This window comes from Streptomyces doebereineriae, from assembly GCF_031845645.1.
Taxonomy (GTDB): domain Bacteria; phylum Actinomycetota; class Actinomycetes; order Streptomycetales; family Streptomycetaceae; genus Streptomyces; species Streptomyces canus.
Map to the genome: position 1 here is coordinate 617484 of NZ_JAVREZ010000001.1, position 57256 is coordinate 674739.

Consider the following 57256-nt stretch of genomic DNA (forward strand, 5'->3'; position numbering starts at 1 on the left):
TCGGCCGGCATCGACTCCAGTGCCTGGGTGCCGAGGGCCGTCATGAGCAGGAATTCGGCGAGCAGCTCGCGGTCGCCGGACGCGGCGATCTTGCTCTGGATCGAGGAGGCGAGAGCGAGCCGGTTGTCGCGGTGCGGGAAGGCGGCGCTCAGGACGAGTGCGGTGACACGCTCGGGGTGGCGGGTGGCGGCGCGGATGGCGACCGGGCCGCCGAGGGAGTAGCCGGACACGGCGAAGCGGTCGAGGCCTTCTGCGTCGGCGGCGGCGACGAGCTGGTCGGCGAGGTCGTCGACGGACAGCGGGGCCGTGGAGCGCGGGGTGTCTCCGCTGCCGGGGTAGTCGATGCCGACGACGGTGTGGCGGGCGGCGAGGGCTTCCAGGACGGGGCCGTAGGTGCCGGCCAGGCTGCTGCCGGCGCCGTGGGCGAGGAGCAGACCAGGGCCGGAGCCGAGGCGAGTGCGGGCGAATGTGGGTGCGGTGAGGTTGCGAGGTGACATGGCTGTCTGCCTTTCGAATGGGCCTACACGCAAGAATCATCCAGTGCGTGTGATTACTTCCCTAGGTCTATCACACGGCACGTATGATTCGGGCCTGTGACGTCAATCACACGCGCCGTATGATGTGCCGGTAGGGTGGCGGCATGAAGCAGCCCCTCCACCGCCGACAGCCGACGCAGAGCAACCCGCGCGTGCAGCGCACCCGCAACCGCGTGCTGGCCGTCGCGCGAGAACTGCTGCCTCAGGTCGGGCCGGCCGGGCTGACCTACGCCCTGCTGGCCGAGCGGTCGGACGTCACCCGCCAGACCCTCTACCGGCACTGGCCCACCCGAGCCGCACTGCTCTTCGACCTCGTCCTCGAAGGCCCCGACCTCGGCACCTACCCCGAACCGGGCAGCGACGTGCGTGAGGTGGCCACCGCCTGGCTCAAGAGCCTGCGCGCCGGCGTCAGCGTGCCGGCCGTGCGAGCCGCGGCCCTGGCCGTCACCGCCCAGGCCGACCACGACCCCGACAGTGCCCGCGCGCTCGTCCGCATCGGCGAAGACCGCCACGTCGGCTTCAACACGCTGCTGGAGCCCGCGGGCATCCAGATCAGCGAAGACGAGTTCACCCTGCTGTACGGGCCAGTCCTCGCCCGGCTCTTCCTCGACCGCGGCCAGGTCACCGACGCCTTCATCGACGCCGTCGTGGCCCAATGGCTCACCATGCTGCGGCCTGCCGACGCACCGCAGGACTCCCCGGAGTAGCCGGGCGATACTCGCACCCTGCACGGCCGCCGATTGGCTTCATGGAAGCTTCATGTGCTGAGCGGTAGGTGCTTTATGACGCGCCTGTTGTCTGGCGGTCATGCACGCACTCCTCGTCCCGCCGGTGGACAACGTTGATCGCCCTGCTGTGCGGCGCGCTCCTTCGGATGGAGTCGGCCAGGCACGTGGGCCCCGCTGGGCACGAGGTCGGCGATGAGGAAAAGCCGACTGCCGGCCGGCGCCCACGCCTGAGCGCCGGATCAACCCGTCGCGACTTGGCCGCCTGCGCTCCCCAATCGGCCTGGACGGCGCGCACGCGCGCCCAGGAGAGAGCGGTCTCCACTACCGCGGGGACCGCCGCCCTCCTGCGCACGCCCTGCCGGCTTGGCGACGGCGCCGTGACGCACGCACATACGACCTGACTCGCACACAGAACGAAGAGGGGAACCGGAAATGAACCTGCGACGGAACATCTCGCGTCGAAGGATGATCGAAGGGGCGTCGGCCGCGGCGCTCGTCACGGCGGCCGCGGCCACGGTGCCTGCTGCCATGGCCAGTCCGGAGACGGCAGCTTCCGGCCCCGGGCTGCCGAAGGGCAACTGGCGTATCGATACCCACGCGCACTACTCCCCGGACGTGTACAACGACTACCTGAAGCGCTACGGCCTCCTCGGCGCCATTACCGGGGCGTACGGTCCGTGGTCGGTCGATCGGCACCTGGCCTTCATGGACCAGTACCGGATTCAGGCCAGCGTCCTGTCGTTCGGCGACCTCCAGGTCACCGTCGGCCCGGTCGACGACCGGCGTGCCACCGCCCGCGCGGTCAACGACTACGCCCGCGACCTCGTGCAGAGCCGTGGTGACCGGTTCGGGATCTTCGCGGTCACCCCGATGCCCGACATCGAGGGCTCGGTGGCCGAGGTGGACCGCGCGCTCGGCGAGCTGGATCTCGACGGCATCTGCCTGCTCACCAACTACAAGGGCACCTACCTGGGGGATCCGTCCTTCGCGCCCCTGTACGAGATCCTCAATGACCGCGGTGCCTACGTCTACGTCCACCCGACGGGTCCGGACGTGAACCCGGCTCCGAAGCTCTGTTTCGGGCCCGACATCCCGGCCGGCAACAACGTCTTCGAGTACACCTTCGACGCCACACGTGCGATGACGAGCCTCATCTACAACGGTGTCCTGCGGGACTACCCGAACATCCGCTGGCACTTCACGCACAGCGGCGGCGCACTGCCGTTCCTGGCCTACCGGCTCGCGACCCGGCACTCGGCCTTCCCGCCGTTCAACGAGGTGCTGCCGGAAGGCCCTCTCAAGTACATCAAGCGGCTGTACTTCGACGACGCGCAGGCGTTCACCGCCGCGCAGTTGCAGCCGCTGTCGTCCCTTGTGCCCGCCGACCACATCATGTTCGGCAGCGACTGGCCGGCGACCCGTCACCTCTACGCGGCCGACAACGTCGAGACGATGCCCTTCCTCAAGGGCAGCCTGCCGATTCTCAAGGCAGGTGACCCCGAGCCGACCGTCGACGAGATCTACAGCCGGCGCCAGCGGATCGCTCTCGAGCGGGACAACGCCCTCGATCAGTTCCCGAAGCTGAAGGCGCGTATACGCCGCGCCGGCTCTCGCTGAACCGCGACCGTACGCCCCCACCGCGGCCCACCCCGCCGCTGCCCTGCCGAGGGGAGCGGCCGGGGATCTGCGCAAAGGCCGGCGTCGGCTGACGGTGGAGGCCCGCGGGAGACAACGGGGTGCGGTGGGAGGCCGGCGCACAGAGTGTCGCCGGCTACGACGGACGCCGTACGCTGGCGGCAATCGCGGCCCTCTGCCCCCATGCCGCCGCTGCCCCCGCGGCGAGGACGGCCTTCCCCCTCCCTCTCCTCACCCCGGCGACGGAAAGCGAGCACGATGAGTACGCAGCGGGTTCTGGTCGTCGATGACGAACCCAAGATCCGCATGACCGTGCGCGGCTACCTGGAGGCGGACGGGTTCCACGTCGTCGAAGCCGCGGACGGGCCGTCCGCCCTGCAGGCGGTCACCCGCGACCGGCCGGACCTGGTGGTGCTCGACGTGATGCTTCCGGGCCTGGACGGATTCCAGGTCCTGCGCCGCATCCGGGAGGCGAGCCAGATTCCGGTGATCATGCTCACCGCCCGGGACGAGGAGGTCGACCGGCTGATCGGCTTCACCACCGGCAGCGACGACTACGTCACCAAGCCGTTCAGCCCCCGCGAACTGGCACTGCGCGTACGCGCCATCCTGCGGCGCACCGACAGCCGGTCCGAGGCGGACCACGAGGACGGCGTGCTGCGCTTCGACGGACTGACTGTCGATCCCGAGACACGGACCGTACTGGTCGACGCCGACCGGACGGTGGAGCTGTCCGCTCTCGACTTCGATCTGCTGTTCGCGATGGCCCGTACCCCCGCGCGGGTCTTCACCCGGCGCGGCCTGCTGGCCCAGGTGTGGGGCGACGACTTCTTCGGCGACGAGCGCGTCGTGGACGTGCACATCCGCACGCTGCGGCGCGCGCTGGGCGACGACGCGGGGGCACCCCGGTTCGTGGGGACCGTCCGCACCATCGGCTACCGGTTCATCGGGCGCCCCGCCTAGCGGTCAGGAAGGACACCCGCCCATGCCTGCCTCCCGCTTTCCCGCCTACCACCGGTCCCGTGCACGGCTGCGCCGAATCAAGGAGCGTCTGTCGCTCCGCAACCGGCTGGTGCTCTCGCACGTCATGGTGCTCCTCCTGGCACTGGCGGCCATGGCGGCGATCAGCGCGCTGATCGAGGTGTGGCTCGGTTTTGCCGACATCGAAGGTGATGTTGTCCTGCAGGTCGGCCTTTTGTTCGGTGGGGCCGCGGCTTTCCTGGCGTCCGTCGCCCTGTCCCGGTTTCTGCTGCGTCCCCTCGACAGGGTGCGCGCCGCCACGCGCCGGCTCGCCGAAGGACACTACGACGACGTCCTCCAACTTCCCAGCGAACCGGGCCTGGCAGCGCTGGTCCAAGACGTCAACACGCTGGCGGCAGCCCTCGCCGACACCGAGCGCCGCCGCGCCCGGCTGATCTCCGAGGTCGCCCACGAGATGCGCACCCCCATCACCATCCTTCGCGGACAGATAGAAGGCATGGCCGACGGCATCTTCATCCCCGATGAGGCGATGTTCGCCTCCCTCGCCGACGACCTCGACCGACTGCAGCGTCTGGCCGGCGACCTCTCCAGCCTGTCCCGGTCCGAGGAGGGCGCCTTCGATCTTCGCCGCAAGCCCACCGACGTGGCCATGTTGGCTCGGAACACAGCCGAGCGACTGCGCCCCCAGTACGACGACCAGAAGGTGACGCTTTCTGTCGACGCAGGCACACCCGTCGTCGCCTTCTGCGACCCGGACCGGATCACCCAGATCCTGGTGAACCTGCTCGGCAACGCACTGGCCGCATGCGATCGGCAGGGGCATGTGGCGTTGTCCGTGCACGCTGAACCGTCTCCCGCGCATCACGTGATCGTCCGCGTCATCGACGACGGCATCGGCATCGCCGAACACGACCGGGAGCGCATCTTCCACCGCTTCGAACGCCTCGAGCATCCCGGCCGACCCGCTGCCGCCGGCGGCAGCGGCATCGGCCTGACCATCGCCCGGGGCATCGCCCGAGCCCACGGCGGAGACATCACCGCGGAATCCGCCGGCCTTGGCAAGGGAGCGACGATCACGTTGCACCTACCGCAGGATCACGTTCCGGGGGGCGGCCTGCCTTCGGTCTTCCCTTGACCTATGGACTCCGGAGCGGCGGTGACGAGCATGTCTCGGTCGTCAAGGACGCCGAGCAGTGCGCTCAGTAGGCCCTCGCAGACTCCGGAGACCGCGTGCGGCTGCCGAGGTGCATGACACGGCCGGCGACGCTCGGATCAGGAGCAGGCGGCCGCGCCTTACGGCCGGCCGACCGCCGTTCCCGCAGCGCCGTCAATGTCCGGCGTCCGCTGCGGGACACCTCCGACTGCGCCTCCTTGACGTCACATGCGCCAGACCGGCAGGACCTTCCCGGGTCGCCAGCTCCCGCCCGGCAGGCGTACGCGCCTGCTGGCTGGTGATAGTAAACTCAGGTATGCGGTGCACGCTGCTGGGCGTATGGCCACCGGAACGAGTACCCGGCGTCGATGGAGAGGTGAGTTCTGTGCCGTCAGGAAGGCACGTGTCCGGCCCCATGGATGACGAGCCGGCCTGCTCCATGGAGCGGAGCCTGCAGGTACTCGGCGAGCGGTGGACTCTGCTGGTGCTGCGTGAGGTTCTCTACGGCAGGCACCGCTTCGCTGAAATTCAGTCGTCTCTCGGCATCGCGTCGAACCTGCTCAGTGACCGGCTCAAGGTTCTCGTCGACGCCGGAGTGCTGCGGACACTGGCTTACCAGGAGGCCGGCAGCAGGCCCCGGCAGAGCTACCACCTGACGCCGGCCGGGCTCGAACTGCAGCCCGTCCTGGGTGCGCTGCAGCAGTGGGGCGACCGTCACCGTCCGCGGCCCGCAGGTCCCTCCGTTTGTCAGCGGACCCGTTCCACGGGTCGGGCCGTCCATGTGGGGTTCCTCGATGACGAGGGTCGCGAGGTTCCCATGGAGGATGTGTCGCTGATGGCGGCACCCGACCCTCAGAGCTCATCCACCAGCCAGTCCGGCTGAACGCAGCCACCGCCAACGAGTGCCCGGGCCCGCCCGGCCGAATGCGGCGGGATCCGGAACGCGGCGGAACGGCGGGGCATCCGGCGGCCCACAGGACCCGGCCGGGGCGGTACACAGAGAAGCTGCCCGCATTCCAGTGAGCACTCCTGGATCCATGGATCTCTTGAGGGTCCGGGCACTCACTGAGGCTCCCTCCTGACCCTCCCTGCTGCCGCCCGCGTCAGGGTGCCCGAGAGCTTCGCCGACTGCGCCATGAACAGCAGCAAGAACCCCACTCGCGTCACCGCCCCCTCCGGCGGCTCGCGGCGCCGTCCGCGCAGCCGGAGGCCAGAAGTGCCTGCTCAGCACCGATGCGGCGACACCCCGACGCCCTCGAACTCACCGCCTCCCTCGAAAGTCGGGCCGAGTCGCACCCCTTCTGGATTGCATTTTTAAAGTCAGGCCCTCTAGGGTCGTCCCCAAACGACCGCTAGAGAATTGCGAAGGAGGCGCCGACATGGGCGTGCTTGCGGGCAGGACGGCTCTGGTCACCGGGGCGAGCAGGGGCATCGGACGCGGGATCGCGGAGCGGCTGGGACGCGACGGCGCACGGGTCGCGGTGCACTACGGCAGGAACGAGGCGGCGGCGAAGGAGACGGTCGCCGCGATCGAGGCGGCGGGTGGCTCAGCCTTCGCGATCGGCGTGGAGCTGGGGGTGCCCGGGGACGCCGAGGCCCTGTGGGAGGAGTTCGACCGGCACGCGGACGGGCTGGACATCCTGGTGAACAACGCCGGAATCGGCAACACCCGGTCGATCGAGGAAATCGACGAGGCGGAGTTCGACAGCGTCTTCGCGGTGAACGTGAAGGCGCCCTTCCTCCTCGTCAAGCACGGCATGACCCGCCTGCGCGACGGCGGCCGGGTCATCAACGTGTCGTCGGGGCTGGCCCGGAGCGCGAAGATTCCGAACGCCATCGCGTACGCCATGACGAAGGGCGCTCTGGACACCTTCTCCCTGTACCTGTCCAAGGTGCTGGGCCCTCGGAACATCACCGTGAACTCGGTGGCGCCGGGGGTCATAGCCACCGACGGCACCTATGAACTGCTGCACGCGAGCGAGGACGCGCGGGAGCAGCTGGCGGCGCTGTCCGCGCTGGGCCGGGTGGGGGAGACGGCCGACGTCGCCGATGTGGTGGCGTTCCTGGCCTCGGACGGGGGCCGGTGGGTGACGGGGAGCTGGGTGGACGTTACGGGAGGTTCACAGAGCTAACTGGGGCGTCGCAACCCGACCCGGAGCACGGCGCGGCGTGCGAACGGCCGCCGCGGTGCTTCCCCGTCACAGCTGCGATCCTGCCGGGCAGCGGCGGCAGTTGAGTGACGTCGTTACGGTTTTCACCGGCCGGCGACACCGCGAGCGGGATGCCCTGCCCGTCGGTGACGGACGTGGTGCTTGCTGCCCGGTCGCGCGCGTTCGACCGGGCTGGGACCACTTCTGGACGCGCCGAATCGCCCGGGCGTGGGAGGGAGCGGATGCCCGCGGAGGCACGGCAGGAGTTCCGACCGCACGGTGGGCGTGGATCGACCACATTGGCGAACTCCCCGTCATCGGGGGCACATTGACCGCCTGGAGGTCGACCGTCTGCCGGGCGGCCACGATCCACTTCCGGTCGTCTTGAGCACACCTTCCGGGTGATCAAGTAGACGCTCGACCGGACCCGCGCGAGGCCCGCCCGGCCGACGCACCCCCGCGCGGGTCCGCCGGCGGTTGAGGAACCTGCCCAGCTTCATGGAAGCTTCATGCGCGGAGCGGCAGGGGCTTTATGCGGCGGCTGTTGCCTGGTGGTTGTGCAGCCCAGCTCGGCGTACTCCTCGGGGATCCGGCTGGACACACGCTCGGCGATCAGCGACGTGCTCGCGGTCCGCTCCCGTGCCGTCTCCGTTCCATCCCGTGTCCGTCACTGGTGAGCGGCCTGCGATGAACCGCGTATCGATGTGAAGGAACGTGAGAGTGGAACAGACCATGATGGCGGTCCGCCTGTTCGAACACGGCGGGCCCGAGGTGCTCCAGTACATCGAGGCGCCCATTCCCGAGGTCGGCCCCGACGACGTCTTGCTGCGGGTGCACGCCACGGCCGTCAACAGCTGGGACCTGCGCTACCGTGCGGGCAACCTGCCGCAGCCGCTGCCGGGACGGCCGCCGTGGCCGCTGCCCTTCCAGCTCGGCCGGGACGCGGCCGGTGACATCGTCGCCACCGGAGACAACGTCACCCGCTGGCGCCCCGGCGACCGGGCGGTACAGCTCCCGCACCCGCCCTGCCGCACCTGCGCCCTGTGCCTGCGCGGACTGGAAAACCTGTGCGTCGACACCGCCTACCCCGGACACCAGGTCTTCGGCGGATACGCCCAGTACGTCGTGCGCCGCCAGGACGCCCTCCTGCCCATCCCCGACGGCGTCGACTTCCAGACCGCCGCGGCCACCATGTGGACCTACACCACCCCCCTCAACTGCGCCCGCCAGGCCCCCGTCGGCCCCGGCGACACCGTGGTCATCACCGGCGCCAGCGGCGGCATGGCGATCGCCTGCGCCCAACTGGCCAAACTCAGCGGAGCCACCGTCATCGGCACCACCACCAAACCCGACCACGACCAAGCACTCGGCAAGCTCGGCTACGACCACATCGTCCACTCCACCGACCCCCACCTGCCCGCACAGGTACGGGAGCTGACGCACGGCCTGGGCGCCGACGCCGTCTGGGACTGCGTCGGCGGCAACGACTTCTTCCAGCTCTCCCTCGCCTGCACACGGCTCGGCGGCACCGTCATCGTCCTGGGCACACCCACCGACCAGGGCTCCCGCCTCGAACTGGACGCCCTCGCCGTCATCGGCCAACAGGTCAAAATCGCCGGCGTGCGCGGCGCCACCCTGCGCGACCAGCAACTCTGCCTGGAACTCCTGGCAGCCGGAAAGATCAACCCGATCATCGACCGCGCCTACCCCCTGCAAGAAGCAGCCGAGGCTCACGCCTACCTCGAAAGCCACCGCCAGACCGGCAAAGTACTCCTCCTGCCCTGAGCCCGCGGCCGCCGGGAACCGGCGCTCAGGTAGCCGTGGTCCGGCAGTACTACCGCTGCCTCCTATCCGCTAACATAGAACAATTAGATAGATGAATAGCCTATGCTGGCGAAGGAGTGGCCGTGGACTTCGGGCTGACCGACGAGCAGGACCTGTTGCGTGCGACGGCTCGGAAGTTCGTCGCCGACGTGTGCCCGGCCGAGAAGGCCAAGCAGTGGGACGAGGAAGGCGTCGTACCACCCGAGCTGTTCCGGGGCATGGCCGACCTCGGGTGGTTCTCGCTGCCGTTCGCCGAGGACGAGGGCGGCGACGGTGGCGGGCCGCTGGAGCTCATCCTGATCGCCGAGGAGCTCGGGCGGGCCAGTTTCGACGTGGCCATGTGCTACATCGGGGTGCTCATTCCCGGCATCACGGTGTTCCGGTGGGGCAGCGAGGCGCAGCGCGACTTCATCCGCGAGCAGGTGATGACGGGCCGGCACCGGCTCGCCGTCGGTCTCAGCGAGCCGGACAGCGGGTCCGACGCCGCGGCACTGCGCACCACCGCCGAGGACCACGGGGACGACTTCCTCGTCCGGGGTCAGAAGGCGTGGTGCACGGGTGGCGGTCTGCCCGACACGACCATCGCCACGTACGTGCGGACCGGGCCCCGCGAGCCCAAGCACGGCGGCATCAGCCTGCTGCTCGTCGATCCCGCGACCGAGGGCGTCGAGGTGCGCCGGACGCCGACACTGGCCCGGCACATCCTGGGCACCAACGAGGTCTTCTTCAACGACGCGCTGGTGCCGAAGGAGAACCTCGTCGGTCCGCGCGACGAGGGCTGGAAGGTGATGCTCTCCAACATCGAGCTGGAGAAGGTGATCATCAGCGGGGGCTATCTGGGCGCCGCTCAGGCCACGCTCGACGAGATGCTCGACTACGCCCGCAACCGGCACGCCTTCGGCCGGCCGATCGGCAACTTCCAGGCCCTCGCGCACGCCATGGCCGACCTGCAGACCGAGATCGACTCCGCCCGGCTGCTCGCCTACCGGGCGGCCTGGCTGCTCGCCCAGGGCAAGCCGTGCACACGGGAAGGGTCGATGGCGAAGCTGAAGGGCTCGGAGACGTACGTGGCGGCCGCCCGGCTCGGGATGCAGGTCTGCGCGGGGCACGGGTTCTCGACGGAGAGCGTGATGAGCTTCCGGTACCGGGAGTCGATCGTGGCCACGATCTCCGGGGGCACGAGTCAGATCCAGCGCAACGGCATTGCCCGCAGCATGGGGCTCAGGTCCTACTGAGCCCAGTCGCCCGGGCCTGTCGGCTGTTCCTACTGAGCCTCGGCGTCCTGACCGGCCAGCCACTCCTGGTGCCGTGCGAAGTGGCCCTGGTCCCGGGTCACCCAGATTCCGGAGACCCGGGCCAGCACGGCCCGCGTGGGCAGCAGCACCATCTCGCCCGCGATGTACCAGCGCCTGCCCTCCCGCTTCTCCACCCAGGCCCGGACCTCCAGCGGCCGCTGCACCGGCACCGGCTTCACGAAGCTCACGGTCAGTTCCGCCGTCACGCTCAACACCCGGTGCAGCAGCGGCAGATGGCCGAGGCAGTCGTCCAGTACGGCCGCGGTCCAGCCGCCGTGCGCCACATCGGGCCCGCCCTCCTGGTCACGGGGGCAGGACAGCTCGAACCGTGCCGACCCGTCCTCCTCGAGCCGCTCGTGCTCCACTCCCAGCCGGCAGCAACCGGCGGCGCGGCACGCCCCGCACAGGGCCACCCCGCCGGGAGTCCGGGGCGGCTCCTGGAAATCGGCCCCCGCCCAGGGCCCGGTCGGTGGCGTCGTGGACATGGTGTGACTCCTCTAGTCGGGCGTCGGAGTGTCAGGGAACGGAGTGTCAGACATCTGGGTGTCAGACATCGGCAAGCAGCGGACGCAGCTTCCCGGCGATGAGCTGGACCTGCCGGGCCACCATCTCCTCGGGCATCCCGGCCAGCGAGGCCCACAGGAACACGCCCTCCACCGGCAACCCTGCCACGTACACCTTGATGGCATCGGCGACCTCCTGCGGAGTGCCGTACAGGAACTGACCGACACCGGTCGCGCTCAGCCCCGTCTCCCGCCACTTCTCGGGATCGATGGGTCGGGGAGGGGGCTGCTCGGTGCCCTCCACCATGTACCGGCGGTAGCTGTCCCACTGGTACGCCAGGTGCTTGCGTACGACCGGCCAGTCGCCGTCGGGGTCCTCGGTGACGAACGTGGTGAACGAGCCCTGCATACGGGCCGTCGACAGGTCGTACCCGCTCTCGGCGAGCCCTTCCCGGTACGGCGTCAGCAGTGCCGGGTTGAGGGACAGCAGACCGGTGCCGAGCCGGCCGGCCCGGCGGGCGCCCTGCGGGCCCTGGTAGCCGAGCCAGATCGGCAGCGGATCCTGGACCGGGCCCGGGGTGACCAGGGATTCGGCCCACAGGCCGCGGATCTCCCGTACCCGTTGATCGGTCGTGGTGTAGCGCTTGGTGAGGTCGCCGCCGTACAGCCGGTACTCGGGCACCCGGTAGCCGGTGCCGAGCCCGAGGTCCAGGCGGCCGTCGCTGATGATGTCCACGAGCGCGGCCTGTTCGGCGATCTCGGGGGCCGCGTGCAGCGGTGCGGGGATGACCGCGGTGCCCAGGCGGACGCGGCGGGTGCGGGCGGCGGCCGCGGCGGCCATGGTGAGCGGCTGGGGGAGATAGCCGTCCTCGAAGCCGTGGTGTTCGGAGAACCAGACCGAGTCGAGGCCGAGGCGGTCCGCCTCCTCGCACATCTCCAGGGCGAACCCGTACACCCGCGACCAACTTTGCTGCCACGGTGGCGGGTTGCGCAGGTCGAAGTAGATGCCCACCTTCACGAGGAACCTCCAGCTGCTGTGTTGTCGGCCAGTTGGATCGTCGCGTGCGCGACGGCCACTCCGTCCCCGGGCGGCAGGAGCCGTACCGGGCGCAGTTCCAGCGCCTCGATCTCGGGGTGGTCCTCCACCATCGCCGAGATGCGCAGGACGGTCTCCTCCAGGGCCGCGAGGTCCACCCCCGGGCCCCCGGTCCGGCCGTCCAGCAACGGGGCGGCCCGCAGCGAGCGGACCATCTCGCGGGCGTCGCGGTCGCTGAGGGGGGTGACGCGGTGGGCGACGTCCGCCATGAGGTCGGCGTAGTCCCCGGTGAGCCCGAAGGCGACCACCGGGCCGAAGACCGGGTCGGCGCGGACGGTGAGAAACGCGTCGGGACCGGGGCCCGGTTCACCCCCGCGTACGGCGATCCCGTACGAGGCGAGCAGTTCGGCGGCGACCGCTGCGGGGACCGGCCCGGGGGCACAGGAGGCGATCAGCGACCGGGCCCGCTCGGCGTCGACTCCCGCGAGGTCGGGTACGACGCCCGCGGGGGTGCTGCGCCAGGCCTGGTAGGCCGCCGCGTGTCCGAGCGAGGTGGCCGCGGCCTCGGGGAAGGTGTACGTCGGTACCACCAGGTCGCCCCGGTGCAGGAGATCGGCGACGCCCGCTCCGCCCAGGAAGCTGGCCAGCACGGGTTTGTCGGGCCGGGCCGCGGCCGCGTCGAGGATCGCCGACGCCACCTCGTCGGGCTTGTCCGCCAGCGGCGGCATGAACAGCACGACGGCCGCGTCGATGTCGTCGTCGGCCAAGGCGGCATCGAGCGCCTGGCGGTAGTGGGCGGCCGTGGCCGTGGGCGTCAGGTCGATCGGGTTGGAGACGTCGGCGTGGGACGCGAGGGCCGGACGGAGCGTCTGCCGAGTGCGCTCACCGAGCGCGGGCACGCACAGACCGCTCGCCGCGCACGCGCCGACCGTCAGCGCCGCCGGGCCGCCCGCGTTGGTGATCACGGCGACCCGGTTGCCGGGCGGGGGAGGCTGGTGGGCGAGCAGCAGGGCGACGTCGAACAGCTCCTGGAGGCTGCGGGTGCGGATCACGCCGGACTGGGCGAACAGCGAGCTCACCGCCGAATCCGCGTGGCCCGGATGGACCGCGACGATCGGTTTGCGCGGCGCGATCCGGCGGGCGACGCGGGCGAACCGGCGCGGATCGCCGAAGGTCTCGACGTGCAGCAGGATCACCGAGGTGCCCGGGTCCTCCTCCCACCACTGGAGCAGTTCGTCGGTGGAGACGTCGACGGCGTGGCCCACCGACACGAAGCCGGAGAAGCCGAGTCGCAGCCGCCGGGCGAAGTCGAGCACCGCGAGCCCGAGCGGCCCGGACTGGCTGGACATCGCCACCCGGCCGGGCGTCGGCAGGGCGGGCGAGAAGGTCGCGGCCAGTCGCGCCGCGGGGGTCGTGTTGACCACGCCCATACAGTTCGGGCCCACCAGCCGCATTCCGGAGGCGCGGGCGAAACGCGCCAGCTCCAGCTCGCCGGCTCGTCCGTCGGCTCCGGTCTCGCCGAAGCCCGTCGAGACGACGACCACCGCCTTGACCCCGACCTCCGCGCACTCCCGTACGACACCGGGTACGGCCTCGGCCCGTACGGCCACCAGCGCCAGGTCCGGCGGCTCGGGCAGGTCCCGGACGCTTGCGTACGCCCGCGCCCCGGCGATCTGCCCGGCGCGCGGGTTGACGGGGAACACGCTGCCGGCGAAGCCGCCCCGCAGCAGGTTGGCGACGATCTCGTGGCCGATCGTCAGGGGGTCGCGGTTGGCGCCGATCACGGCGACCGAGCGCGGTTCGAGCAGGGGCTTGAGCGAGCGCCGTACGGCCGTCTGTTCGCGGCGCTCGGCCCGCGCCACGGCCTGGGCCTGCGGATCGACGGCGATCTCGAAGTGGATGATCTGGCCGGGCGGACCGGCTTCTATCCGGTAGCCGGAGCCGAGGAACACGTTGATCATCCGGGCGTTGTCGGCGAGGACGTCGGCCTCCAGCACCCGAATGCCCCGTGCACGCGCGGCGGCGGCGATGTGCTCCAGGAGCAGCCTGCCGAACCCCTCGCTCTGGTGGTCGTCCCGGATGGTGAAGGTGACCTCGGCGTGCTCCGGTTCCTCCGGGTTGCGGACGTAGCGCACCAGGCCGGCGATCTCGTCCCCGGCCAGGGCGACGAGCGCCAGCTCGTTGAGGTAGTCCACGTGCGCGCCGCGCCGGATGACGTCGTCGCGGGCGCGGACCACCGGACCCAGGGAGCGGTAGGCCAGGGTGGCCCGGGACAAGGTGCCGACGAAGGCGACCAGGCGGTCGGCGTCCTCGGGCCGGATGGGCCGGACGAAGGTCGACCGCCCGGTCCTGACGAGCCCGGGCCGTTCCAGGTCTTCGGGATACGAGGGGTACGGGGGAGTGGTCACCGGAGGGGTTCCGTCGGCGCCGCTCAGACGGCCGCCTCCTGGGGAGTCTGCTCCGGCAGGCGGAAGAGCTCGTTGAAGGTGCCGCGCGTGACGCGCTCGCGGATGTCGTCCGGCACCCCGTCGAACAGGTCGTGGAGCGTGGACTGGGTGTGGCCGTAGGTGCCTTCCAGATGGGGGTAGTCGTCGCCCCACATCACGTTGCGGTAGCCGGTCGACTCGACGATCTCCACCGAGCTCTTGTCGTGCTGGAAGGAGGCGTACACCTGCTGCCTGATGATCTCGCTGGGCAGCCGGCTCAGCTTCGGCCGGACGAACATGCCGTGCTGGCGGTAGGCCTCGTCCATCCGGTCGCCGATGGCCGGCATCCATCCCGCGCCGCCCTCCGCGATGAGGATCCTCAGGTCGGGGTGGCGGTCCAGAGCGCCGCCCGCGACCATGTGGGACACCACGCGCATGCCCGGGTAGGTCGTCTCCATGTAGTTGACGACCGCACCGCCGGGTCCGCGGAAGACGACGTTCTGGCCGCCCGTGCCGATGTGGAAGGCGAGCACCAGACCGGCCCGCTCGACCGCCGTCCACAGCGGCTCCCAGCGGTCGAGGGCGTACTCCTCGCCGTCCCGCGTGGAACACGGCAGGAAGACGGCCTTGAACCCCAGCTCCGCCACCCGTTCCACCTCGGCGACCGCGTCGTCGATGTCGGCGGTCGAGAGGCAGGCGGTGGTGATGACCCGCTTGTTCTTGCTGAGGATCTCCTCGTGGGCCCAGTCGTTCCAGGCCCGTACGGTCTCCCGGGCCAGCTCCCGGTCGGTGATCGACACCAGCCAGAACCCCATGGAGGGGAAGGCCAGTTGGGACCACACACCCTCCTGGTCGAGGTCCTTGAGGCGGACCTTCAGGTCCCAGGCGCCCGGCGGACGCATGGCGTCCATGAAGTCGCCGAGCTGGCGGTCGATGCGCTCCCCGTCGATGTAGAGCATCTCGTACTTCTCGCCGCGCTCGCTGCGCGGGGCGCGGGCGCCGAGCCGTGCGGGCAGCCTCTCGGTCCACACATCGGCGGGTTCCATCACGTGGGAGTCCCCGGAGTTGACCCAGATCTTCGTCATGACGCTCCTTCGGGTCAAGGTTGCAAGCTCAATGGATGTAATCAGTTAGCGATTTTAGTTGTATGGGTGGCCGAAGGGAAGGCCGGGCCGTGAAAGATCAGCTCCGGCGCCGCTCGATCTCGTCCACCAATTGCGGCAGCACCACGAAGAGGTCCCCGACCACGCCGTGGTCGGCGAGCTCGAAGATCGGGGCGTCGGCGTCCTTGTTGACGGCGACGATGGTCTTGGACGTCTGCATGCCCGCCCGGTGCTGGATCGCGCCGGAGATGCCGGCGGCGAGGTAGAGCTGCGGGGAGACCTGGGTGCCTGTCTGCCCGACCTGGTGGCTGTGCGGGTACCAGCCCGCGTCCACGGCCGCACGGGACGCCCCGACGGCCGCGCCGAGCGCGTCGGCGACCCGTTCGATGAGGGCGAAGTTCTCGGCGCCGTTCACCCCACGACCGCCGGAGACGACGAGGTCGGCCTCGGTCAGTTCGGGCCGGTGGCCGCGCTCCCGCGGTGTGCGGGACAGGACCCGGACGGCGTGCGAGGGCGGGCCGAAGGTGACGTCCTGCTTCTCGACGGCGGGTTCGGCGGGGGCGGCCTCGGGGGCGGCGGCGTTCGGCTTGACCGTGATCACCGGCACGCCCTGGGTGACGTGTGCGGTGACCTGGTACGTCGCAGCGAACGCCGACTGCTGGGTGACCGGGCCGTCGGGTCCAGCGGTGACATCGACGGCGTCGGTGATGAGTCCGGAGCCGAGGCGCAGCGCGACCCGCGCGGCAATCTCCTTGCCGTCCGGCCCGGACGGCAGCAGGATCGCGGCCGGGCCGGTGCGCTCGGCGATCTGCGTGAGGGCGTCCACGGCCGGGGTGACGAGGTACTCGTCGACCTCGGGTGCGTCCACGACGTAGATCTTCCGGGCGCCGTACCGGCCGAGTACCTCGGTCGCGGTGTTCGTGCCCGCCCCCAGGAAGACGGCCGAGGGTTCGCCCAAGCGGCGGGCCAGGGTGAGCAGTTCGAGGGTCGGCTTGCGTACGGCACCGTCGACGTGGTCGACGAGGACGAGGATCTCGGCCACGGTGATGCAACTCCTTCAGGCAGGTTCAGGGCGGGGCGCGGTCAGATGAATTTCTTGGCCGTGAGGAAGGTGGCCAGTCCCACGCCGCCCGTCCCCTCGTCGGCGACGATCTCGCCCTTGGTGCGCGGCGGGCGCCGGGTCGTGGTGTCCACGGCCGACCGCGCCCCGGCCGGGCCGACCTCGGCGGCCTCGATGCCGAGGTCGGCGAGGTCGAGGGTCTCCACCGGCTTCTTCTTCGCGGCCATGATCCCCTTGAAGGAGGGGTAGCGGGCGTCCCCGGAGCGGTCGGTCACCGAGACGACGGCGGGCAGGGCGCCCTGGATCCGTACGGTCGCGCCGTCGCCTTCACGGCGCCCGGTGACGTTTCCGTCCTCGATCGCCAGGTCTTCGAGGTGGGTGACGGCCGGGACGCCGAGCCGCTCGGCCAGCAGCGCGGGCAGCACACCCATGGTGCCGTCCGTCGAGGCCATCCCGCACAGCACGAGATCGAAGCCGTGCCGCTCGATCGCCTTGGCCAGCACCAGTGACGTGCCGAACGCGTCGCTGCCCTCGATGTCCTCGTCGCTGACATGGATCGCCGAGTCACCGCCCATGGCCAGGGCCTTGCGCAGGGCGTCGCGCGCGTCGTCCGGTCCGACGGTGAGATAGCTGATCTCGGCGTCGGCGTCCGACTCGGCCAGGCGCAGTGCCTGCTCGACGGCGTATTCGTCGAGTTCGGACAGCAGTGAGTCGACCGACGCCCGGTCGGTGGTGCCGTCCTCGGTGAAGGTGCGGTCCGCCGTGGCGTCGGGGACGTGCTTCACACAGACAACGATCTTCACGGCAGCCCTCCTGTGGTTCAATGAGTGCTAATAGTTAACTATATAGATCGGCGGAGCGCGAGTCTCGCGCCCAATCCGTCGAATTGGTTGACTGATTGCGCTGATAGCTGGAAGATCTGGGCACTGAGCCGCGAGGAGGCGCCATGGTCGGTGACAGGGACACCGCTGACAGGTACTTCGAGCCCCAGGTGGAGACCATGCCGCGCCAGGAACTGCGCGCGCGGCAGGAGAAACAGCTCCTGGAGCTCGTGGAGTACGCCTACGCCAACTCGGCCTTCTACCGTGAACTGTGGGACGAGCACGGGGCCCACCCGCGTGACATCCAGTCCCTCGAGGACTTCCGGGCACGCATCCCGTTCATCACCAAGGACATGATCCGTGCCTACCGGAGCCGCACCGGCGACCCCTTCGCCGGCCTGCTCTGCGTCCCGGTCGAGGAGCTGACCTCGGTCTCCTCCAGTTCCGGAACCACCGGCGACCCGGAGTTCTTCGCCGAGATCTGGCAGGACGCCCCGCCCCTGGTGACCGCACAGGTACGGGACCTGTGGGAGCTGGGTCTGAGGCCCGGGGACCGGGTCCTGAGCCCGCCCGGCACCTTCCGCAACTTCATGGACGCCGGCTTCCAGGCGCTGGGCGCGGTGGTCATCGAGGTGGACACCTGGATGGGGAACATGCCCGAGGTCGTCGAGGCCCTGCGCACCTACCGCCCCGCCTACCTGCAGATGATGTATCCGCAGATGGTGGAGCTGGAGCACCTGGCCGAGAAGACCGACCTGAGGGAAGCCTTCTCCTCCCTCAAGGGCGCCTCCTGCGCCGGTCAGCCCCTCAGCCGGAAGATGCGCGAGAGGATCCGCGACGACTGGGGCATCGACGTCTACGAGTACACCAGCGCCGCCGACACCGGCACCGCGTGGGAGTGCCGCGAGCACGACGGCTTCCACCTCTGGGAGGACACCGTCTTCGCCGAGTGCGTCGAGGTCGACGAGCACGGCTGGCACGACGTCCCCGAGAGCGACCTGGGCGAACTGGTCGCCACCGACCTGGACAACCGGGCCGCGCCGCTGATCCGTTACCGCAGCGAGGACCTCGTCCGCCTCTCCCGCGACACCTGCGGCTGCGGCCGCACCCACGCCCGCATGTGGGTGGCCGGGCGGAGCGGCGACGAGACGGTGGTCCAGGGACGCTCCGTCGTCCTGCGGGACGTCTGGCAGGCGGTCGAGGACCAGCCGGAGACCGTCGCCGGCGTCTTCCAGATCGTCCGGGACCGGCGCGAGGTCGACGAACTGCGGCTGCGCGTCGGCTATGACCCCCATCTCACCGGCGACGTCGACGCGCTGGCCGGACGCCTGAGCGAGGCCGTGCGCGAGCGCACCGGAGTCAAGCCGGTGCTCGACATGCGCACCGAGGAGGACCTGTTGAAGACCATGACCAGCGTCGCCAAATTCCCCCGGGTGGTGAAGACCTGATGGCCCGCGCCGACACCCTGGCCCGCGCCAGGACCCTCGACCGCCCCGAACTCGCCTATCTCCTGCGCTTCCCCACCGCCGACGGCATGCAGGACCTGGAGCTGACCTGGGCGGAACTCGCCCGCGACACCGAGTGGGCCACCGCACGGCTGCGCGAACACGGCCTCGCCGCCGGGCAGCGGGCCCTGCTGACCGCCTCCGGCTTCGAGGGCTTCTGGGGACATGCGGTGATCGGCGCCCTGCGCACGCTGAAGGTGCCGTACGGCATCGCCGAGGCGATGGGCTGGGACCACCGCCGCACCGCGGTCTTCCACCGCGAACTGACCCCGCACGCGGTGATCGGCCTGTCGGCGGAAACGCTGGAAGGGCTCGCCGGCACGGCCGACATCGGCGAGATGTTCCGGTCCACGCCCGTAGTGCTGGCCCGGCCCGCCGCCGTACCCCTCCTGCGCGGAGTGGGGGTGACCGCCTCCGTGATCTCGGCAGTGGGACCGGCGCTCGCGCTGGAGTGCCCCGAGCGGAGCGGCGCACATGTCAATGCCGCCGAATGGCGGTTCGGCGAGCGCGATGGACAGCTGACCGTGGCGGCGGGGGAGGGGCGCACCTCGCCCCTGCCCGAGACACCTCTCGGCATCACCGGACGCGTCGTCGTGGGCCGGTGCGGCTGCGGCAGCGACAACCCGCGAGTCCTGCTCGCCGAGGCCAACTGACCTTTCCGATGGAGGAATTGAGCATGTCTGAAGGAGTGGTCGAAGGCCGGATCGCGGTCGTCACCGGCGCCGGCAACGGGATCGGCCGGGCACACGCCCTGGCGTTCGCCGCACACGGGGCGAAGGTCGTCGTCAACGACCTGGGCGGCGGACGGGACGGTGCGGGCGCCTCCGCCGGGCCCGCCCAGAGTGTGGTCGACGAGATCGTCGCGGCCGGTGGCGAGGCGGTGGCCAACACGGACGACATCTCCACCTGGGAGGGTGCCGGCCGGCTCGTCCGGCAGGCCGTCGACACCTACGGCGGTCTGGACGTGCTGGTCAACAACGCCGGCATCCTTCGGGACCGGATGATCGTGTCGATGACCGAGCGGGACTGGGACAGTGTGATCGCCGTCCACCTCAAGGGCAGCTTCGCCACCCTGCACCACGCGGCCGCGTACTGGCGCGAGCGCGCCAAGTCCGGTCACGACAACGACGCCCGGGTGATCAACACGACCTCCCCGTCCGGCATCTTCGGCAACCCCGGCCAGTCCAACTACGGCTCCGCCAAGGCCGGCATCGGCAGCCTCACGATCATCGCCGCCGCCGAACTCGCCCGCTACGGCGTGACGGTGAACGCCATCGCGCCCACCGCGCTGACCCGGCTGACCGACGACATCGAGATGATGAAGCAGGCCGCCGAAAGTCAGGACCTGACCCCCGAGGCCATCTCACCGCTGGTGGTGTGGCTGGGCTCGGCCGCCTCGCGCGAGGTCACCGGCCGGGTGTTCGGCGTCGTCGGCAACCGCATCACCGTGCTGGAGGGCTGGGTCAACGGCCCCGCCGCGAGCGCCGACACCCGCTGGACCCCGGAGGAGCTGTCCTCCGTCGTCCCGAACCTGGTGGCCAAGGCGGCTCCGAACGCTGACGCCCTCGGCAGCCGGAACGGGGCCTGAGATGACGACGACCCAACGCCCGGTCGCCGAGGGCCTGTTCACCTGGCCGCCCGCCGCCGCACCCGTCCGGCTGATCGGTTCCGAGTGCAGGGTGTGCGGCCTGGTGAGCTTCCCGGCCGCCGCGACCTGTGTCCGGTGTGCGAGCGACGAGTCGAAGGAACGGCTCCTGGCGGACCGCGGCACGCTGTGGACGTACACGACGCAGGACTTCCGCCCGCCGTCCCCGCCGTACGACGGCCCCGAGACCTTCGAGCCGTACTCCGTCGGATACATCGAACTCCCCGGCGAGCTGCTGGTCGAGGCCCGGCTCACCGAACCCGACCCGGAGAAACTGCGGATCGGGCAGGACATGCGGCTGACGCTCGTGCCCTACACCGTGCAGGACGACGGCACCGAGGTCGTCACCTTCGCGTTCACCCCGGTCGAAGAGTCCACCCAGGTCGAGGAGGAGGCGTCATGACCGAGGCCGTCATCATCGGGGTGGGACTCCACCCCTTCGGCAGGTTCCCCGGCAAGCCCGCCCTGGACATGGGCGCGGACGCGGTACGGCTGGCGCTCGCCGACGCGGGCGTGAACTGGCCGCAGATCCAGGGCGGTTACATCGGCAGCTACGAGGTCGCCAACCCGGACGCGATCGTCGGCCGGCTCGGCCTGACCGGCATACCGATGCGCGGTGTCTTCAACGGCTGCGCGACGGCCGGTACGGCGGTGGCGCTGGCCGCCCGTGCGATCGAGACCGGCGAGCACGACCTGACCATCGCGATCGGCCTGGACAAGCACCCGCGCGGCGCGTTCGCCGCCGACCCGTCCGTGGCGGGCATCCCCTCCTGGTACGGGCAGACCGGGCTCTTCCTCACCACCCACTTCTTCGGCATGAAGATCAACCGCTATATGCACGAGCACGGCATCTCACACGAGACGCTCGCCCGCGTGGCCTCCAAGAACTTCCGCAACGCGGCCGGCAACGAGAAGGCCTGGCGCCGCACACCCCTGTCGCCCGAGGAGGTCCTCGCCTCCCCGGTCCTCAACTACCCCCTGCGCCAGTTCATGTACTGCGGCCCGAACGAGGGCGCCGCGGCCATCGTGATGTGCCGGGCCGACCAGGCACACAAGTACACCTCCACCCCCGTGCGGGTCCGGGCCACCTCCCTGCGCAGCCGCAGGCTCGGCGCGTTCGAGGTGCAGAGCCCGTCCTTCCCGGTCGGGGAGCCCGTGGACAGCCCGAGCGTGGACGCCTCCCGGGACGCGTACGAACGCGCGGGCATCGGCCCCGAGGACGTCGACGTCGCCCAGCTCCAGGACACCGACGCCGGGTCGGAGATCATCCACATGGCGGAGAACGGCCTCTGCAAGGACGGCGAGCAGGAACGCCTCATCGCCGAGGGCGCCACCGAGATCGGCGGCCGGCTCCCGGTCAACACCGACGGCGGACTGCTCGGCAACGGGGAACCGATCGGCGCGTCCGGACTGCGCCAGATCCACGAGATCGTTCTCCAGCTGCGCGGCACGGCGGGCACCCGCCAGATCCCCGGCACCCCGCGCGTCGGCTACACCCACCTGTACGGCGCGCCCGGCGCGTCGGCGGTGACGATCCTCTCGACCTGACAGCGGAGCGAACGCGATGGAATCCGACGACATGCGGGACTTCGCCGCCGAGGCGCGCCGCTTCCTCGACGCGCACGTGGCGAAGGCCCCCGACCGCACCGCCGTCACCTGGGGCGAGGGCGACGACTCGATGGCGTACTTCAGCAGCCTCCCGCCCGAGGAGGAGCGGGAGTTCGTGCAACGCGCCCGGGAGTGGCAGCGGATCCGTTACGAGAACGGCTTCGGCTGGATCACCGGACCGGTGGAGTACGGCGGCCGGGGCCTGACCCCCGTCCACGACCTGCTCTACGACGCCGTCGAGTCGGAGTACGACGTCGCCGACACCGGTGTGCTCAGTGTGATCGGCCTGGGCATGATCGGGCCGACGATCCTGGCCCACGCCCAGCCCCACATCAAGGACCGCTGGCTGCCGGCGATGTACCGCGGTGACGCCATCGCCTGCCAGCTGTTCAGCGAGCCCGGCGCGGGGTCCGACCTGGCGAGCGTGGCGACGCGGGCCGTCCGTGAGGGCGAGGACTGGGTGCTCAACGGGCAGAAAGTGTGGACGTCGGTCGCCCAGCACAGCCAGATCGGCCTCGCCCTCACCCGCACCAACCCCGACGCGCCCAAGCACCGCGGCATCACGGCCTTCCTGGTCCCCATGGACACCCCCGGCGTCGAGGTACGACCGCTGCGGCAGATGACCGGCGGCGCCGACTTCAACGAGGTCTTCCTCACCGACGTACGCATCCCCGACGACCACCGGCTCGGCGAGGTCGACGGCGGCTGGACCGTCGCGCTGACCACCCTGATGAACGAGCGCGCGACGGTCGGCAGCGAGGGCGTGGGCCCGGTGGGCGCCGCCCTGTCCCCGGACCACCTCTCGGCACTGATGCGCGCCACCTGGACCTGGGACGACCGCGCCCTGCGCGCCCGCCTCGCGGAACTCCTCGTCGACGCTCTGGCCACCGAACACCTCAACGCACGCGCCCTGCGCAAACTGCGCGGCGGGGTAGCACCGGGCCCCGAGATGTCCGTCTCGAAGCTGATGTACGGCCAGAACCTGACCCACGCGGCGCACTTCGTGTCCGACGTGCTCGGCCCCCGGATCATCGCCGACACCGGTCAGTGGGGCACGTACGCCTGGACCGAACTCCTCCTGGCCACCCCGGCGTTGCGGATCCTCGGCGGCACCGAGGAGATCATGAAGAACATCCTCGCGGAACGCGTCCTCGGCCTGCCCAAGGAGCCGGTGACCGCCGCTGTCAAGGAGGTGCGGTCGTGACCGCCGACGAGAGCGAACTGCGGGAACTGCGGGCGTCCGTAAGGGAGTTCCTGGACTCCAAGTCGCCTGAGGAAGCGGTACGCAAGCTCATGGAGAGCGAGCCGCGCTTCGACCCGGCGGTGTGGTCCCAGGCGGCCGACCAACTGCGCCTTCCGGGCCTGGCGATCCCGGAGGAGTACGGCGGCGACGGCTTCGGCCTCGTCGAACTCGGTGTCGTCCTGGAGGAGATGGGCCGTGCGCTGTTCTGCGCCCCCTTCTTCGCCACCGTCCTCCTGGCCGCCCAGGCCCTACTGGCCTCGGGAGACAGGGATGCCTGCGCACGCTTCCTCCCCGGCATCGCCTCCGGACGGACCACGGCCACCCTCGCCGTCGCCGAGGACCACGGCTCCTGGGACCCCGCCATGGTCTCGGCGCGCGCCGTGCCGGACGGCGACGGCGGCTGGACGGTACGCGGTCGCAAGTGCTTCGTCATCGACGGTACGACGGCCGACCTGATCCTCGTCGTCGCCCGTACCGTCGCCGGTCCCACCCTCTTCGGGGTGGAGCGGGATGCCACGGGACTCGCGGCGGAACCGATGGAGACCCTGGACGCCACCCGGGCCATGGCCCGGCTGACCTTCGACGCCGTGCCCGCGACGCGCGTCGGGGCGGAGGGGGCCGGCGGCCGCATCATGGCCAAGGTCCTCGACATCGCCTCGGTGGGGCTGGCCGCCGAGCAGGCGGGTGGGGCGCGCCGGTGCCTGGAGGCGAGTGCGGACTACGCCCGCGTCCGTCATCAGTTCGGCCGGCCGATCGGTTCCTTCCAGGCGGTCAAGCACAAGTGCGCCGACATGCTCGTCCAGGTGGAACTGGCCGAGGCGTCCTCCCGTGAGGCGGCGCGGCTGGCCGACGAGGACTCCCCGGACTTCCCGGTCGCCGCGGCCGTGGCGCACGCCTGCTGCTCACGGGCGTACATGACCGCGGCCATGGAGAACATCCAGGTCCACGGCGGCATCGGCTTCACCTGGGAACACCCGGCCCACCTGTACTTCCGACGGGCGAAGTCCTCGCAGCTGCTGTTCGGCGGGCCGGCGGTGTACCACGAGCGGTTGCTGGACCGGCTCGGGATCTGAGCTTGTTCCGTAGGAGCGTGGGGCATCCCGGCCCTCGTTGGTGGCGGAGCCGGGTGGGCACGCTCGTACTGGTCGTGCCAAGCAGCGATCGTGAAAACAAGTGCAGCAGCTGCCACGAGCAGTTGGACCGCTCCTGCGACCGGATGCGCCGAGCGAAGGAAGATCACGGCGATCACGAGCACGCCCAAGGTGAACCCGCCGAGCCAGAGGACCGGAACCCAGTCCATGGGGGGTGCCACGGTTTGCTCGTCCGTACCGCCCCATCCACGGATGACGGACGCCAGCCCCAGCAGAAAGGCGACCGGGATTTCGATGAGCAGCACGATCAGGCTTATGCAGCCACCTGCGAACCCGTCGCCTCGCGAGTCTGAAGGCTGTCCAGGGCGGCAATCGTTCCCCGGCAAGCGCGGTATACGCGAACTCGGCTCGAAGCGCATGGTCACAGGCTCGTGGGTCACGCCGGGCGCTGCATCACGGTTCACCAGGCCGAAACCGAGTCGTGGCCGAGCTGAGCACCCGTCATGTCGGGTAGCCCGAGGCTGTCGTCACCCGCCGGCCTGGCCCACCGGTAAACCGGTGGCATCGACAGCTGTCCGTCCCTACTGTCCGGCTCATGGATGACACCAATGCCCCGCCGCGGCTGACCCGACTCACCTTCCACGGCCCTCTCTCCGAGGACCGGGCCACCAGATTGATCCGTCAGCTCACCGACGGAGTTGGACCAACCGCCCCGGCTACGGTGCTCGACATAGGTTGTGGTTGGGGAGAGTTCATGCTCCGTCTCCTCGAGGCCGTGCCCGGCGCGACCGGCGTCGGTATCGACCTCAATGAGGACGACCTCGCCCGCGGACGCGCCAACGCCGAAATGCGGGGGCTGGCCGAGCGCGTCGACTTCGTCCGTGAGTCCGCTGTCGACACCGCCCGAGGCCCCGCCGACATCGTTCTGTGCTTCAGCGCCAGCCACGCGCTCAGTGACGCCCAGCCACCGGAGCACACCACCGCTGCACTGCACGCCCTTCGTCGCCTGGTAAAGCCCGGCGGCCGTGTCCTTCTCGGCGAGGGTTTCTGGCAGCGTTCACCTGTTCCGAGCGAGTTGTCGGCCATGTGGCCGGAAGCCTCAGCTTCCGAGTTCCACGACCTCTGCGGCCTCGTCGACGTGGCCATCGCCGCGGGCTTTCGCCCTGCCTGGATCGAGTCCGCAAACCATGACGAATGGGATCACTTCGAGTCCGCCTACCAGTCCGACGTCGAGGAATGGCTCGCCGCCCATCCCGATCACCCCCTGGCCAAGGAGACCCGCGGCCGTGTGGATCGCCATCGCAGTATGTGGCTCCGGGGTTATCGCGGCGTCATGGGCCTGGCCTACTTGACCCTCGTTCCCGTGAAATACGGAGTCGGGAAGACGACCAGACGCCCCGAGAGCGTCAGCGAACGCGACGGCCTCAGACGTTAAAACAAGCTGAGAGCCGCAGCAAGAAAAGAGCTCCCCGAGGGATGACGAATCCCCGAAGCGTTTGCCTTGGGTCTCGCTCAGCCGCGCGCCGCCTCGCCCAGCAGCGCCTTCGCGATGATGACCTGCTGAATCTGGCTGGTGCCCTCGTAGATGCGGAACAGCCGGGCGTCCCGGTAGAAGCGCTCGACGGCGACCCCGCGCATGTAGCCCGCGCCGCCGTGGATCTGCACGGCGCGGTCCGCGACCCGCCACACCATCTCGCTGGCGAAGTACTTCGTGCAGGACGGCCCGATCTTGGTGTCGGTGCCGGCGTCGAAGGCGCGGGCGGCCTCGAGGACGGTGGCGCGGCCCGCGTAGTAGTCGGTCTGCGAGTCGGCGATCAGGCCCTGGACGAGCTGAAAGGAGCCGATGAGCTTGCCGGACTGCTTGCGGGTGCTCGCGTAGCCGACCGACTCGTCGACCAGACGCTCGGCCATACCGACCATCAGCGCGGAGATGTGCACCCGCCCGTGGGCGATGCAGCCCATCGCGGTGCCGAAGCCGCGGTTCAGACCCTCCTCGCCGCCGACGAGCGCAGAGGCGGGCACCCGTACGTCGTCGAAGAACACATCCGCGGTCCAGGCGCCGAGCTGGCCCATCTTGTGGTCCTTGGGAGCCACGGTGAGGCCCGGGGTACCGGCCGGGACCAGGAAGGTCGAGATGCCTCGGGTGCGCGGGGCGTCGGGGTCGGTGCGGGCGAAGACCATGAAGACGTCGGCGAGCGGGGCGTTGGTGATGTACCGCTTGGCCCCGTTGATCACCCATTCGTCGCCGTCCAGGTGCGCCTTCGTGGCGAGCGTCGAGGGATCGGAGCCCGCCTCGGGCTCGGTGAGCGCGAACGAGGCCAGAACATCACCCGAGGCGATCCTCGGCAGCCAGTGAGCCTTCTGCTCCTCCGTACCGCCGACCATGAGGACATGACCCGCGATGCCGTTGTTCGTGCCGAACATCGAACGCAGCGACGGGGTCGTGTAGCCCAGCTCGAACATCAGCTGGGCCTCCTCGAGCATCGACAGACCCAGTCCGCCGTACTCCTCGGGCAGCGCGAAGCCGAACAGGCCCATCTTCTTGGCCGCCTCGCGGATGTCCGCGGGCATCTCGTCCTTCTCGTCGATCTCCGCCTCGAGCGGCACGACACGGTCCCGGACGAAACGCCGGACCTCGGACAGCACCGCGCTGAAGTCAGCCGCGTCCATGTCGACTCTCCCTTGTTGCCCTCATCGGTCTCATTGATCTGTCTCGTCCGGCTTCTGCTCCGGCCGGTAGCACAGCGCCAGCAGCACCGCCGCGCTCGCCGTGCCGATCCCGGCCGCCAGCAACGCGTGCCGGGTGCCTGCGCGTTGGAGGCGCAGCAGGCCGTCGAGCGAGTACCGGCCGTTGCCCAGCGCCGCCAGTGCGACGGCCGCGCCGCCCACGACACCGGCGTACTCCCAGCCGCCCTTGAAGACGAAGAAACCCTTGCCGCGGTGGTCGGTCCGCGCGGCCACGGTCATCAGACCGACGGCCGCCGCGGCGGGGAGCGGGTTGGCGGCGCCGAGCGCGATGCCCACCCCGGCCGCCATCTCGGTGCCGGCCGCCATCCGGGCGTGCACCTCGGCCGGCTTGAGGCCCAGCGCCTCGAACCAGCCCGTGGTGCCCTTGAGTCCGCCCGGTCCGGCTACCTTGTTCCAGCCGTGTGCGAAGAGCATCGGGCCGAGGGTCGCGCGCAGCGCGAGGGCGGCGGCGTCGTGGCCCTTCACTGGCCGACGCCCGTCGCCCGGCCCGCGGGGACGGCTCCGTACAACTGCGGTACCGCGTCCACGAGTTCGCCGTAAGTGAGGGCCTGGCCGGACTGGCTGGGGTGGACGGCGGCGACCGTCCAGCCCTGCAGGCGGTTGAGCCGGTTGCCCTCGATGCGCAGGACCTGGCCGGTCAGCCAGGCCGCGCTGTCGGAGGCCAGGTAGACGACGACACCGGAGGCGTTGGCGGGATCACGCGGGTCGAAGCCCTCGGTGGCCTGGAGCGACTCGCCGACGGCCAGGCCGTCCGTCATCCGCGTGGCCGCGATCGGCGAGATGGCGTTCGCGGTGACGCCGTAGCGGCGCATCTCCAGGGCGGTGAGGACGGTGAGTCCGGCTATTCCGGCCTTCGCCGCCCCGTAGTTGGACTGGCCCTGGTTGCCGAACAGGCCGGTCCCGGAGGTCGTATTGATCACGCGTCCGGAGACCCGCTCGCCCCGCTTCGACGCCTCGCGCCAATACGCGCACGCATGCCGGGTGAGCGCGAAGGTGCCCTTGAGATGCACCGCGATGACGGTGTCGAACTCGGCCTCGGTCATCGAGAACAGCATCCGGTCGCGCACGATGCCCGCGTTGTTCACGACGATGTCGAGGCGGCCGAACTCTGCGACGGTGTCCGCGACCATGGTCTCGGTCGCCGCCCAGTCCGTCACCGAGGAGTGGTTGGCGATCGCCCGGCCGCCGAGTTTGGTGATCTCGGCGACGACCTCGTCGGCGGGGGAGTCGCCGGTCTGCTCGCCGTGTATGCCCGAGCCGAGGTCGTTCACCACCACGGTCGCGCCGGCCTCGGCGAGCGCCAGACAGTGCGCCCGGCCAAGGCCTCTTCCGCCGCCGGTGACGATGGCGACCTTGTCGTCGAGGATGCCCACGCCGTACCTCCAGAGATGTGAGTTCAGTTGAGTTCGCGGAGCACTTCGTCGGTGTGCTCGCCGAGTGTCGGAGCGCCGCCGCGCGGCTTCTCGTCGACGCCCCAGAAGGCGACGGGTGTCGCCACCGTCCGCAACGGCGGCGCGTCACCCATGCCGGGCTGTTCGACGAACGCCCCGACCGCCTCCGCCTGCGGATCGGCCGCGACCTCCGCCAGGGTCTGCACGGGCGCCCACCACACGCCCTCGGCGTCGAAGCGCTCGGCCCACTCGTCCAGCGGACGCTTGGCGAACTCCTCGTCGAACGCGGCGATCAGCTCGCGTACGTGGCCGCGCCGTGCCTTGCCGGTCGCGAACCGCTCGTCCGTCCCCAGGTCCTCGCGCCCGAGCGCCTTGACGACACCGGGCCAGTGGCGGTTGCCCTCCAGGCCTACCAGCCAGAACCAGCGGTCGTCGGCGGCCCGGTAGGAGTTGTAGAGCGGCGACTCGTGCTCGGTGCGGTGGCGGGTACGGCCGCGCTTGCCGAAGAAGTTCTGCAGGGCGAGGTCGTTGCCGTTTGCGTACGTGCCGGAACGCAGCAGCGATACGTCCACCACCCCACCCTCGCCGGTGCGTTCGCGTCGCAGCAGCGCAGCCAGCACCCCGGCGACCAGGTTGGCCGCGGCCGTACGGTCGCCGAGCCCGGGCCGGATTCCGGGAGGCGGCTCCCCGGCCGGGTTGAGCATGGCGGCGATGCCGGGCCGGGCCCAGAACGCGGAGACGTCGTACCCGGCGCGGTCGCGCTCGGCGCCCGTCCAGCCGTAGCCCGTCAACGTGCCGACGACCAGGCGGGGGTGGCGGGTGCGCAGTTCGTCCGGGGACAGGCCCAGCCGTTCCAGGGCGCCGGGGCGGAGGTTGGTGACGAACACGTCGGCGCGCTCCAGCAGCCGCTCCAGTACGTCCTTGCCCTCCTGCGAACGCAGGTCGAGGACGATCCCGCGCTTGCCGCGGTTGTCGGTCTCGAACGGGGGAGCGCTGTCGATGTCCTGCCCGACGTGCTTGAGCGTGTACCGGTTGGGGTCGCCGGTCGGCGCCTCCACCTTGATCACGTCCGCGCCCCAGTCGGCGAGCATGGTGGCCGCGGCCGGTGCCGCCACCCACATGCCCAGCTCGACTACGGAATAGCCCTCCAGTGGCCGCACGGCCCACCTCCAGATCAGTCGGGCGCTTGTACGCCTGCTACACGCCGCGGAAGTCGCCCGGTCGGCGTTCCCGGAAGGCCTTGAGTCCCTCGGCCCGGTCCTCGGTGCTGAACAGCACCGCGACGGTTTCGCGCTCGTACGCGATCGCCGCCTCCAGGTCCATGCCGAGCCCGTAGTCGACAAGCCGCTTGCCCGCCGCGAGCGCGAGCGGGGCCCCGGCGGTCAGCTTCGCGGCCAGGGCTTCGGCGGTCTTGAGCGCACCGCCGGGCTCGGCGAGTTCGTTGACGAGTCCGAGCGCGTGAGCCCGCTCCGCGTCGATCGGCTCGCCGGTGAGGATCATCTGCCTGGCGATCGCGGGCGGCAGGAGGCGGGGCAGCCGCTGGGTGCCGCCCGCGCCCGGCAGCACGCCGAGCTTCATCTCGGGCAGGCCCAGCCGGGTGCCCCGCTCGGCCACCCGCAGGTCGCAGGCGAGCGCCAGCTCCAGGCCGCCGCCGAAGGCGAACCCGTGGACGGCCGCGACCGAGGGCTTGGGGAAGTCCTCCAAGAGCGCGAACGCCTCGGTCAGGCGCCCCACGAAGGTGCGGAACTGACCTGGCGCGGTGAACGACTCGATCTCACCGAGGTCGGCGCCGGCCGAGAAGGCCCGTCCCGCACCGGTGATGACCAGGGCGCGTACGTCGTCGTTGTCGCGGACGTCGGCGAGCGTCTGTTTCAGCTGTTCAGCGGTCTCGGAGCCGATGGCGTTGAGCTGCCCCGGCCGGTCGAGGGTCAGCACGGCTATGCGGTCGCGGAGTTCGGTACGCAGCACGGTGTTCACGTCAGACCATCGTCAGTCCGCCGCTGACCGAGAGCGTCTGCCCGGTCATATAGGCGGCGTCGTCGGACGCGAGGAAGGCCACCACGCCGGCGATCTCGTCGGGCTGGGCGACGCGGCGCAGCGGGATGGCCCGCACGGTCGCGTCGTACATCTTCTGGCTGTAGTCGGCGACCTGGCCCAGCAGCGCGGTGTCGGTCGGGCCCGGGCAGACGCTGTTGACGGTGATGCCGTGCCGGGCGACTTCTCGGGCCAGCGCCTTGCCGAAGGCGATGACCCCGCCCTTCGTCGCGGAGTACACCACCTCGCCGGACGAGCCGACGCGGCCGGCGTCCGAGGCGATGTGCACGATCCGGCCGCCACCGCTTTCGATCATCGAGTCCAGTACGGCGCGGGTCACGGTGATCGTGCCGCGCAGATTGACGTCGATGATGCGGTTCCAGGTGTCCTCGGTGCTGTCGACGAAGCGGCCGATGACGTCGACGGCCGCGTTGTTGACCAGCACGTCCACCGGACCGAGCTCGACGGTCACCCGCTCCACGGCCGCGTGCACGGCCGCGCTGTCGGAGATGTCCGCGCCGACCCCCGTCGCCCGCACTCCGTACCGCTCGACGAGTCGGCCCGCGACCTTGGCGGCGGCCTCCGGGTCGAGGTCGCAGACGGCGACCGCGGCTCCCTGGGCGGCGAGCCGGTCGGCGATCGCCTCGCCGATCCCGCGTCCCGCTCCGGTGACGAGTGCCACCTTGTCCCGTACGCTCACGCGCCCTCCCTCGCCCATGTCTCGATACAGCGCTATCGTATAACTACTTCAGCTAAATAAGCGAGATGTATGAGTGGAGTCGAGCATGCGCCGAACGATCTTCACCGAGGAACACGAGCTGTTCCGCGAGACCGCCCGCACCTTCTACCTGCGCGAATGCGCCCCGTACGCCGAGCAGTGGGAGCACGACGGGCAGGTGAGCCGGGCCGCGTGGGCGGCGGCGGGCAAGGCCGGCCTCATCGGCTGGCAGTTCCCGGAGGAGTACGGCGGCCAGGGCATCCGGGACTTCCGCTACAACGCCATCATGGCGGAGGAGATGGCGGCCACCAGCACGGTCGGTATCGGACTCGGGCTGCAGAACGACGTCCTCCCGCCCTATCTGATGAACCTCACCACACCTGAGCAGAAGGCCCGCTGGCTGCCCGGTGTCATCAGCGGCGAGACGATCTGCGCGCTGGCGCTGTCGGAGCCGTCCGCCGGGTCCGACCTCAAGGCCATCCGTACCACCGCCCGCCGGGACGGCGACGAGTGGGTGATCGACGGCTCCAAGACCTTCATCACCAACGGCATCCTGGCCGACCTGGTGATCGTCGCCTGCAAGACCGACCCGGAGGCGGGTCACAAGGGCATCAGCCTGATCGTCGTCGAGCGCGGCGCCGAGGGCTTCGAGCGGGGACGCAAGCTCGACAAGGTCGGCATGAAGGCCCAGGACACCGCCGAGCTCTTCTTCCATGAGGTCCGGGTCCCGGCCGAGAACCTCATCGGAGAGGAGGGCCGCGGTTTCTACCACATGATGGGCAACCTCCCCACGGAACGGCTTGCCATTGCCGTCTCCTCGCTGGCGGCGGCCGAGCGGGCCTATGTGCTGGCGCTGGACTACGCCAAGACCCGTACCGCCTTCGGCCAGCCCATCGGGGAGTTCCAGGCCAACCGGTTCGCGCTCGCCGACATCAGGGCCAAGCTGAACGCCGCTCGCGTGTACGTGGACGGCTGCATCATGGCCCTGTTGCAGGGCGAGCTGACGCCCGACGAGGCCGCGGCCGCCAAGTACTGGACCTCGGAGACCGGCTGGCAGGTCATCGACCGCTGCATGCAGCTCTTCGGCGGCTACGGCTACGTCAACGAGTACGAGATCGCGCGCATCTGGCGCGACAGCCGGGTGCAGCGGGTCTTCGGCGGCACCTCGGAGATCATGCTGGAGATCATCGGGCGGTCGCTGGGCCTGTAGCCCACGGCCCTGAGTGTCTTGAACTTATTGACTACCTTGGCTAAATAGGTTAGCTATTTAGCCTGGATGTGCGCAGTGTTGCGCGGTCTCTAGGAGGTACCCGTGGTCACGGTCGATGTGAAGTTGCACCAGGACAGAGCCGAGCACGACCTGCCGCAACCACGGCTGATCATCGGTGGCAAGGACGTCACCGACACCAGTGGCGGACTCTACGAGCACCGCAACCCCGCGACCGGCCTCATCCAGGCGCACATCCCGCTCGCGGGACCCACCGAGGTGGACCGGGCCGTCGCGGCCGCACGCCAGGCCTTCGAGGTGTGGGGCACCATGCGCCCCGCCGAGCGCCGCCGGCTGCTCACCCGCTTCGCCGGCCTGCTGCGCGAACACATCCCCGACTTCGCGGCCATCTGCCCGCTGGAGAACGGCGTGTGCATCGGCGGCTGGGCGGAGAACGTCGGACCGCACGTCGCCGAGTGGACCGAGTACTACGCCGGCTGGGCCGACAAGATCGAAGGCATGGTCGGCGCGGCCTACAGCCCGCACGAGAACGTCGAGTACACGATCGCCGAGCCGTACGGCGTCATCGGCCACATCATCACCTGGAACTCGCCCGCGCTGTCGCTGGCGATGAAGGTCCCGCCGTCGCTCGCCGCCGGCAACACCGTGGTCATCAAGCCGGCCGAGTCCACACCGTTCTCCGCGCTGCTCTTCGCCGACCTGGCCCGCGAGGCCGGCATCCCCGAGGGCGTCATCAACGTCGTCACCGGGCTCGGCGACGCGGGATCGGCCCTGGTGACCCACCCCGGCGTCGACAAGATCTCCTTCACCGGCGGCCCCGCCACCGCGCGCCGCATCATGGCCGACGCGGCCCTGAGCCTCAAGCCGGTCGTGTTCGAGCTCGGCGGCAAGTCCGCGAACCTGCTCTTCGCCGACACCGACCTGGACACCGTCGTCCCGTACTGTGCGGCCTTCGCCATGAGCAACACCGGGCAGGGCTGCGCACTGCCCACCCGGCTGCTGGTGGAGCGCGCGATCTACGACGAGGTCATCGCGCGGGTCACCGGTGTGATCGCCCACCTGCCCGTGGGTGACCCGCTCGACCCGACGACGTACATAGGACCCCTCATCAACGAAGCCGCCCGCGACCGCGTCCAGGGCATGGTCGACAAGGCAGTCGAGGACGGTGCCGGCCGGCTCGTGTACGGCGGCGAACGCATCGCATCCGACGGCTACTTCGTCTCACCGACCGTCTTCGCGGACGTCGACAACCGCAGCGACCTCGCCCAGCAGGAGGTCTTCGGCCCGGTCCTGGCCATCACCCCGTTCGACACCGAGGACGAGGCCGTCGCGCTGGCCAACGACAGCGAGTACGGCCTGTCCGCCTACATCCAGTCCCGTGACATCGCGCGCGTCAACCGCCTGGTGCCGCGGCTGAAGGCCGGGACGGTCTACGTCAACCCCGGGCCGAATCCGATCACTTCGCCTGCCACGCCGTTCGGTGGGGTCGGCATGAGCGGGTTCGGGCGGGAAGGCGGCAAGGCCGGTCTGGACGAGTTCATCAACGTCAAGGGTGTCGGCATCGGTCGCGTCTGACGACCCCTCAACCTTTCGAATTCTTCGAAGCTTTTGGAGCCAACAGAATGCATTCCGCCCGCCGCCTGACGTTCGGCGACATCATCCGTGAGCACCGAAGGTCCTTCCCCGACGGAGTCGCGCTCGTCGACGGCGACGTCAGGCTGACCTGGCCCCAGCTGGACGAGCGCACCAACCGACTCGCGGGCGCCCTCACGGACGCGGGCGTCGGCTCCGGCGACCGCATCCTGTGGCTGGGCCAGAACTCCTTCCGGATCTGGGAGCTGCTCGGCGCCGCCGCGAAGATCGGCGCCATGGTCTGCCCCGGCTACTGGCGCTGGGCCGCCCCCGAGATGGCCTTCGCCGTCGAGGACTTCGACCCCAAGGTCGTCGTCTGGCAGGACGAGGAGATCGGCGACACGGTCGCCAAGGCGCGGGCCGAACTCGGCAGCGACCACCGGGCGTTGTGGCTGCGCCACGATTCCGAGGGCGCCGACTCCTACGAGTCCTTCCTGGCCTCCGGCTCGCCCGAGGACCCCGTTGCCGAGGTCGACCCCGACGCCGCCCTGCTGGTCATCTACACCGCGGCGATCTCCGGCCGGCAGTCCGGCTCGATGCTCTCGCAGCGCAACCTGCTCGCCATGGGCGCGAGCGCCGCCTGGATGGGGGACATCGGCACGGAGACGTCCTTCCTCGGCGCCGGTCCCATGTTCCACATCGGCAACTACCAGTTCTGGGGCGTCCCGGCCTTCGTCCACGGCGGCAAGAACGTGGTCGTCCGCCGCGTGGTCGCCGAGGAACTGCTCCCGCTGCTCGCGGCGGAGCAGTGCACCCACGCCTACCTGATGCCCCCGACCATCGCGCAGCTCGTCGCGCTGAACCGCGAGGCCGGCCACGACCTGTCCCACCTGCGCGCGAGCGTCGCCGCGCAGCTCTGGGAGGGCACCGTCCCCACCGATCAGAGCCGCTTCACCCGCAACGGCGGCGGCATGGGCCGCGGTTACGGGCAGACCGAGGTGACCGGCTTCGCCGTGACAGGCGCCTACGGCGGCTCGGGCGCCGGCAACGCGGGACGCCCCGGCCCCTTCACCGCCGTACGCATCCTGGACGGCACCGGCCAGGAGCGCGCGGTCGGCGAGGCCGGTGAGATCTGTGTCCGCGGCGACCTCGTGCACCTCGGCTACTGGAACCGGCCCGAGATCAACGAGGAACGCTTCCGCTTCGGCTGGTGGCACACCACCGACCTCGGCAGGCGCGAGGCCGACGGCACGATCAGCTTCCTCGGGACGACCACCCGCATGCTCAAGTCCGCGGCCGAGAACATCTTCCCGGCCGAGGTGGAGAACTGCATCGAGTCCCACCCCGCGGTCAAGGAGGCGGCCGTGATCGGCGTGCCCAACGAGCGCTGGGCGCAGGACGTCAAGGCCGTCGTGGTGCTCCAGCCGGGCGCCGAGCCGATCACGGCGGCGGACGTCATCGAGCACTGCCGGGCGCGGATCGCCTCGTACAAGAAGCCGAAGACGGTCGAGTTCGTCGAGGCGCTGCCGCGCACGAAGGACTACGCCAAGGACTACGAGGTGCTCGACGAGCGCTTCGGCGGGGGCGGCTACCCCGGCGGCGACACGCTCGGCGCGGGGCGGTGACGTCGTGAACGGACGCCAACCTGTCGTCGTCGGTGTGCACGCCACCGAACAGGCACTGACGCTGCCCGACCGCGACGCCATGGACCTCGCCCTCGAAGCGGTGCGCGGCGCGATCGCGGACGCCGGACTGACCCCGGCCGACGTGGACGGCGCCCAGGTCGACTGGCCCGGCCCCGGCGGCGTCCCCGGCGAGGGCAGCTCCTGGGCGCGGATGCTCGGCCGGGACCTGCGCTGGACCAGCGACTCGATGCTCGACAACGCCGGTTCGCGGGGCCTGCTGAAGGCGGCCGCAGCCATCAGCGCCGGATACGCGGACACCGTCGTCGTCGGCGGCTGCAAGCTGGTCTCGCGCGGAGCCGGTCCCGTCGGAGCCGGGGTACCCCTGGAGTTCGCCGATGTGTGGGGCAGCTACGTCGTCGCCCAGTTCGCGCTGGTGGCGGCCCGGCACATGCACGAGTACGGCACGACCTCCCGCCAGCTCGCCGAGGTCGCCGCCACCATCCGCAACAACGGCACCACCAACCCGGAGGCGATGATGTACGGCCGCGGACCGTACACCGCCGACGACGTCCTCGCCTCCCGGATGGTGGCGACGCCCTTCCACCTGCTGGACTGCTGCATCGTCGGCGAGGGCGGCGCCGCACTGGTGGTCACCACCGCCGAACGGGCCCGCGACCTGCCGCACCCGGCCGTCGCCGTCCTCGGCGGCGGCATGGAGTACCACCAGGCCGCGTACGCCAACCCGGCCCTGCACCGCGAGGTCGGACAGCTCGGCCGGGACGCCGCCACCCGCGCCTACGCCATGGCCGGCGTCGGCCCGCACGACGTGGACGTGTTCTCCCTGTACGACCCCAACTCCTTCGAAATCATCCGGCAGTTGGAGGCACTCGGCCTGTGCGGCGAGGGCGAGGGCGGGCCTCTGGCGGCCAGCGGTGCCATCGCCGTGGGCGGCAAGCATCCCGTCAATCCCGACGGGGGCTGTCTGTCGTACGCCTGGAACGGGACGCAGCAGATGACGCTCAAAGTCGTCGAAGCCGTACGGCAGTTGCGCGGCACCGCCGTGCACCAGGTCGAGGGCGCCGAGCTGGCGGTCGTCGGTAACGCCGGGTCCGGCGCGCAGCATTACGAGATGAGCCTGCTGGGGAGAGCGCGATGAGCCGGCCCGTACCCGTCCCCACCGAACTGTCCGAACCGTTCTGGAACGCGGCTCGACGCGGCGACTTGGTCATTCCCTACTGCCCGAGCTGTGACCTGCGCTTCTTCGTTCCCGAGCCCGCCTGCCCGCGGTGCATGGCGCCGGACTGGCACTACGCGGCGAGCGCCGGCCGGGGGACCGTCTACTCGGTGACCGTGGTCCACCGCGCTCCCGGCCCCGGCTTCGACACGCCCTTCGCGCTCGCCGTGATCGACCTCGACGACGGCGGCACCCTGCTCTCCCACGTCGACGCCGGCGATCCGGAGGCCGTGGCCATCGGCATGCGTGTACGCGTCGACTTCAGGCTCTTCACGGACGAGATCACGCTGCCGTATTTCGTGCCGGAGCGTTGATCGGGCGGGTTGACCCACTCTTGTGAAAATTTAGTGGGCTAAGTGTATTTAGATAGCGGTATCCATGGATAGCATCGGCGCGTCATCGTGCGGGCCCATCGGAGCGGCCCGGCACTTGGAGCATCGCTGGGGACCTCAGTGGCAGTGCACGCGCGTGCGTCGAAGAGACAAGGCCCAAGGGGCAGCGGCAGCGGAGCCCGGCGACAGCCGTCACTTCGAACGGTCCTGCTCATCCTGGCTCTGGTGCCCAGTGTGACCCTCGTGGCCCTGTGGCTGGCGAGTTCCGCTCAGCTCTACACGGAATGGCAGAGGCAGAAGGACCGCAATGCGGCCTCCAACGCGGCGGCACGTCCGATCATGGCGGCCTTCTTCGACCTCCAGGAGGAACGGCGGCTCAGCGGCGCGGAGTTGGCCGACCCCGAGGGCTACCAGAAGGCGTTGCGCGCGCAGCGCAGCCGCACCGACGCCGACGTCACGACGGTCCAGGAACTGCCCGACAGCGGCTGGAGCGCCCCGGACGACATCCGCGCCAACGTCGTCCAGGTGGGCAGGAACCTGCGGAAACTGGCCGACTTCCGGGCGGGGGTGGACCAGCGGACCGCCTCGCAGCAGCAGACGTTCGACCGCTACACGAGCCTCATCTCCGGCCAGTTGAACCTGTTCACCACTCTGAGCCACGTCGGTCTGCCCAATATCGACTACCTCGCCCGGCCGGCCATCGACTCGGTCTGGGGCATGGAGATGATCTCGCGGGAGAACGCGCTGTTCACCCGCGGCTCGGTGACCGGACGGCTCTCCGCCACCGAACGCGGGCAGCTCGCCGGATGGATCGGCTCCCAGCACTTCCTCTACGACAACAAGATCGTGCCCCTCGTCCCGGACGACCAGGCCGCGCTCTACCGGAAGCTGATGGCGGGCGGCGCGTGGAAGCAGAAGACGACGGCTGAGCAGAAGGTCCTGTCTGACTCCGGCTCCGGCTCCGGGGCCGACGCGGACAAGTTCTCCAAGGGACTCGGCACGACATGGAGCGACAGCGTAGGGCCGGTCGCCACCCAGCTCCAGCAGCTCAACACCACCTACTCGGTGACCCTGACGGCGGCCACCGAGAAGGAACTGAACGCGTTGGTACGGCGGCTGATCGTCACCAGCGTGATGGGCGCGGTCGCGGTGCTCGTGGTCGTCCTGATCAGCGCGCTGCTCACCCGGACGCTGCGCCGCCGGATCTCCGCGCTGCGCGTCGCCGCCCTGGACCTGCAGACCCGCATGCCGGCCGTGGTCGAACGCCTGCGCAGCGGTGACGTCGTCGACCTGGACGCCGAACTCCCCGCGATCCAGCACGGCGACGACGAACTGGGCCAGCTGGGCCAGGCGTTGAACCTCGCGCGCCACAGCGCGCTGGACACGACGATGGCCCAGGTCTCGCAGTTCCGCGGCTTCGAGAAGCTGCTCCAGCGCATCGCCCGGCGTACCCAGTTGCTCATCGGAATGCAGATGAAGAAGCTCAGTGAGCTGGAGCGTCGGCACGAGGATCCCGAGGTCCTGGAGGGCCTGTTCGACCTCGACCATCTGACCGCCAGACTGCGGCGCTACGAGGAGAACCTGGTGATCCTCGGAGGCGGCCAGCCGCAGCGACGCTGGCGCAAGCCCGTCCTGCTGCTGGATGTGCTGCGCTCCGCGCAGAGCGAGGTGCAGGACTACCGGCGGATCCAGATCGACGTCGAGGAGCGCGTGTGGCTGGCCGAGCGCGCGGTCGGCCTGGTGATCCATGTGCTGGCCGAACTCATGGAGAACGCGGTGGGCTTCTCGAGACCGCCGACGCCCGTGGAGGTGTATGCCGCCCGGGTGGGACGCGGTCTCGCGGTGGAGATCGAGGACCGCGGCGTGGGCATGGACCCCGAGCAGTACGACGAGGCCAACCGGTTGATGACCGAGCCGCCCCGCATGGACGTCATGTCCCGGGCGGACGACGTCAGGCTCGGCCTCTATGTGGTGGCCCGGCTGGCGCGTGCCCTCGACATCCAGGTGGAACTGCGGCCCTCCTCGTTCGGCGGCACCCGGGTCGTCGTCCTCATCCCCGACGAACTCGTCGTCGAGGCTCCCGGGCGGACCGGGCCCGCACCCGAAGCAGCCGACGCCGCCTGGCCGCCGCCCCCCGAGGCGGCCGTCGCGGACGTGCCCGGCGTGGAGCACGGGACGGCCCCGGACGCGGACACCCTGGTGACCGGCCGCGTTGGTCCACTGGAAGCCGCGGCCCCGGTGAGTGATGTGTGGACCCGGCCGCCGCGTCCCCATCCGGTGTCGCAGCCGGCCGGCGCACCGCGGGGGAGCGGCACCCTGCGCGTGGATGTCGCGCCGGACGTGCAACCGCTGCCCAAACGGGTGCGCCTGGCCAGTCTCGCCGACGAACTGCGGGACCCGGCCGCCGGCCCGGGGGCGCTGTCGCCCGACGAGCAGTCACCGGACCGCCGGTCCGCGCCCGCCCGCTCCGGCGCGACGATCGGTGCCTTCCAGCGCCAGTCCCGGATGGTACGGCGTGACCTTCCCCCGACCGACCACGAACCCATCGACGTGCTGCCGCAGCGTAGACGGATCCCGACGGAAGACTGACCATGACAATGCGAACGACCGCGACCCATCCGGACCTCGACTGGTTGCTGGACGGCCTGGTCGAACAGGTCCCGGGCACGCACCACGCCATCGTGCTGTCCGACGACGGGCTGGTGGTGAGCCAGTCCCGCACCATCGCCCGCGGCGACGCCGAGCGCCTCGCCGCCATCGCCACCGGCCAGCAGAGTCTGGCCCGCGGGGTCGGGCAGCTGTTCGGCGGCGGTTCGGTGCACCAGGTCATCGTCGAGCTGACCGACCTGTGGCTGTTCATCTCCGCCGCGGGCCGAGGCACTCATCTGGCCGTCGTGGCGTCCCAGGAAGTGGACGCCGAGTTGATGACCGTGGCCATGCACACCCTGATGCAGCAGGTGGGCCAGCGCATGAGCACCGAGACGCGCTTCGGGGCGCCCGTCGATGGGCGCGGTGTACGTGAGTGAGCCACTGGATGGACGGCCTGGAAGCAGGGGACGCTGAGGAGCTGTCGGTCAGGCCTTACACGATCACCCAGGGCCGGACGGCACCCGCGCGCGACGACCTCACTCTGATCACCCTCGTGACGACCGTCGAACCGGCACCCGGCCGGGCCGGTCTGCGGGGCCTGCAACCCGAGCACCGCTCGATCCTCCAGCAGTGCCGCACCCCAGCAGCGGTGGCCGAGATCGCCGCGGAACTGAACCTGCCCGTGGCGGTCACGAAAATCCTGATCGACGACCTGGTCGCGCTGGGCAGGGCGACCACCCGTCCTCCGATCGCTGTAGCAGTAGGAAACACAATGGACATGACACTTCTTCGGGCGGTGAGGGATGGCCTTCGCAGACTCTGACCCCGCGGGCCGGGCCTACGACGGCTCGGCACCCGCGGCGGTCAAGATCCTTGTGGCCGGTGGCTTCGGTGTGGGCAAGACGACCCTGGTCGGGGCGGTGAGCGAGGTGGCGCCGCTGCGCACCGAGGAGTATCTGACCGTCGCGAGCGTGGGCGTCGACGACGTCGAGGGCGTCGAGCGGAAGGCCACCACCACGGTGGCCATGGACTTCGGCCGCATCATGGTCAACCCCAAGTTGGTGGTCTACCTCTTCGGGACGCCCGGCCAGGAGCGCTTCTGGTTCATGTGGAACGACCTTGTGCACGGCGCGCTCGGCGCGGTGGTCATCGCCGACACCCGGCGGCTGGAGTCCAGCTTCGCGTCCATCGACTTCTTCGAGAGCCGCGGCATCCCCTTCGTGATCGGCGTCAACTGCTTCCACGGCCACCAGGAACGCAGCGAGCGGGAGATCCGCGAAGCGCTCGACCTCGATCCGGAAGTCCCCCTGGTGATGGGGGACATGCGGCAGCGGGCGGTGGGCCGCGATCTGCTGCTCGCGCTGGCCGAACATCTCATTGCCGCGAACTCGGTAACCTAGTTCAATCAGTTATCTAGTAGAGTGAACCGTCTACCCGGTGCTCGGGCCATGTCCCGCACCTGTGGGTCGGACGGAGGTGGGCCCGGTGACGAGTACGACGGGGCGGCAGGGCGGTGGTGGCGGGGGCGTGAACGGTGTCAAGGTCCGCGTCCCCAAGATGGCCGAGCTGGTGGCGGCACAGCTGCGCCGCAAGATCGTGCGCGGAGAGCTGGCCGAGGGCGAGGCGCTCCCGGCCGAGTCGGCGCTCATGGCGGAGTTCGCGGTCTCCCGGCCGACGCTGCGGGAGGCGTTCCGGGTGCTGGAGTCGGAGTCGCTGATCAGCGTGCGCCGGGGCGCCCGGGGCGGGGCCCGGGTGCAGACCCCGGAGGGCACGGTCGCGGCCCGGTACGCCGGCGTGGTCCTCGAATACCGGGGCACGACCCTCAAGGACGTCTACGACGCCCGTACGGTCATCGAGGCACCGTGCGCCGGACTGCTGGCCGAGGGACGCACGGACGAGGACCTGGAGCGGCTGCGGGCCGCCGTAGCCGAGGCCGAGGCACTGATGGACAACCCCTCCGCCTTCATCCGTGCCCACATGGAGTTCCACGCCCTGGTCGTCGAACTGGCGGGCAACGAGACGCTGAGCGTCCTCAACGGCATGGTCCGGCACATCATCGACCAGGCGAACTGGTCCCACGTCGACCTGGACGCAGGCAGCCCCGAGAACGTACGGGCCAACCGCCGGGGCTTCCGCGCCCACGGCGCGCTCGTCGAACTCGTCGCCGCGCGCCACACCGAGGCCGCCGAGGAACTGTGGCGCCTCCATCTCCAGGAGGCCGAGGACTACCTGCTGCAGAACAGGTCCATGACCACCGTCCTGGACCTGCTCGGCTGACCGTCATTCGGGTGTGCGCAGCTCCTGCACGATGGGCTCCCACACCGCGGCGTCGATCTCGTACGCCGTGTAGAAGGACACCCGGTCCACCAGTGCCCCGTACCGGCGCCGGATCTCGCCCGCCACCCGCTCCGGCTCCGCCACGACCGCGAAGGTGTGCAGCACCTCGTCGTCGACGAGGCGGCTCATCGCCTCCCACTTGTCCTCGCGCCGGGACGTCGACAACGCGTGCAGCTCGTCGCCGAGTCCACCCCAGCCGTGCAGCTCCAGCACCCCGCGGTAGGCGGGTGTGCTGCCGTAGAAGGCGATCTGGGCACGGGTGCCGTCGATCGCGCGGGTCATCTCCTCCTCCGTGCGGCCGGTCGCGGTCAGCAGCAGATGGGAGACGGCGAAGTCGGCCCGCGTACGGCCGGACGTGGCGAGCCCCGCCTCCACGGTCGGCAGGGTCACCTCCCGCAGGTACCGCTCGGTGGTGAAGCCGTGCGCGAGGAGCCCGTCGGCGACCTCGCCTGCCACTCGGGTCATCGCCTGGCCGACCGCGGCCACGAACACCTTGGGCGCGCCACCGGGAGCGGGCGGGGGAGAGAAGAAGGGCGACATCAGGGTGTGCGAGTAGAAGTCGCCGCGGAAGTTGAGCTTCTCGCCCTCGTTCCAGGCGGCCCAGATCGCGTGCAGCGCGCTCACGTACTCCCGCATGCGCGCCGCGGGCCGGCTCCACGGCATGTCGAAGCGCCGCTCGATGTGCGGCTTGATCTGGCTGCCGAGACCGAGCGAGAACCGTCCGCCCGCGTAGGTCTGCAGGTCGTGCGCGGTGTACGCGAGCTGCATGGGGGAGCGGGCGAAGGCCACCGCGATGGCCGTCCCCACCTCGAGGCGGTCGGTGTGCTCCGCCGCCAGCACCAGCGGCAGGAAGGGGTCGTGCTTGGACTCCGACGCCCACAGGCCGTCGTAGCCGGCCTTCTCGTGGTGCCTGGCCTCCTCCACGACCTCCGTGGTGCTCCACACGTTGAGCTTGCCGTCGACCTTCATGCCGCTCCCTTGTCCTTTTCCATGCCGATTCTCCGCGCGAGCAGCTCCCGGTGATACGCGGGATCCCCGAACAGCAGCTGTGACGTCTTGGCCCGCTTCAGATAGAGGTGGGCCGGGTGTTCCCAGGTGAAGCCGATGCCGCCGTGCACCTGGATGTTCTCCTCCGTCGCCTGTACACCCGCGTCGGAACAGAACGCCTTGGCCAGACTCGCCACGGCGGGCAGTTCCGGGTCCTCGTTCTCCGAGGCGAGCAGGGCGTAGTGGGCGGCGGCGCGCGCCGACTCCACCTCCAGGAGGACGTCGGCGAGCAGATGCTTGACGGCTTGGAAGGAGCCGATGGGCCGTCCGAACTGGTGGCGCACCTTGGCGTAATCCACCGCCATGTCGAGCGCACGGGACGCCACCCCCACCTGCTCGGCGGCCAGCGCCACGGCGGCCCGGTCGAGCACCTCCGACACCAGGTCCCAGCCGTCGCCGTGCGTACGCAGCCGGGTCGCCGGTACGTCCCGGTAGTCGAGGCGGGCCTGGCGGCGGGTCGGGTCCATCGTGGGCAGTGGCTCACGGGTCAGACCGGCCGCGTCGCCGTCCACCCAGAAGACCCCTACGCCGTCACCGGTGCGGGCGACGGTGAGGACGACATCGGCGGTGGCCCCGTCCAGGACGAACATCTTGTGTCCGGTCAGCAGCCAACTCCCGTTGCTTTCACGGACGGTGAGCTGGACACCCGCCGCGTCCCAGCGGGCGGAGTCCTCGGTCAGGGCAAGTGTCCCGACGAGTTCACCGGTGGCCAGGCCCGGCAGCAGGCGTTTGCGGGCGTCCTCGTCGGCGCAGCGCAGCAGAGTGGTCGTCGCCAGCACGGCCGAGGACAGGAACGGTGCGCACAGCAGCGCACGGCCCATCTCCTCCATCACCACGCCCACTTCGACCGGCCCGCACCCGGCACCGCCGTACTCCTCGGGGATCGCCAGGCCCTGCAGCCCGAGCTCCGTTCCCATCCGGCGCCACAGCGCCCGGTCGAAGCCCTCGGGCGCCTCCATCAGGCGCCGCGTCTCGGTCTCGGGCGAGGTGTGGGCCAGGAACGCCCGTACGGTGCGCCCCAGTTCCTCCTGCTCCTCGCTGAACGCGAAGTCCATGTCTCAGCCCTCCCCGGCGGTCCGGCGACGGGCGCGGGACGCGATGATCTTCTCGACGACGGCGATGTGGTCCGGCGAGTGCATGGTCTCCTGCTCGGCGAGCAGGGCGGGTTCGAGCACGGTGGCGAGCGCCTGCTCCAGGTGCAGGTTCACCGCACGTTTGGTCTCACGCAGCGCCTGCGCGGGCAGGGCGGCCAGCCGCGCGGCGAGGTCCATGGCCTCGTCCAGGAGCTTGTCCTTGGGCACGGCCCGGTTGGCGATGCCCAGCCGTACCGCGTCGTCGGCGCTCACCCGGTCGCCGAGGAACAGCAGTTCCTTCGCGCGGGTCAGGCCCACAAGCAGAGGGAGGACGAGCGCACCGCCGTCGCCCGCGACCAGTCCGACCTGGACGTGGGGGTCCGCGACATAGGCGTCGTCGGCCATCAGGACCAGGTCGCTCAGCAACGCCAGGCTGCATCCGAGTCCCACCGCGGGCCCGTTGACCGCCGCGATCACCGGCAGCGGGCAGCGCACCATGCCGGTGATGATCCGCCGGGCCTCGTCGACGTTCTGCTCTCGGAAGGCGCGGTCGCGCTGGACCCGGGTCATGATGTCGAAGTTGCCCCCGGCGCTGAACGCCCGGCCGCGCCCGGTGAGGACGACGACCCGGGCTTGAGGGTCGTCGGCGAGCGAGTCCCACAGCGACGCGAGACCCGCGTGCAGCTCCTCGCTCATCGCGTTGAGCTGGTCCGGCCGGTTCAGCTCGATCAGCCGGACCGGCCCGACGGCCGTCACCAAGAGGTCCGTCATCTCCACCGCCATCAGTCATCATCGAACGAGTCAGTAGAGTTGAATGCTATAACTAATTAAGCTTTCTGGAAACGGCTCGCTGGAGTGACGGAGGACGCGTATGCCGGAGCAGGAGTACGACACCGTGCGGGCCGAGGTGGCGGACCGGATCCTCACCGTCACCCTCAACCGGCCCGAGAAACTCAACGCCTTCAACCCTCAGATGATGGCCGATCTGCTCGACGTCCTGGACGCGGCCGACGCCGACGACGACATACGCGTGATCGTGGTGACCGGCGCCGGACGCGGCTTCTGCGCGGGCGCCGACGTCAGCTCCGGCGGCTCCTCCTTCGACCACCGCAAGGCGGGCGCCTGGCACCGGGACACCGGCGGCCGGGTCGCGCTGCGGATCTTTTCCAGCACCAAGCCGGTGATCGCGGCGATCAACGGCCCGGCGGCGGGCGTCGGAGCCAGCATGACCCTGCCCATGGACATCCGCCTGGCCTCGACCTCGGCGAAGTTCGGCTTCGTCTTCGCCCGCCGCGGCATCGTGCCGGAATCGGCGGCGAGCTGGTTCCTGCCCCGGGCGGTGGGCATGCAGCGGGCGATGGAGTGGGTGGCCACCGGTCGCGTCTTCGGCCCCGAGGAGGCTCTGGCGGCCGGGTTGGTCCGGTCCGTGCACCCGCCGGAGGAGCTGCTGCCGGCGGCGTACGAACTCGCCCGGGAGATCGCCGAGAACACCTCCGCGATCTCCGTCGCCCTCTCCCGCCAGATGATGTGGCGGATGCTGGGTGAATCCCACCCGATGGCCGCCCACCGGCTCGACTCCCGGATCATGAGCCAGATCGGGGGCGGCCCGGACCCCGTGGAGGGCGTCCAGTCGTTCCTCGCCAAGCGGCCGCCCGCATTCCCGGGTCGGGTCAGCAAGGACATGCCACCCCTCTATCCCTGGTGGCAGGAAGAGGAGTTCCGCCCCCTGGAGGAGCGGGCACCGGCATCGGAGGGCCAGGGATGACGACGTTCGACTACATCGTGGTGGGCGCGGGGTCCGCTGGCTGCGTGCTCGCGAACCGTCTCTCCGAGGACCCGAAGACGTCCGTACTGCTGATCGAGGCGGGTGGCCGGGACGCCGCACCGCTGATCAGGATGCCCAAGGGATTCGGCAAGCTGCTGGGCGATCCCCGGTTCGCCTGGCACTACCCGGTCGAGCCGGTGGGACCCAGTCGCCGTGTCGAGCACTGGGTCCGGGGCCGGACGCTCGGCGGATCCAGCTCGGTCAACGGAATGGTCTACAACCGAGGTGACCGGGCCGACTACGACGAGCTGGAACGCCTCGGCAACCCCGGCTGGGGCTGGGACACCATGCTGCCGGTCTTCCAGCGGATCGAGGACAACGCGCTCGGCGCTTCCCGGGCCCGGGGCGCTGGTGGTCCGCTGCACATCTCCACCGCGGCGCAGGCGGAGCCGCTCTGCGAGGAGGCGATCAGCGCCGGGACCGGACTCGGCTGGCGCCGCACGGACGACCTCAACGCGAGCGACGACGAACGCATCGGCTACGCCATGGCCACCATCAAGAACGGGCAGCGCTTCAGTGCCGCCCGCGCCTTCCTGCACCCCGTCGCGGACCGGCCGAACCTGACCGTCTCGGTGGACACCGTCGTGACGCGCGTCCTCGCCGAGCACGGCAGAGCCGTCGGCGTGCACGCCCGCAGCAAAGGCCGGGAGACCGACTTCCGGTCTAGACGCGAGGTGATCCTCTCCGCGGGCAGCATCGCCACGCCCAAGATCCTCCAGTTGTCCGGCATCGGCCCGGCCGAGACGCTGAAATCGGCGGGCGTCGACGTCGTGGTCGACAGCCCGCACGTGGGCGGCCGGATGCGCGAGCACCGGTGTTTCGTCGTCCAGTACCGGCTGAAGGACGACCTCGGCTACAACAAGGCGCTGAGCACCCCGCTGCGGCAGGCCCTGTCGGGGGCGAGATACCTGGCGACCCGGCGTGGACCGCTGGCCGCGCCCGCCTTCGACGTCATCGCCTTCTTCAAGACCCGGCCCGAACTCCCCCGACCGGACGCCCAACTGCTGATCGCGCCGGTGTCCCTGCTGCCCGACGTCCCCGGCAAGGAGACCGGCGTGGAACGCGAGCCCGGAGTGATGGGCCTCGGCTACATCCTGCGCCCCACCGCCGAGGGCAGCCTGCACATCACGTCGGCCGACCCCGACGCCCCTCTCACGATCACGCCGAACTACTACGGTTCCGACCACGACCGCACGGTGGGAACCGCCCTCTTCCGGCGCATGCGGGAACTCTTCGAGACCGAACCGATCGCCGGTCGGATCACGGCCGAGACCCTGCCGGGGGCCGGTGTCCGCGACGACCAGGACATCATCGACGCCGGTCTCGACCAGGGACGCTGCGGCTACCACGCCATCGGCACCTGCGCCATGGGCCCGGACGAGGACGACGTCGTCGACGGCCGGCTGCGGGTACGCGGCATCGAGGGACTGCGGGTCGTCGACTGCTCGGTCATGCCGACCATGGTGTCCGGCAATCTGAACGCACCGATCATGGCCATGGCCTGGCGGGCGGCCGACCTCATCCTGGAGACGGTCTGATCCCGTATCGGGAGATCTGGCCGAAACATTGTCGTAGTTTGTTTGACCTGTTAGCGTCCGGTCGGCGGACATTCAGTTGAATGCGCTAAACCATTCACCGCCTGGACGGTAACCATGAGCGATGGTTTCCTGCACGAATCCCTTCGCTGTGTCGACTGGGGGGTCGCCACCGCGGACACCATCGCGGCGCCACCGCCGCCCACGCCGGAACGCGGCGGGCACTTCCGGCAGTGGACCGACGACCTCCGGCAGCTGACCGGTGTCGTCGCGGACACCCACCGCATGGTCGCCGGATGGCCGCAGCTCCAGCCCGACGGCGCAGGCAGCTGGGACCGGGACGCCCTGGACCGCTGTGACCGGGCGCTGGACGCGCTGCTCGCGCACGGCACCCGGCCCGCTCTCACCCTGCTCGACCGCTCGTTGCCGCCGTGGCTGGACGCGGCCGGCGGCTGGCTCGCCCGCGACACCGCCGAGCACTTCGCCGCCTACGCGGCCGAGCTGGGCCGCCGTTTCGGCGACCGGGTGGAACGCTGGATCACCTCCACCGACCTCGCCGGCCCCACGCTCGCCGACCATGTGGCCGGAATGTATCCCCCGAACCGGGGCGCGGGCCGGGCCGGACTGCCCACGGTCCACCACATCCTGCTCGCGAACGGGCTCGCCGCCCAGGCCCTGAGGGCCACCGGCGCGCGAGGCCGGATCGGCACCACGGTCACCCTCGTGGGCGGCTACCCGGCCACCGACGACCCCTACGACCGTCTCGCCCTGGAACGCCTGGAGAGCTGGACCAACCGTCTCTTCCTGGACCCCCTGCTGCTCGGCGAGCACATGGTGACCGAAGACGGCGACTCACCGGTCGAGGACACCGGCTGCGTGCGCCCCGGCGACCTGGAGACCATCACCACCGAGCAGGACCTGCTGGGGCTGTCCTGGCACACCCCGTTCCGCGTCACCGCGCCGGAGAACCTGCCCCGCGTGCTGCCGACGAGAACCTGTCAGAGCGCCCTCAACGCGGTGAACCGCCTGCTTGTGGGCCTGGGCTTCGCGATCGTCCCGTTCGACGACGTGGAGACCACCGCCTACGGCTGGCCGATCATCCCCGAAGGACTCGCCGACGCCGTCGCCGGCCTCTACGAGCTGTACGGCGACGCCCTGCCGCCGCTGTCCGTCATCGACAACGGCATGGCCGACCTGGACCTCGTCGACGCCACGGGACACAGCGACGACGACCGGCGCCGGGCCCTGCTGCGCGCCCGCCTCTCCTGGCTGGCCGGACTCACCGCGGCCGGTGTGGAGGTGTGCGGCTACGAGTACTGGTCGGTCCTGGACAACCTGGAGGCCAAGTTCCGCTACACCCGCCTGTACGCCATGGCGGTCCCGGACCACGAGGCCCCGCCGCGTCCCTCGATGCCCTCGGACTGGCTGCAGCACGGCGCCTTCGCCGGCGCCGCCGTGCCCGAAGCGGGGCGGGCGACCGGGCTGAGCCTGGTGCCTGCCGCGCCCCGGGCTCAGGACAGCGGAACCTCGTAGCCCTGCCCCGGGCTCAGGATGCCGGAGCCTCGTAGTCCCTGCCGCGGATCAGTCGCACCGGCGTGTAGACGAGGACGTCCTCGTCCCGCTGGTTGCGTACCGTGATCCGGCTGGTCACCACGCCCCGGCCGGGCTTGCTGGAGGGCCGGGAGCCCGTGGTCTCCACGACGGCGTACACGGTGTCGCCGACGTACACCGGACCCAGCACGTCGAGTTCCATGTGCAGGAAGGCGAGGCCCGTGCCGTGCAGCACGTTCGTCTGCAGGACGAGCCCTTCGGCGATGCAGTACGTCAGTCCCCCCGGGACCAGCCGCCCCGTGTAACCGCCGTCCGCGGCGTGCGAGGCGTCCCAGAAGAGGGGCTCGGTGAAGCCGCCCCAGGTGACGAAGTTGACCAGGTCGGTCTCCGTGATGGTGCGGCGGGCGGTCCGGAAGACCTGCCCGACCGGCATCTCCTCATAGGTCAGTCCCTTGACCAGAAGGGGGACTTCGGTGCTGGTCTGCTGCGGTGCCATGATCGATCGGTTCCTCTCGTACGGTGGTCACAGGTCGAGCGGGTGCTTGCCGCTGACGCCCTCGAAGTCCGCGGGCCGCTTCTCGCGGTGCGCGGCGAGCCCCTCGACGACCTCGTGCCCGCCGAACCCGAAGAACTCCAGCCCGAGCGAGGCCTCGAAGATCGGCTGGGCGGTGCGGTACCAGTGGTTGAGGGACCGCTTGGTCCAGCTGATGGCGCTGGCCGGTCCGGCGGCCAGGGCGGTCGCCACCCGCAGGGCCTCGGTGTGCACGTCGGCGTCGTCCACGCACTTCGACACCAGCCCGATCCGCTCGGCCTCCTCGCCGGTGAGCGTCTCGCAGGTGAGGAGGTAGTACTTGGCCTTGGCCATGCCGCACAGCAACGGCCAGCAGATGGCGGCATGGTCACCGGCCGCGACCCCGAGCCGCGTGTGCCCGTCGACGATCTTCGCCGTGCGGGCGACGACGGAGATGTCCGCGAGCATGCCGATGACGAGCCCCGCCCCGACCGCCGGGCCGTGGATCGCGGAGACCACCGGCTTGGAGCAGTTGAGCACTCCGTAGACCATGTCCCGCGCCTCCCGCATCACCCGGGCGCGCACCGCGTAGTCCTCGGTCATGGCGTCGATGGAGTCGAAGGTCCCGCCCGCCGAGAACGCCCGGCCGGCCCCCTGGACGAGTACCGCGCGGGTCTCCTCGTCCCGGTCCACGACGGCCCAGATGTCGGCGAGCTCGCCGTGCATCCGCGGATCCACGGCGTTGAGGTTCGGGGCGTCGAGCACGATCCGCAGCACGCCGGGCGCGGGCCGCTCGAAGGTCAGGCTCGTGAACGGGGCGTAGGGATCGGTCACGTCGCGCTCCTGGTGTATTCAGTGTGGATACTATAATTATCTAACTGTATCGAGGGGTGGGCGGCAAGCGGCCCGCACGTGACGTTGCACGGAGGACGGGAAGGTCGGCATGGATCTCACCTTCAGCGAGGAACAGGACGAACTGCGCAAGGTCGTCCGCTCGTTCCTCGCCAAACACTCCGACGAGGCGACCGTGCGCCGCCTGGCCGCCGACCCCCGGGGTCACGACCCCGTCGTCTGGCGGCGGATGGCAGGCGAACTCGGCCTCCAGGGACTCGCCGTACCGGAGGTATACGGCGGCTCGGGCTTCGGCTACGTCGATCTCGGCATCGTCTTCGAGGAGGCGGGCCGCGCGCTGCTCGGCGGGCCGTACTTCGCCACCGTCGCCCTGGCCGCCGAGGCACTGCTGCGCTGCGCCGACGAGCAGGCACGGCACGACCTCCTGCCGGGCATCGCGTCCGGCGAGACGGTGGCCACGCTGGCGCTCACCGAGGACAGTGGCCGCTGGGACGAGCAGGGCATCGGGCTCACCGCAGTCCAGGACGAGACAGGCGGCTGGCGGCTGACCGGCGCGAAGACGTACGTCCCCGACGGACACCTCGCCGACCTCCTCCTGGTCGCCGCACGCACCCCCTCAGGTGTCAGCCTCCTGGTTGTCGAGACCGCCGACACCCTCGGCCTCACCCGCACCCCCCTCCCCACCCTCGACCAGACCCGCAAACAGGCCCGGATCGAGTTCATGGACACCCCCGCCCGCCTCCTGGGCCCCGAGGGCACGGCATGGCCCGGCCTCGAACGCACCCTCGCCACCGCCGCCGTACTCCTGTCCGCAGAACAGGTCGGAGGAGCCGCGGCCGCCCTGGACGCCGCCGTGGAGTACGCCAAGATCCGCGAGCAGTACGGCCGGCCCATCGGCTCGTTCCAGGGGATCAAGCACAAGTGCGCCGACATGCTCATGGAGATCGAGTCCGCCCGCTCGGCCGCGTACGGCGGGCTGTGGGCGCTGGACGCGGGCGACGAGACGGAGATCGCCATCGCCGCCGCCCTCGCGCAGGCCTTCTGCTCGGAGGCGTTCACCAAGGTCGCCGCCGACAACATCCAGGTCCACGGCGGGATCGGCTTCACCTGGGAGCACCCCGCCCACCTGTACTTCAAGCGGGCCAAGAGCTCCGAGGTACTGCTCGGCACACCGTCGTACCACCGGGAACTGCTCGCCGCCCGGCTCGGCATCTGAGACCTGAGGAGAAGCAGACATGGAGCTGGACTTCGGGCCCGCCGTACGCGACTTCCGCGACGAGGTGCGGGACTGGCTGGCGGACCACCTCGTGGGGGAGTTCGCAGAGAACCGGGGCGTGGGCGGCCCCACCGACGGAGCCGCCTGGGAGGTCCGCCTCGCCTGGGACCGTGAACTGTCCGCAGGCGGCTGGCTGGGCGTCGGCTGGCCCCAGGAGTACGGCGGACGCGGGCTCGGGCTGCTGGAGGAGATCGTCTTCGAGTACGAGTACGCCCGCGTGAACGCCCCGTACCGCGCCACCGTCAACGCCCTCGACCTGCTCGGCCCGATGCTCCTCAAGATGGGCAGCGAGACACAGAAGAAGCGCTTCCTGCCGCCGATCCTCGCCGTCGAGGAACTGTGGGGCCAGGGCTTCAGCGAACCCGGCGCCGGCTCCGACCTGGCGTCCGTGCGCACCCGGGCCGAACGGGACGGCGACGAGTGGGTGGTCAGCGGACAGAAGGTGTGGACGTCCTTCGGCATCCACGCCGACTGGATCTACGTCCTCACCCGCACCGACCCGCAGTCCGCGCGGCACAAGGGCCTGAGCCTGCTGCTCCTGCCCACGGACCAGCCCGGCGTGGAGATCCGCCCCATCCGCAACCTCGCCGGCCAGGACGAGTTCGCCGAGATCTTCCTCTCCGACGCCCGCACCGGGGCGGACATGGTCGTCGGCGAGGTCGGCCAGGGCTGGCGCACCGCCATGGCCACGCTCGGCATCGAGCGCGGCACCACGCTCCTGCCCCAGCAGCTCACCTTCGAGCGGGAGGCCGAGGCACTGATCGACCTGGCCCGGGAGCGGGCTGCGCTCGACGATCCGATGCTGCGCCGCCGCATCGTCGACGCCTGGATCTCCGTACGCATCATGCGCACCACCAACCTGCGCACCATTGCCGAACTGACCGCCGGCCGCACGCCGGGAGCACAGGCCACCACCGCGAAGCTGTACGCGTCCACACGGCACCAGCAACTCGGCCAGCTGGCCACGGAGCTGGCGGGCCCCGCCGGACAGATCGTCGGCGAGGACTACGCCCTGGACCGCAGGCAGCGTTCCTTCCTCCTCTCCCTCGCGGAGACGATCTACGGCGGTTCCAGCGAGATCCAGCGCAACATCATCGGGGAGCAGGTCCTCGGTCTGCCGAAGGAGCCGCGCCCGTGACGCCGATCGAGGACCGCATCGACCGCATCGAGTCGCAGCTCGCCATCCAGCAACTGCCCATCCGCTACGCGCTCGCCGTGGACGGCCGCGACCTGGACGCCTGGGTCGGCTGCTTCCGACCCGACGTGGACATGGGGCGCCACGGCCGCGGGCGCGATGTCCTACGGCAGCACATCGAACCCCAGGTGCGCGGCTTCCACCGGTCGGTCCACCAGATCTGCGGCCACCGCGTCGAGTTCACCGACCGCGACACGGCGACCGGCTCGGTGTACTGCCGGGCCGAACACGAGGTGGGGGACCGGTGGATCGTGATGGCGATCTGCTACCGGGACGACTACGCGCGCGTGGACGGTGACTGGTACTTCTCCAGGCGCCGTGAACAGCACTGGTACGCGGCCGACGTGACCGAACGCCCCCAGGCGGTGGGCTTCAGCGGCTGGGAGGGCGCCGGAGAACCGGCGCTGCCCAACGCCTTCCCCTCCTGGTCGGCCTTTTGGAAGGAGACGTGATGGGACGGTTGTCAGAGAAGACAGCGCTGGTCACCGGCGGCGGGCAGGGCGTGGGCCGCGGCATCGCGCTCGCGCTCGCGGCCGAGGGAGCCGCCGTGGTGATCACCGGCCGAACCGAAGCCAAGCTGAAGGACACGGCCGGGGAGATCATCGAACGCGGCGGCCGGGCGTACACCGTCGTCGGGGACGTGGGGGAGCGGGACGACGTCGACCGCATGGTGGCCGAGACGGTACGGGAGTTCGGCGGTCTCGACGTGCTCGTCAACAACGCGCAGTCCTCGGTGCAGCGCAAGCTGGCGGAGACGTCGTACGAGGACGTCGAACTCACCTACCGCAGTGGACCGTTGGCCGCCTTCCACGCGATGCAGGCCGCCTTGCCCCACCTCAAGGAGAGCCGCGGCAGCGTGGTGAACCTCGGTTCCTCCGCCGCCGTGCAGGGCGAGGCGACTTTCGCGGCGTACGCGATGGCCAAGGAGGCGATCCGCGGCCTGAGCCGGGTCGCCGCGCGGGAGTGGGGCGCGTACGGGATCCGCGTGAACGTCATCTGTCCAGCCGCGTTGAGCCCGGCGGCGGAGGACTACCTCGCCGCGCACCCGCAGAAGGCGGAAGAGATCTCCCGGCAGATCCCGCTGGGCCGGCTCGGTGACCCGGAGGCCGACATCGGCCGGGCGGTGGCCGCGCTCGTCAGCGACGACATGGCCTATCTGACGGGTGCGACGCTGATGCTGGAGGGCGGCCGGACCCTGCTCGGGTGACGCCGCTACACGACACCCCGGTCCCGCAGCGCAGCCAGCTGACGTTGCGTCACCCCCGCAAGAGAGGTGAGCACTTCGGCCGTGTGCTCACCCAGCGCGGGCGCCGGGGCGTACCCCTCGACCGGCGTCGCCGTGAACCGGATGGGGTTGGCGAGCATCGGCAGCTGCCCGGAGGCCGGGTCCTCGACCTCGATCAGCATCCCCCGGTGCTGTATCTGCGGGTCGGCGAAGACCTCGGGCATCTCGTTGTACGGGCCCGCGGGCACGTCGTGTGCGTCGAGTACGGTCAGCCACTCGTCCCGGGTGCGGGTGCGCAGGATCGCCTCCAGCACCGGCAGGATCTCCTCGCGGTGGGCGATCCGGGCGGAGGTCGTGGCGAACCGTTCGTCCTGGAGGAGGTCGGTGCGGTCGGCCGCCGCGCAGAACGCGGCGAACTGCTTGTCGTTGCCCGCGACCAGGAAGATCGGTCTGTCCTTGCAGGGGAAGGCCTGCGAGGGGATTCCGCCGTAGCCGCCGTTGCCGCGCCGCTGCGGAACCTCGCCGGAGACCAGGTAGTTCATCGCGAAGTGGGACAGCGAGGCCAGGCCGCAGTCCAGCAGGGACAGGTCGATGAACTGGCCCTCACCCGTGGCGTCCCGGTGGCGCAGGGCCGCGAGGACGGCCGTGGAGGCGTAGAGCCCGGTGAGGATGTCGATCATGCTGACGCCGACCTTCATCGGTTCCTCGGGGTGCCCGGAGACGCTCATCATCCCGGACATGGCCTGGAAGATGCCGTCGTAGCCCGGGCGGTCGGCGTACGGGCCGGTCTGGCCGAAGCCGGTGACCGAGAGGTAGACGAGGCGCGGGTTGAGTGCGCGCAGGCTCTCGTGGTCGAGGCCGTACTTCGCCAGCGTGCCCGTCCGGAAGTTCTCGACCAGGACGTCCGACCGTGCGGCGAGGGCGCGGATCAGCTCCTGCCCCTCGGTGGAGGCGTGGTTGACGGTGACCGACCGCTTGTTGCGGTTGCAGGAGAGGTAGAAGGCGGCGGTGTCGGTCCGGTCGCCCTCGGGCCCGGGCGCGAAGGGCGGTCCGTACGTCCGGGAGTCGTCCCCCGATCCGGGCCGCTCGATCTTGATCACCTCGGCGCCGAGGTCGGCCAGCATCTGGGTGGCCAGCGGCGCGGCGAGGATGCGGGACAGATCGAGCACGCGGATCCCGGCCAGTGCGGTCGACGGCATCTGGGTCTCCCTCTGTTCACGGACGGCGAATCAGTTATATAAATAATACATCTAGCGCGCGGCTGCGGTCCGCGTGATTGCCTCATCTATTCAATTCATGTAACTATATGGATCGGCCGCCAGGCCGGGACCGGAGGGCGGGCTGATGACCGTCGCGGCGAGGACCCTCACCGATCAGGAACAGCGCGAACGCCGGGCCTGGTTCCGGGTCCGCTGGGAGCGCGGGGTCGCCTTCAACCGGCGCTGCCGCATCCGGGTGACGCGCTGGGACGCGGACGGGGTCGAGATCGTGCTCCCTTACGCCGAGTCCCTCTCTGCCCACGAAGACGTCTTCCACGGTGGCGTCATCTCCGCGCTCATCGACACCGCCGGCGCCGGAGCCGTGATCGCCGGGCACGACTTCACCAAGGGCAGCCGGCTCAGCACCGTGTCGATGTCGGTGCAGTACCTCGCTCCGGCCCGCGGCCGTGAGGCGGTCGCGTACGCGCGCTGTGTGCGGCGGGGCGGCCGGGTGCACTTTGCCGACGTCGACGTGAAGGTCGACGGACGCATCTGCGCCCGCGGACAGGTGGTGGTGACCATCTCCGGGGAGCGGCCCGGTGTCGGCGACCCGATCGAACCGCTGGACGAGGAGTGACGTGATGCCCGAGGAAACCGTGGTGGCCCCCGAGGACCTGGATCTGGTCCTGTACGAGGTGGACGAGGACGGCGTCGCCACCGTCACCCTCAACCGGCCCGAGCGCAAGAACGCGTGGAGTCTGCCGATGGAGCGCCGCTTCTTCGCACTCCTCGACCAGGCCGCACAGGACCCAGCCGTCAGGGTGGTGATCATCACCGGGGCGGGCCGGGCCTTCTGCCCGGGGATGGACATGCAGCGCCTGGAGCAGAACTCGCAGCCGGGGGAGTCCCTCAACCTCCAGGCCCGCGTCCCCATGTACAGCAGGCGGAACATGCCGAAGCCGATGATCGCCGCCGTCAACGGCGCCTGCGCGGGGATCGGCCTGGTCCAGGCCCTCATCTGCGACGTCCGCTTCGCCGCCCGCGGGGCCCGCTTCACCACCGCCTTCACCCGCCGAGGCCTGGCCGGCGAGTACAACCTGCCGTACGTGTTGCCGCGCGTCATCGGTCTGGAGAACGCGCTCGACCTCCTGCTGTCCGGCCGCGTCTTCGACGCCGACGAGGCGAAGGACCTCGGCCTGGTCAGCCGCGTCGTCGAACCCGAGGACCTCCTCGACGCCGCCCGCGCCTACGCCCGGGACATCGCTCGCAACTGCTCGCCGCGGGCCATGGCTGTCCTGCGGCACCAGGTGTACGGCGACCTGGACCGCCCCTTCACCGACGCCCTCGCCCGCTCCTACTCCGCCATGGAGTACTTCGCGGGCTCGCCCGACTTCCGTGAGGGCGTGTCGAGCTTCGTGGAGAAGCGGGAGCCCAAGTTCGAGGGGCTTCCGCCGGACTTCGACCCGGACGAGGCCACGCGCGACGCGTTTCTGCCGTACTGATCTGCCGTACTGATTCGAGGAGCACACGCAGATGACAGGGCTACCGTTCCCCGTCGAGGCCGGGCACATCATGATGTTCGCCCGCGCCATCGGCGACGAGAACCCGGCGTACCAGGGCGAGTCCGCGCTCGCACCGCCCACCTTCACCATGGCGAGTGCCCACTACGACCCCGACTACCACCTGCGTCCCAAGCCGGAGCAGGAGTGGTTCGGGTCGGGGCGTGACGCCGGCGTCATGGCCGAGGGCGGTGGCGGGCTCCACGCCGAGCAGCACTTCGAGTACCACCGTCCGGTGCGCGCCGGCGAGACCCTCT

General features: G+C 70.4%; 55 protein-coding genes and 2 pseudogenes (2 of these 57 only partly in view). 36 read left to right on the forward strand and 21 right to left on the reverse strand.

Translation table 11 applies throughout. The features are described 5' to 3' along the window. Window positions 1–497 carry the 5' portion of an alpha/beta fold hydrolase gene (locus RNB18_RS02925; RefSeq protein ID WP_311712541.1) on the reverse strand. Its footprint begins 298 nt before the window's first position, so 497 of the gene's 795 nt are visible here — the first part of the coding sequence; it begins with the start codon at window positions 495–497; its stop codon lies off the left edge, out of view. Window positions 498–640: 143 nt separating this feature from the next. Between RNB18_RS02925 and RNB18_RS02930 the strand changes: the two genes are divergently transcribed. The 6 genes from RNB18_RS02930 to RNB18_RS02955 all read left to right on the forward strand — a co-directional run bounded on the left by RNB18_RS02930 (window position 641) and on the right by RNB18_RS02955 (window position 7165). After that, window positions 641–1243, forward strand: coding sequence for a TetR/AcrR family transcriptional regulator (locus tag RNB18_RS02930; RefSeq protein ID WP_311712542.1), 603 nt, complete (start codon window positions 641–643; stop codon window positions 1241–1243). A gap of 453 nt (window positions 1244–1696) precedes the next feature. Then, entirely contained in the window at window positions 1697–2881 is a 1185-nt protein-coding gene (locus RNB18_RS02935; RefSeq protein ID WP_311712543.1) for an amidohydrolase family protein, read from the forward strand. A gap of 276 nt (window positions 2882–3157) precedes the next feature. Beyond that, window positions 3158–3862, forward strand: a complete 705-nt coding sequence (locus RNB18_RS02940) for a response regulator transcription factor (protein ID WP_057613622.1) — start codon at window positions 3158–3160, stop codon at window positions 3860–3862. 22 nt (window positions 3863–3884) lie between these two features. After that, on the forward strand, window positions 3885–5015 hold the full coding sequence (locus tag RNB18_RS02945; RefSeq protein ID WP_311712544.1) for a sensor histidine kinase: 1131 nt from the start codon (window positions 3885–3887) through the stop codon (window positions 5013–5015). 421 nt (window positions 5016–5436) lie between these two features. Further along, window positions 5437–5916, forward strand: coding sequence for a winged helix-turn-helix transcriptional regulator (locus tag RNB18_RS02950; protein ID WP_311712545.1), 480 nt, complete (start codon window positions 5437–5439; stop codon window positions 5914–5916). Window positions 5917–6412: 496 nt separating this feature from the next. Then, window positions 6413–7165 carry an SDR family oxidoreductase gene (locus RNB18_RS02955; protein ID WP_311712546.1) on the forward strand — a complete coding sequence of 251 codons (753 nt, stop codon included), beginning with the start codon at window positions 6413–6415 and terminating at the stop codon, window positions 7163–7165. A 28-nt stretch (window positions 7166–7193) separates the two neighbouring features. On the opposite strand, the pseudogene RNB18_RS02960 reads toward RNB18_RS02955, so the two are convergent. After that, a pseudogene (locus RNB18_RS02960) lies at window positions 7194–7383 on the reverse strand (IS5/IS1182 family transposase); the annotation flags it as partial. A 520-nt stretch (window positions 7384–7903) separates the two neighbouring features. Here RNB18_RS02960 and RNB18_RS02965 point away from each other — a divergent pair. Next, the gene (locus tag RNB18_RS02965; protein WP_311712547.1) at window positions 7904–8968 is read left to right on the forward strand and encodes a quinone oxidoreductase family protein; all 1065 of its coding nucleotides are present in this window, start codon (window positions 7904–7906) and stop codon (window positions 8966–8968) included. 122 nt (window positions 8969–9090) lie between these two features. Continuing rightward, window positions 9091–10242, forward strand: a complete 1152-nt coding sequence (locus RNB18_RS02970) for an acyl-CoA dehydrogenase family protein (protein ID WP_057612810.1) — start codon at window positions 9091–9093, stop codon at window positions 10240–10242. Window positions 10243–10271: 29 nt separating this feature from the next. On the opposite strand, the gene RNB18_RS02975 is transcribed toward RNB18_RS02970, so the two are convergent. The 6 genes from RNB18_RS02975 to RNB18_RS03000 all read right to left on the reverse strand — a co-directional run bounded on the left by RNB18_RS02975 (window position 10272) and on the right by RNB18_RS03000 (window position 17215). After that, window positions 10272–10787: a PaaI family thioesterase gene (locus RNB18_RS02975; protein ID WP_311712548.1), complete on the reverse strand. Its 516-nt coding sequence runs from the start codon at window positions 10785–10787 to the stop codon at window positions 10272–10274. 61 nt (window positions 10788–10848) lie between these two features. Beyond that, entirely contained in the window at window positions 10849–11823 is a 975-nt protein-coding gene (locus RNB18_RS02980; RefSeq protein WP_311712549.1) for an LLM class flavin-dependent oxidoreductase, read from the reverse strand. Continuing rightward, window positions 11820–14249 carry a bifunctional acetate--CoA ligase family protein/GNAT family N-acetyltransferase gene (locus RNB18_RS02985; RefSeq protein WP_311712550.1) on the reverse strand — a complete coding sequence of 810 codons (2430 nt, stop codon included), beginning with the start codon at window positions 14247–14249 and terminating at the stop codon, window positions 11820–11822. Before RNB18_RS02985 ends, RNB18_RS02980 begins: the two co-directional genes overlap by 4 nt. 23 nt (window positions 14250–14272) lie before the next feature. Next, entirely contained in the window at window positions 14273–15352 is a 1080-nt protein-coding gene (locus RNB18_RS02990) for an amidohydrolase family protein (RefSeq protein WP_057612807.1), read from the reverse strand. 97 nt (window positions 15353–15449) lie between these two features. Beyond that, entirely contained in the window at window positions 15450–16412 is a 963-nt protein-coding gene (locus RNB18_RS02995) for an electron transfer flavoprotein subunit alpha/FixB family protein (protein ID WP_311712551.1), read from the reverse strand. A 41-nt stretch (window positions 16413–16453) separates the two neighbouring features. Further along, a complete protein-coding gene (locus RNB18_RS03000) occupies window positions 16454–17215 on the reverse strand; it encodes an electron transfer flavoprotein subunit beta/FixA family protein (protein WP_311713008.1) in 762 nt (253 codons plus the stop codon). Between the two features lie 161 nt (window positions 17216–17376). Here RNB18_RS03000 and RNB18_RS03005 point away from each other — a divergent pair, with 161 nt between their 5' ends. From RNB18_RS03005 to RNB18_RS03035, 7 genes are read left to right on the forward strand one after another with little or no spacing between them, the layout of a single operon-like run. Then, window positions 17377–18699: a phenylacetate--CoA ligase family protein gene (locus RNB18_RS03005; RefSeq protein ID WP_311712552.1), complete on the forward strand. Its 1323-nt coding sequence runs from the start codon at window positions 17377–17379 to the stop codon at window positions 18697–18699. Beyond that, a complete protein-coding gene (locus RNB18_RS03010) occupies window positions 18699–19409 on the forward strand; it encodes a hypothetical protein (protein WP_311712553.1) in 711 nt (236 codons plus the stop codon). Before RNB18_RS03005 ends, RNB18_RS03010 begins: the two co-directional genes overlap by 1 nt. Before the next feature lie 23 nt (window positions 19410–19432). Next, window positions 19433–20344, forward strand: coding sequence for an SDR family oxidoreductase (locus tag RNB18_RS03015; RefSeq protein ID WP_311712554.1), 912 nt, complete (start codon window positions 19433–19435; stop codon window positions 20342–20344). Window position 20345: 1 nt separating this feature from the next. After that, complete coding sequence (locus RNB18_RS03020; protein ID WP_311712555.1) at window positions 20346–20804, forward strand: Zn-ribbon domain-containing OB-fold protein; 459 nt, start codon at window positions 20346–20348, stop codon at window positions 20802–20804. Further along, complete coding sequence (locus tag RNB18_RS03025; protein WP_311712556.1) at window positions 20801–21949, forward strand: thiolase family protein; 1149 nt, start codon at window positions 20801–20803, stop codon at window positions 21947–21949. Before RNB18_RS03020 ends, RNB18_RS03025 begins: the two co-directional genes overlap by 4 nt. A 16-nt stretch (window positions 21950–21965) precedes the next feature. After that, window positions 21966–23213, forward strand: coding sequence for an acyl-CoA dehydrogenase family protein (locus RNB18_RS03030; protein ID WP_311712557.1), 1248 nt, complete (start codon window positions 21966–21968; stop codon window positions 23211–23213). Then, window positions 23210–24325, forward strand: a complete 1116-nt coding sequence (locus RNB18_RS03035) for an acyl-CoA dehydrogenase family protein (RefSeq protein ID WP_311712558.1) — start codon at window positions 23210–23212, stop codon at window positions 24323–24325. The genes RNB18_RS03030 and RNB18_RS03035 overlap by 4 nt, the downstream gene beginning before the upstream one ends. Window positions 24326–24360: 35 nt before the next feature. On the opposite strand, the pseudogene RNB18_RS53595 reads toward RNB18_RS03035, so the two are convergent. After that, window positions 24361–24762 (reverse strand): annotated as a pseudogene (locus RNB18_RS53595) (DUF6234 family protein); the annotation flags it as partial. A gap of 176 nt (window positions 24763–24938) precedes the next feature. On the opposite strand from RNB18_RS53595, the gene RNB18_RS03040 reads away from it, so the two are divergent. Continuing rightward, window positions 24939–25778, forward strand: coding sequence for an SAM-dependent methyltransferase (locus RNB18_RS03040; RefSeq protein ID WP_311712559.1), 840 nt, complete (start codon window positions 24939–24941; stop codon window positions 25776–25778). Window positions 25779–25855: 77 nt separating this feature from the next. On the opposite strand, the gene RNB18_RS03045 is transcribed toward RNB18_RS03040, so the two are convergent. From RNB18_RS03045 to RNB18_RS03070, 6 genes are read right to left on the reverse strand one after another with little or no spacing between them, the layout of a single operon-like run. Beyond that, window positions 25856–27013: an acyl-CoA dehydrogenase family protein gene (locus tag RNB18_RS03045; RefSeq protein WP_311712560.1), complete on the reverse strand. Its 1158-nt coding sequence runs from the start codon at window positions 27011–27013 to the stop codon at window positions 25856–25858. Between the two features lie 30 nt (window positions 27014–27043). Next, window positions 27044–27556: a DoxX family protein gene (locus tag RNB18_RS03050; RefSeq protein WP_311712561.1), complete on the reverse strand. Its 513-nt coding sequence runs from the start codon at window positions 27554–27556 to the stop codon at window positions 27044–27046. Continuing rightward, a complete protein-coding gene (locus tag RNB18_RS03055; RefSeq protein WP_311712562.1) occupies window positions 27553–28464 on the reverse strand; it encodes an SDR family NAD(P)-dependent oxidoreductase in 912 nt (303 codons plus the stop codon). Before RNB18_RS03055 ends, RNB18_RS03050 begins: the two co-directional genes overlap by 4 nt. Window positions 28465–28487: 23 nt before the next feature. Continuing rightward, on the reverse strand, window positions 28488–29642 hold the full coding sequence (locus tag RNB18_RS03060; protein WP_311712563.1) for a CaiB/BaiF CoA transferase family protein: 1155 nt from the start codon (window positions 29640–29642) through the stop codon (window positions 28488–28490). A 37-nt stretch (window positions 29643–29679) separates the two neighbouring features. Next, a complete protein-coding gene (locus tag RNB18_RS03065; RefSeq protein ID WP_311712564.1) occupies window positions 29680–30459 on the reverse strand; it encodes an enoyl-CoA hydratase/isomerase family protein in 780 nt (259 codons plus the stop codon). A 1-nt stretch (window position 30460) separates the two neighbouring features. After that, entirely contained in the window at window positions 30461–31216 is a 756-nt protein-coding gene (locus RNB18_RS03070; RefSeq protein WP_059203847.1) for an SDR family NAD(P)-dependent oxidoreductase, read from the reverse strand. Between the two features lie 85 nt (window positions 31217–31301). Between RNB18_RS03070 and RNB18_RS03075 the strand changes: the two genes are divergently transcribed. From RNB18_RS03075 to RNB18_RS03120, 10 genes are all read left to right on the forward strand, one after another. Then, entirely contained in the window at window positions 31302–32444 is a 1143-nt protein-coding gene (locus tag RNB18_RS03075) for an acyl-CoA dehydrogenase family protein (protein ID WP_311712565.1), read from the forward strand. 102 nt (window positions 32445–32546) lie between these two features. Further along, complete coding sequence (locus RNB18_RS03080) at window positions 32547–34037, forward strand: aldehyde dehydrogenase family protein (protein WP_311712566.1); 1491 nt, start codon at window positions 32547–32549, stop codon at window positions 34035–34037. A 47-nt stretch (window positions 34038–34084) separates the two neighbouring features. Next, window positions 34085–35659, forward strand: a complete 1575-nt coding sequence (locus RNB18_RS03085) for an AMP-binding protein (RefSeq protein WP_311712567.1) — start codon at window positions 34085–34087, stop codon at window positions 35657–35659. 4 nt (window positions 35660–35663) lie between these two features. After that, window positions 35664–36815, forward strand: coding sequence for a thiolase family protein (locus tag RNB18_RS03090; protein ID WP_311712568.1), 1152 nt, complete (start codon window positions 35664–35666; stop codon window positions 36813–36815). Continuing rightward, window positions 36812–37207 (forward strand): Zn-ribbon domain-containing OB-fold protein, encoded by a 396-nt coding sequence (locus RNB18_RS03095; RefSeq protein WP_311712569.1) that lies wholly within the window; start codon window positions 36812–36814, stop codon window positions 37205–37207. Before RNB18_RS03090 ends, RNB18_RS03095 begins: the two co-directional genes overlap by 4 nt. Before the next feature lie 243 nt (window positions 37208–37450). Further along, on the forward strand, window positions 37451–39814 hold the full coding sequence (locus RNB18_RS03100) for a sensor histidine kinase (protein WP_311712570.1): 2364 nt from the start codon (window positions 37451–37453) through the stop codon (window positions 39812–39814). A gap of 8 nt (window positions 39815–39822) precedes the next feature. Beyond that, window positions 39823–40251 carry a roadblock/LC7 domain-containing protein gene (locus RNB18_RS03105; protein WP_394817590.1) on the forward strand — a complete coding sequence of 143 codons (429 nt, stop codon included), beginning with the start codon at window positions 39823–39825 and terminating at the stop codon, window positions 40249–40251. A 17-nt stretch (window positions 40252–40268) separates the two neighbouring features. After that, window positions 40269–40637, forward strand: coding sequence for a DUF742 domain-containing protein (locus RNB18_RS03110; protein WP_392666164.1), 369 nt, complete (start codon window positions 40269–40271; stop codon window positions 40635–40637). Continuing rightward, window positions 40618–41214 (forward strand): GTP-binding protein, encoded by a 597-nt coding sequence (locus RNB18_RS03115; RefSeq protein WP_311712572.1) that lies wholly within the window; start codon window positions 40618–40620, stop codon window positions 41212–41214. The genes RNB18_RS03110 and RNB18_RS03115 overlap by 20 nt, the downstream gene beginning before the upstream one ends. A gap of 85 nt (window positions 41215–41299) precedes the next feature. After that, window positions 41300–42091, forward strand: coding sequence for a FadR/GntR family transcriptional regulator (locus RNB18_RS03120; RefSeq protein ID WP_311712573.1), 792 nt, complete (start codon window positions 41300–41302; stop codon window positions 42089–42091). A gap of 3 nt (window positions 42092–42094) precedes the next feature. On the opposite strand, the gene RNB18_RS03125 is transcribed toward RNB18_RS03120, so the two are convergent. Genes RNB18_RS03125 through RNB18_RS03135 form a run of 3 tightly spaced genes read right to left on the reverse strand, consistent with a single transcriptional unit; the run spans window position 42095 to window position 45042 of the window. Further along, window positions 42095–43120, reverse strand: a complete 1026-nt coding sequence (locus RNB18_RS03125; RefSeq protein ID WP_311712574.1) for a TIGR03617 family F420-dependent LLM class oxidoreductase — start codon at window positions 43118–43120, stop codon at window positions 42095–42097. Then, window positions 43117–44253: an acyl-CoA dehydrogenase family protein gene (locus tag RNB18_RS03130; protein WP_311712575.1), complete on the reverse strand. Its 1137-nt coding sequence runs from the start codon at window positions 44251–44253 to the stop codon at window positions 43117–43119. The genes RNB18_RS03125 and RNB18_RS03130 overlap by 4 nt, the downstream gene beginning before the upstream one ends. Before the next feature lie 3 nt (window positions 44254–44256). Beyond that, window positions 44257–45042 (reverse strand): enoyl-CoA hydratase/isomerase family protein, encoded by a 786-nt coding sequence (locus tag RNB18_RS03135; protein WP_311712576.1) that lies wholly within the window; start codon window positions 45040–45042, stop codon window positions 44257–44259. Between the two features lie 100 nt (window positions 45043–45142). Here RNB18_RS03135 and RNB18_RS03140 point away from each other — a divergent pair, with 100 nt between their 5' ends. The 3 genes from RNB18_RS03140 to RNB18_RS03150 all read left to right on the forward strand — a co-directional run bounded on the left by RNB18_RS03140 (window position 45143) and on the right by RNB18_RS03150 (window position 49164). Continuing rightward, window positions 45143–46036 carry a crotonase/enoyl-CoA hydratase family protein gene (locus tag RNB18_RS03140; protein WP_311712577.1) on the forward strand — a complete coding sequence of 298 codons (894 nt, stop codon included), beginning with the start codon at window positions 45143–45145 and terminating at the stop codon, window positions 46034–46036. After that, window positions 46033–47634 carry a GMC family oxidoreductase gene (locus tag RNB18_RS03145; RefSeq protein WP_311712578.1) on the forward strand — a complete coding sequence of 534 codons (1602 nt, stop codon included), beginning with the start codon at window positions 46033–46035 and terminating at the stop codon, window positions 47632–47634. Before RNB18_RS03140 ends, RNB18_RS03145 begins: the two co-directional genes overlap by 4 nt. A gap of 114 nt (window positions 47635–47748) precedes the next feature. Continuing rightward, complete coding sequence (locus RNB18_RS03150; protein ID WP_311712579.1) at window positions 47749–49164, forward strand: family 1 glycosylhydrolase; 1416 nt, start codon at window positions 47749–47751, stop codon at window positions 49162–49164. A gap of 13 nt (window positions 49165–49177) precedes the next feature. Here the strand turns inward: RNB18_RS03150 and RNB18_RS03155 are convergent, their stop codons facing one another. After that, window positions 49178–49678: a MaoC family dehydratase gene (locus tag RNB18_RS03155; protein WP_311712580.1), complete on the reverse strand. Its 501-nt coding sequence runs from the start codon at window positions 49676–49678 to the stop codon at window positions 49178–49180. A gap of 27 nt (window positions 49679–49705) precedes the next feature. Beyond that, window positions 49706–50527 (reverse strand): enoyl-CoA hydratase/isomerase family protein, encoded by an 822-nt coding sequence (locus RNB18_RS03160; RefSeq protein WP_311712581.1) that lies wholly within the window; start codon window positions 50525–50527, stop codon window positions 49706–49708. 109 nt (window positions 50528–50636) lie between these two features. Here RNB18_RS03160 and RNB18_RS03165 point away from each other — a divergent pair, with 109 nt between their 5' ends. From RNB18_RS03165 to RNB18_RS03180, 4 genes are read left to right on the forward strand one after another with little or no spacing between them, the layout of a single operon-like run. Continuing rightward, entirely contained in the window at window positions 50637–51761 is a 1125-nt protein-coding gene (locus RNB18_RS03165) for an acyl-CoA dehydrogenase family protein (RefSeq protein ID WP_311712582.1), read from the forward strand. Between the two features lie 19 nt (window positions 51762–51780). Beyond that, window positions 51781–52959 (forward strand): acyl-CoA dehydrogenase family protein, encoded by a 1179-nt coding sequence (locus RNB18_RS03170; RefSeq protein WP_311712583.1) that lies wholly within the window; start codon window positions 51781–51783, stop codon window positions 52957–52959. Continuing rightward, on the forward strand, window positions 52956–53468 hold the full coding sequence (locus RNB18_RS03175) for a nuclear transport factor 2 family protein (RefSeq protein ID WP_311712584.1): 513 nt from the start codon (window positions 52956–52958) through the stop codon (window positions 53466–53468). The genes RNB18_RS03170 and RNB18_RS03175 overlap by 4 nt, the downstream gene beginning before the upstream one ends. After that, window positions 53468–54223: an SDR family NAD(P)-dependent oxidoreductase gene (locus RNB18_RS03180; RefSeq protein WP_311712585.1), complete on the forward strand. Its 756-nt coding sequence runs from the start codon at window positions 53468–53470 to the stop codon at window positions 54221–54223. The genes RNB18_RS03175 and RNB18_RS03180 overlap by 1 nt, the downstream gene beginning before the upstream one ends. Before the next feature lie 5 nt (window positions 54224–54228). Here the strand turns inward: RNB18_RS03180 and RNB18_RS03185 are convergent, their stop codons facing one another. Continuing rightward, on the reverse strand, window positions 54229–55440 hold the full coding sequence (locus RNB18_RS03185; protein ID WP_311712586.1) for a CaiB/BaiF CoA transferase family protein: 1212 nt from the start codon (window positions 55438–55440) through the stop codon (window positions 54229–54231). Between the two features lie 145 nt (window positions 55441–55585). Between RNB18_RS03185 and RNB18_RS03190 the strand changes: the two genes are divergently transcribed. The 3 genes in view from RNB18_RS03190 to RNB18_RS03200 are tightly spaced (at most 31 nt apart) and all read left to right on the forward strand, a layout consistent with a single transcriptional unit that may run on beyond the window. Continuing rightward, complete coding sequence (locus RNB18_RS03190; RefSeq protein WP_311712587.1) at window positions 55586–56077, forward strand: PaaI family thioesterase; 492 nt, start codon at window positions 55586–55588, stop codon at window positions 56075–56077. A 4-nt stretch (window positions 56078–56081) separates the two neighbouring features. Continuing rightward, the gene (locus RNB18_RS03195) at window positions 56082–56942 is read left to right on the forward strand and encodes an enoyl-CoA hydratase-related protein (RefSeq protein ID WP_311712588.1); all 861 of its coding nucleotides are present in this window, start codon (window positions 56082–56084) and stop codon (window positions 56940–56942) included. A gap of 31 nt (window positions 56943–56973) precedes the next feature. Next, window positions 56974–57256, forward strand: the 5' portion of a protein-coding gene (locus tag RNB18_RS03200) for an FAS1-like dehydratase domain-containing protein (RefSeq protein WP_311712589.1). 170 nt of this gene lie beyond the right edge of the window; 283 of the gene's 453 nt are visible here — the first part of the coding sequence; the start codon lies at window positions 56974–56976; its stop codon lies off the right edge, out of view.

Coding starts and splice junctions, on each gene's coding strand:
- RNB18_RS02930 (WP_311712542.1), top strand. CDS start 641: ATGAAGCAGCCCCTCCACCGCCGACAGCCGACGCAGAGCAACCCGCGC.
- RNB18_RS02935 (WP_311712543.1), top strand. CDS start 1,697: ATGAACCTGCGACGGAACATCTCGCGTCGAAGGATGATCGAAGGGGCG.
- RNB18_RS03105 (WP_394817590.1), top strand. CDS start 39,823: ATGCGAACGACCGCGACCCATCCGGACCTCGACTGGTTGCTGGACGGC.
- RNB18_RS03180 (WP_311712585.1), top strand. CDS start 53,468: ATGGGACGGTTGTCAGAGAAGACAGCGCTGGTCACCGGCGGCGGGCAG.
- RNB18_RS02940 (WP_057613622.1), top strand. CDS start 3,158: ATGAGTACGCAGCGGGTTCTGGTCGTCGATGACGAACCCAAGATCCGC.
- RNB18_RS03115 (WP_311712572.1), top strand. CDS start 40,618: ATGGCCTTCGCAGACTCTGACCCCGCGGGCCGGGCCTACGACGGCTCG.
- RNB18_RS03145 (WP_311712578.1), top strand. CDS start 46,033: ATGACGACGTTCGACTACATCGTGGTGGGCGCGGGGTCCGCTGGCTGC.
- RNB18_RS03135 (WP_311712576.1), bottom strand. CDS start 45,042: ATGACGGACCTCTTGGTGACGGCCGTCGGGCCGGTCCGGCTGATCGAG.
- RNB18_RS02990 (WP_057612807.1), bottom strand. CDS start 15,352: ATGACGAAGATCTGGGTCAACTCCGGGGACTCCCACGTGATGGAACCC.
- RNB18_RS03140 (WP_311712577.1), top strand. CDS start 45,143: ATGCCGGAGCAGGAGTACGACACCGTGCGGGCCGAGGTGGCGGACCGG.
- RNB18_RS03010 (WP_311712553.1), top strand. CDS start 18,699: ATGGCCCGCGCCGACACCCTGGCCCGCGCCAGGACCCTCGACCGCCCC.
- RNB18_RS03190 (WP_311712587.1), top strand. CDS start 55,586: ATGACCGTCGCGGCGAGGACCCTCACCGATCAGGAACAGCGCGAACGC.
- RNB18_RS03155 (WP_311712580.1), bottom strand. CDS start 49,678: ATGGCACCGCAGCAGACCAGCACCGAAGTCCCCCTTCTGGTCAAGGGA.
- RNB18_RS03150 (WP_311712579.1), top strand. CDS start 47,749: ATGAGCGATGGTTTCCTGCACGAATCCCTTCGCTGTGTCGACTGGGGG.
- RNB18_RS02955 (WP_311712546.1), top strand. CDS start 6,413: ATGGGCGTGCTTGCGGGCAGGACGGCTCTGGTCACCGGGGCGAGCAGG.
- RNB18_RS03085 (WP_311712567.1), top strand. CDS start 34,085: ATGCATTCCGCCCGCCGCCTGACGTTCGGCGACATCATCCGTGAGCAC.
- RNB18_RS03040 (WP_311712559.1), top strand. CDS start 24,939: ATGGATGACACCAATGCCCCGCCGCGGCTGACCCGACTCACCTTCCAC.
- RNB18_RS03015 (WP_311712554.1), top strand. CDS start 19,433: ATGTCTGAAGGAGTGGTCGAAGGCCGGATCGCGGTCGTCACCGGCGCC.
- RNB18_RS03165 (WP_311712582.1), top strand. CDS start 50,637: ATGGATCTCACCTTCAGCGAGGAACAGGACGAACTGCGCAAGGTCGTC.
- RNB18_RS03005 (WP_311712552.1), top strand. CDS start 17,377: ATGGTCGGTGACAGGGACACCGCTGACAGGTACTTCGAGCCCCAGGTG.
- RNB18_RS02945 (WP_311712544.1), top strand. CDS start 3,885: ATGCCTGCCTCCCGCTTTCCCGCCTACCACCGGTCCCGTGCACGGCTG.
- RNB18_RS03125 (WP_311712574.1), bottom strand. CDS start 43,120: ATGAAGGTCGACGGCAAGCTCAACGTGTGGAGCACCACGGAGGTCGTG.
- RNB18_RS02975 (WP_311712548.1), bottom strand. CDS start 10,787: ATGTCCACGACGCCACCGACCGGGCCCTGGGCGGGGGCCGATTTCCAG.
- RNB18_RS03130 (WP_311712575.1), bottom strand. CDS start 44,253: ATGGACTTCGCGTTCAGCGAGGAGCAGGAGGAACTGGGGCGCACCGTA.
- RNB18_RS03095 (WP_311712569.1), top strand. CDS start 36,812: ATGAGCCGGCCCGTACCCGTCCCCACCGAACTGTCCGAACCGTTCTGG.
- RNB18_RS03045 (WP_311712560.1), bottom strand. CDS start 27,013: ATGGACGCGGCTGACTTCAGCGCGGTGCTGTCCGAGGTCCGGCGTTTC.
- RNB18_RS03170 (WP_311712583.1), top strand. CDS start 51,781: ATGGAGCTGGACTTCGGGCCCGCCGTACGCGACTTCCGCGACGAGGTG.
- RNB18_RS03075 (WP_311712565.1), top strand. CDS start 31,302: ATGCGCCGAACGATCTTCACCGAGGAACACGAGCTGTTCCGCGAGACC.
- RNB18_RS03195 (WP_311712588.1), top strand. CDS start 56,082: ATGCCCGAGGAAACCGTGGTGGCCCCCGAGGACCTGGATCTGGTCCTG.
- RNB18_RS03030 (WP_311712557.1), top strand. CDS start 21,966: ATGGAATCCGACGACATGCGGGACTTCGCCGCCGAGGCGCGCCGCTTC.
- RNB18_RS03020 (WP_311712555.1), top strand. CDS start 20,346: ATGACGACGACCCAACGCCCGGTCGCCGAGGGCCTGTTCACCTGGCCG.
- RNB18_RS03185 (WP_311712586.1), bottom strand. CDS start 55,440: ATGCCGTCGACCGCACTGGCCGGGATCCGCGTGCTCGATCTGTCCCGC.
- RNB18_RS03025 (WP_311712556.1), top strand. CDS start 20,801: ATGACCGAGGCCGTCATCATCGGGGTGGGACTCCACCCCTTCGGCAGG.